The organism is Kitasatospora sp. NPDC001175, assembly GCF_053598215.1.
Genome location: NZ_JBSFJU010000059.1, coordinates 1 through 48,060 on the forward strand (window position 1 = coordinate 1; position 48,060 = coordinate 48,060).

A 48,060-nucleotide genomic window follows, 5' to 3' on the forward strand; every position below is an offset into this window, starting at 1 on the left:
CCTCAAGGCGCTGGTGGAGACCTTCAAGGCGATCGTGCTCCGTGAGACCGACCGGGACCGACACGTCGGGTACAGCCGGCCGCCGATACGCGCGTAGCTGGGGCCTGGCTAGTGGACGAGGGCTTCGGGCACGGCCCACAGTCGGGTGGCGTTCTCCCGGTCCACGGCGTAGGGCGCCACGCCCGCGATGGCACCGGCTCGCTCGGGACCGTCTGTGCCTGTGCGCAGTCCTCGAAGTAGCGGCCGGTGATGCCCACGCCGGTGTCGTACCGAGTCGGTGGTTCAGCCAACCCCTCTGGAGGTCCATCGTGGCGAAGTGGAACGAACGCAGTGCGGACGAGCAGCAGGAAGCGCGGGCGCTTCGAGCGTCGCTGGCCAGGGCCGGAATCGGTGCGTCGCTCTCCCAGATCGCCAAGGAGTGGGACGTGGCCGGCGCCTGGGCAGCCGGGAGCATTCCGCTGGAGCAACTGCTGCGGCAGACCGGGTGGACCGAGACCACCAGCAAGCCCGATCAATCACGCGACGCGCCGGACGACCCGGCTGCGGCGAGTGAGTGCTGGATGGAACGGCGCCGCAAGTCGCGGACGTGGACGGCGTGCTGGTCGTCCGGTGCACTTGGGTCCTGCTTAATCGGGCTCATCACGCGTGCCGCGCCGACGACAAGGAACGCTTGAGCCACCTCACCGTGTCCGGCCCGAACGGCAAGGAGACGGTCAGGCTGACCCTCTCCTACTACACCCTGGACGGTGCTGGTCCCTACCACCTGATGACATGCGCAGCCTCGACATGCGCGACAACGACCTCATGTACGCGGTAGTTGCCGCCGAGACGCAGGAGTAGGGCTTGGCAGCGCCACGTCGGCAACCGCCTCCTGAGCGGTTGGCTGTCGCTCTGATTGCTTTGCGTAGCCGGCATCGGAGGCAGCAGGAGCAGCCGGCAGTCCTCTCCGTGCCACGCTTCGGATCCCTGAGTCCTGGAGTCCCTCAACTGGCCGAAGGCCAGCGAGGCCAGGGCGCGCACCGCTTCGGTTGCGTAGCCCTGGTCGGCGTACTGCGGGTTGAAGACCCAGCCGATGTCGGCCTGCCGGGCGCGCGCACTCGCGAGGGTGCGGACCACCTCGCCAACGACTGCTGACTCGTCCGCCCGGCACACGGCCAGCAGGAGCACATCGCCATCGGTCTTCCAGACGGTCCCGCAGGCTCGCGCGGCGATGGACTCGGCACAGCCCTCACGGGTGAGCGACGGGCGATAGAGGTAGCGAGCGACCTCCGGTAGGGACTGGTACGCGTACCGGTCATCAACGTCACCCGATGTGAATAGTCGCAGGATCAGCCGTTCGGTGGCGATGGTTGTACGAGTGCGGCGACTACACCGCCGCGTCGGCGACAACGTGATCGTGATCGAGTACACCGACTCCGGCATGAAGACCGCGTGCCGAGGCTGGGGAGACAGGATCAGCATCGTGCGGCGGGACGAGAAGCTCGTGCCCGCAGACAGCGCGGGACACCTCCGCCAGACATGCGGCACGTCGTGATCCCCGAGAGCGAGGCCGTGAGGGGCGTGTGGCGCGGGACACGGGCCGCGGCCGGGGTGGGACTCGCCTTGAAGCCCGGTCCCGGCGCTCGCGAGGTGCACCACGCTGAGGCCCGAGCATCTGCCGCCGGCCGACGTGGACTCGGTCGTCGGGTGACGCCGGTCGCCATGGCGATGTCCGCTGGCTGCGCGCCGGAGCGGGCTCAGGAGTGGGTGACGTTCGCCGTGATCAGGCGGAGCAACTGCTTGGCGGTGGCGTCCTGTTCCGGGGTGAGGCCCATGGCGTCGCCGATGGCGAGCGGGACGGTGCTGGCCTTCGCGCGGAGGTCCGCACCCGCCTGCGTGAGGCGGACGGCGACGGAGCGCTCGTCGTCCGTGCGGCGCTCGCGGATGACCAGGCCGCCGGCCTCGAGGCGCTTGAGGAGGGGGGAGAGCGTGCTGGACTCCAGTTGGAGTGCGGCACCCAGCTCGCGTACGGAGACGGAGTCCCGCTCCCAGAGGGTGAGCATCACCAGGTACTGGGGGTAGGTCAGGCCGAGGCTGTCCAGCAGGAGCCGGTAGCGGGCCGTGACCGCGCGCGAGGCCGCGTACAGGGCGAAGCAGAGCTGGTCATCCAGCAGGAGCGAACCCTGTGCGCTCCCGGTCGCCGCTGTCTCCATCGGTCGTGCCCTCTCAGCCTGTCGCTTGGCCCATTCCTCCCATCCTATCGTTCGAAGTACGCGCGACCATAGTGTGCACAATTGAGTAGCGCACAACTTAATCGCGCGCTACCTTATGAGTGTGCCCGCCGGACGGCGGGCGCGACGACCGTCAGGGCCGGCCCGGCCCTGACGCTGCATGCCCTGATGAGGAGCCTGGCATGACCGAGAAGATCACTGGTCCCGTCCTGGAGCCCGCCGCAGCCGCGTTCGCGCAGGCCACCGCCGAGCCGCCGTTCCTGTTCCAGCTGCCCCCGGCCGAGGGCCGCAAGGCCGTCGACGATGTCCAGTCCGGCGAAATCGCCAAGCCCGAAGTGGACGAGGAGTGGGTCACCGTCCCCGGCGGCCCCACCGGCCAGGTCCGGGCTCGGATCGTCCGGCCCGCGGGCGCCACCGGCGAGCTGCCGGTCATCGTCTACATCCACGGCGCGGGCTGGGTGTTCGGTAGCGCACACACCCACGACCGGCTGGTCCGCGAGCTCGCCGTCGGCACCGGCGCCGCCGTGGTCTTCCCCGAGTACGACCTCTCACCCGAGCACCGCTACCCGGTGGCCATCGAGCAGAACTGGACGGTCGCCCGATGGATCGTCACCGACGGCGCCGCTCACCACCTGGACTCGACCCGGATTGCCGTGGCCGGTGACTCGGTCGGCGGCAACATGAGCGCCGCCCTGACCCTGATGGCCAAGGAACGCGGCGGACTGCCGCTGCTCCAGCAGGTCCTCTTCTACCCGGTGACCGACGCCGCCTTCGACACAGGCTCCTACCGCCAGTTCGCCGAGGGCTACTTCCTGCGCCGCGACGGCATGCAGTGGTTCTGGGACCAGTACACCACCGACGAGAGCCAGCGCACCGAGATCACCGCCTCCCCGCTGCGCGCCACCACCGACCAGCTCACCGGCCTGCCCCCGGCGCTGGTCATCACGGCCGAGGCCGACGTGCTCCGGGACGAGGGCGAGGCGTACGCCGACAAGCTCCGCCAGGCCGGAGTGCCCGTCACCGCCGTCCGCTACCAGGGCATCATCCACGACTTCGTGATGCTCGACGCGCTGCGCGGGACCCAGGCCGCCGAGGCCGCCATCAACCAGGCCGTCGCCACCCTGCGCACCGCGCTCGGCACCGTCTGAGCGGCCCGGACTCCGCTACCGGCCCGATCGCCGGGCGGCGGGCGGGCCCCGGCGCGGCCCGGGCATCTCCCTCGGGAGTGACGCCGCCGGGGTGATTCCCGCCCCGGCCCGCGCGCGGCGGGATGGCTCCGCCGCGTCCGGCGAACGGTCCGGCCGGTCGGGCGCTCCGAATGGGGTGAACCATGTCGAGCGGCGTGTGGGCTGCGCTGTCCGGAGGCGTTGTGATGCTGCTCTCCGGTGCGGCCGTGCGGGGTTGAGCGGGCGCCCGGCTGGAGAGTCGGGGCGTGTCGAGCGGACGGACCTGGCTGCTCCCGGGCGGGATTCGCGCTCGTGCGGGAGGGCTGCGGCAAGGCCGCGCCGGGTCGGTGATTCAGCGGTCGGCTGCCGGTTTGCTTCCGGCAGGGCTGCCGAGTACGGAGGCCGTGTAGTCGGCCAGCCGGTGTCGCAGTTCCTCGCGGGGGACGCGCTTCTCGCCGGCCAGATGCTCGACGAGATCGGCCCGGGTGGCGGCGAGCAGCGCGTGGGCGGCGAAGTCGCTGTCGCCCGGGCCCGCGATCCGTTCCAGCAGGTCCCGGAGCAGGGCGTGCCACCGCTCGTACTGGTCGGTGCGGTAGGGGCTGTCGGCTGCGGTTCCCTCCAGGGCCAGTGCGAGGTGGCGGTTGTCGAGTTTGAAGCACAGGAGGGCGTCGAGCAGGGCCGGGACGCGTTGAAGGGGTGGGGTGGCGGGCCCGAGCGGGGGAGGGCCGTCCTCGACGGCTGCCCTGACCGGTTCGAGCCGGGCCTCGTACAGTGCGCGGATCAGGCCGGAGCGGTCGCCGAAGGCGCGGAAGAGCGTGCCCTTGCCGACGCCGGCCGCGGCCGCGATGTCGGCCATGGTGATGTCCTCGGGGCTCCGTTGGGCGAGGAGTGTGTCGGCGGCGGCGAGGGCGGCCGTGCGGTTGCGGACCGCGTCCTTGCGTGGCGCTCGCTCGGGCATGGGTCTCCTCCAGTTGCGATCCGGACCGGCGGTCCGTATCTTTCTCGGAAGAAGCGGACCGCTGGTCCGTATCGTACGGGACGGAGAACCCCATGCCCGCAACCACCTCGGCGGCGGATCTTTACCGCCACAGCCTGCGCCTGCTCCTGGAGAAGGACATTCCGGCCTGGGTCGGCCTCTGGGCCGAGCACGGCGTCATGGAGTTCCCCTTCGCCCCGCCGGGCTGGCCGCAGCGCCTGGAGGGCAGGGCGGCCATCGCCGCCTACATGCGCGACTATCCCGACCACATCGACCTGCACGACTTCCCCGACCTGCGGATCCACCAGACCACGGACCCCGGGACCATCGTGGTCGAGATGCGGGGTGTGGGCCGCCTGGTCGAGACGGGCGGGCCCTTCGAGATGACCTACATCGCCGTCGTGACCGTGCAGGACGGACGGTTCACGTCCTACCGCGACTACTGGAACCCGCTCGCCGTCAACGATCCCGGCCTGGACTTCACGAGGAGCAACGCCCGATGAACGCCGCCGCCACCCTCGTCATCGGCGCCACCGGCACCACCGGCAGCCGCACCGCCGCGCAGTTGGTCGCCGCCGGCCACCGCGTCAAGGCCGCCAGCCGTCGCGCCACTCCGCTCCCGGGCGCGCAACCGGTCCGCTTCGACTGGTACGACCCCGCCACCTTCGCCGACGCCGTCTCCGGTGCCGACCGTGTCTATCTCGTGCCGCCCGTGGGCGACCCGGACCCGGCCGTGGTCATGGTGCCGTTCCTCCGGCAGGCCCGGGAAGCCGGCGTGCGGCGCGCCGTACTGCTCAGCTCCTCCGCCGTCCCCGAAGGGGGCCCGGCGGTGGGAGTGGTGCACCGGGCCCTGCCCGGTCTGTTCGACCAGTGGGCGGTGCTGCGGCCCTCCTGGTTCATGCAGAACTTCACTGGAGCGCACCTGCATGCCGACAGCATCCGGGGGGATGGCGTCATCCTGACCGCGGCCGGGTCGGGCCGGGTCGGATTCGTCGACGCCGACGACATCGCCGCCGTCGCCGTCCACGCACTGACCGGGGACCGCGCGCCCGACACCGACCTCGTCCTGACCGGACCGGAGACGCTCAGCCACGACGATGTCGCCGTGATCCTCACCGAGGTCACCGGCCGCCCCGTGCTCCACCGCCACCTCTCGCACGAGGACATGCGCGAGCGCCTGGCGGCGATGATGTCGCCGAAGTTCGTGGCGCTGCTGGCCGGCATGGACCGCGCCATCGCCGAGGGGGCCGAGGACCGGATCACCGACACGGTCGAGCGCCTCACCGGCCGCCCACCGCACAGCTTCCGGGAGGTCGCCCGGAGGGAGCTCACCGACGCCCGGTGACGTGGTCCCCGGACTGGACGCCTCGGTCCTGAAGCCGGACCGGCACGGGGTGCCGACGGAGCGTCGTGCCCCGGAGAGGCTCAATTCACTGCGCAGATAGGCGGCTGGGCGGCGTCGGGGGCGGGTGTCCCAGCGGTGGGTGGTCCAGGTCGGCGGATCAGACTCCGGACGGTGATGACGGTGTCGGCGAGGTCGAAGAAGGCCTCGATGACGCTGGTTCGGCGCTCGTAGCAGCGGGCGAGGCGGTGGAAGGCGTTCTGCCAGGCGTGGGTGCGCTCGACATGCCATCGCCGGGTGGCCTGGACCGGCGCCTTGGTCCCCTTGCGCGCGATCTGACCGCACAGCTTCCGCTCGTCGAGCACGGCACGGGACTTGTCCGAGTCGTAGCCGGCGTCGAGGTGGACGGTGATCTCGTCGGGCAGCGGCCCAAGTCCCTCCAGGAGATCGAGAGTTGGCGCCAGGAGCGGCGAGTCGTGGCGGTTGGCGCCGGCCAGGACGCGGCCGAGCGGGATGCCGTAGCCATCGGTCATCCCGGACCGTTTCATGCCCTGCTTGCCCCGGTCGACGGGTGAGCGTGCGGCCGCTTCGCCGCCGCCGGGGGCCTTGGTGACGGCGCCGTCCACGGTGATCTGGTCGAGGACGAGGCCGACGACGCGGTCATAGGCCTGGAGGGCGATCTGCTTCAGGCGGGCGAACAGGCCCAGGCCGATCCACTCGTCGCGGCGGCCTCGGATCGTGGCGGCCGAGCAGGTCGAGTCCGCTATCGCCTCGTAGGAGCAGCCGAACCGCAGGACTTGGAGCAGCTTGTCGAAGACGATCCGCTCGCTGATCCGGCGTCGGTGGCAGCCCAGCGGGTGGGCTGGATCGAACTGTGGCCGCTGCGGCAGCAGGGCGGCGAATTGGTCCCAGAGCGGTTCGGTCAGCCAGAACGGCAGCACAGGCACGGCAGCAAAGGCACAGGTCTCCCCAATGATCACAGAGCGTCGCAACTCCATGATCAAGGAACCTGTGCCTGTCTCGTCCGCCGACTGGTCCCACCAACCGCCTATCTGCGCAGCCTCTTAATGCTGCGCAGAGTGTCGTGAGCATGCCGAATCACGAGAGGGTTTTCTGCTGCTTGTCCTACTATTGGCGCTAATGTCCAGTTTGGTTCGGCCGGTGCGAGCGTCTTGCACTGTCATGAATGGATCCAAAACCCGTCAACTAGTCAGATTTTGGTAAAAGTACGGTAGTTCTGAGCCGTTGACGCGCGTAGACTCCCACCGTACCTGTCCGGCGTTGTGGCCGGACCCGATTACACCTACGGAGCCCCCCTCATATGGACACCCTGTCCACCGCCGACTCCGACGGCGCCATCGAGACCCGAGGTATCGAGCCTGTACCGGACGGTGAGCGGCACGGCCGCGTCCGCGAGCTCTTCCCGACCTGGGTCGCGGCCAACATCAGTGTGCTGCTGCTCACCATGGGCGCCGCCCTGGTGGTCTTCAACCAGCTGAACTTCTGGCAGGTCCTGATCGTCGCCGCCTGCGCCGCGGTCGCATCGTTCGGCATGGTCGGATTGCTGTCGGTCTCCGGTAAGTGGGGTGGCGCGCCCGGCGCGATGCTCTCCCGTGCGACCTTCGGTGCGCGCGGCAACCTCTTCCCGGGCTCGATCCTGTGGGTGGCCCGTTTCGGCTGGGAGACGATCAATGCGGTCACCGGTGCCTACGCCGTGCTGACCGTCCTCGACCTGCTCTTCGGCATCAAGAGCAACACCGTGCTCATCGTGGTGACGCTGTTCCTCTTCGTCGCCAGCACCTTCCTGGTGAGCGGCATGGGCCGCAAGGCGCTGAACGTGTGCAACAAGTGGTCGACGTACCTGTTCGGCGTCTTCAGCATCATGGTGCTCGGCTACCTGGTCGCCAACGTGCACTGGAACGAGGTCTTCGCCAAGCCGGCCGGCACCACCGCGATGATGATCGCCGGTATCGGCACCATCGCGGCCGGCGGCATCAGCTGGGTGCCCACCGGCCCCGACTTCGCGCGCTACCTGCCGCACAAGGCCTCCGGTAAGAAGATCGTCGGTGTGACGGTCTCCGGCGCAGGCATCGTGGTGGTCCCGATGGTGCTGATGGGCGGCGTCATGGCGGTCTCCACCCCGGACCTGGCCAAGGCGCAGGACCCGGTCTCCTTCCTCGGCGACATCCTGCCGACCTGGCTCGCCGTGCCGTACCTGATCACCGCGATCGTGGGCATGCTGCTGATCAACAGCCTGTCGATGTACTCGGCCGGCTTCACCGCGCAGACCATGGGCGTGAAGCTGCCGCGTGCCATGGCGGTGAGCATCAACGCGGTGATCTCCCTGGTCGGCGGTCTGATGCTGATGCTGGTGGCGAGCAGCTTCCTCGGCTCCTTCATCACCTTCCTGGTCCTGCTCGCGGTCTCCTTCTCCGCCTGGATCGGCGTCTACTCGGTCGACATGCTGCGCCGCCGCTCGCGCAAGGTGCGCTACGACGCCGAGGGCCTGATGGACACCACTCCCAGCAGCCGCTACTGGTACTCGGGTGGCTTCTGCTGGCAGGCGATGGTCGCCTGGGCCGTCGCGCTGATCGCGGGGCTGTGCTTCACCAAGTGCGACTGGTTCACCGGCCCGCTGGCCTCCACTCCGGTCGGTGAGTACGGCCTCAGCTGGGCCGCCACCATCGCCATCTCGGCGCTGCTCATGGCCGTCCTCCCGACTCCGCGGGAGAACACCCCGGCCCCGGTCGAGCCGGCCGCCGCCGAGGCCGCAGTCGAGGAGCGCGAGACCGCGACCGTCTGACGGATCACGGCTCCCGCAAGAACGCGGAGGTCCCCCACACCGTGCACACGGCGTGGGGGACCTCCGCGTTCCTGCGGGTGGCCCCTACGTGTCGGCCCTGTTCTCGTATAGCTACGGCCAACGGACAAGTAGCTCTCTGTAGCTGACCCAGAGGACGTGTGTCCCGGGTTCGGCTGTTTCCGCCTCTTTGGTGATGTGCCTGCGTCACCTTGGTCGCGTTCGTGCGATGGAGGAGGAGCTGAGCGTGCGGCAGGACTGGGAGCCGGAGGACCTGATCGAGGTCTGGACGCTGCTCGAAGACGACATGAAGCGGCTGCGGAACAAGTCCGGGGCGAACCGGCTGGGCTTCGCGATGCTGCTGAAGTTCTTCGAGGTGGAGGCGAGGTTCCCGGAGGTCGCCGCGGAGGTCCCGACCGTCGCGGTGGCGTACGTTGCCCAGCAGGTGAAGGTGCCGGTAGAGGAGTGGGTGTCCTACGACTGGCAGCGCAAGGCGATCCAGCGTCACCGGGGTGAGATCCGCGACGCCTTCGGGTTCCGGGCGGGCACCGAGGAGGACCAGGAGCGGCTGGCCGAGTGGCTGACCGCCGAGCTGTGTCCGGTGGAACTGTCCCGGGATCGCCTGGCCGAGGCGGTGGTGGCCCGGTGCCGCAACGACCTCATCGAGCCTCCGGCCCCGGGGCAGATCCGGCGCCTGAAGGGGTGGCCGGGGGCGGCCGGTCGTTCTTCACCGAGCTGAAGACGGACCCCGGGGCGCCGGGCCTGGAGAGCCTGCTGGCGGAGGTCAACAAGCTCCAGCGGGTGCGGAGGCTGGAGTTGCCGGAGGACCTGTTCGCGGACGTGTCGGAGAAGCTGGTGGACGCCTGGCGGGCCCGGGCGTCCAAGGAGTACCCGGCGAACGTGCAGCGGATGAAGCCGCCGACGCGCCTGACGCTGCTGGCGACGCTGTGCCACGTGCGGCAGAGCGAGATCACCGACTCGCTGGTGGACCTGTTCATCCAGCTGGTGCTGCGGATCAACACCCGGGCGGAGAAGCGGGTCGACAAGGAGTTCACCAACGACCTGAAGAAGGTCCGGGGCAAGGACGCGATGCTGCTGCGGGTCGCGGAGGCCGCGCTGGCGGAGCCAGCCGGGACGGTGCGCCGGGTGATCTACCCGGCGGTCGGCGGGGAGAGGACGTTGAAGGCGCTGGCGGCGGAGGCCGCGGCGAACGAGGCCCGGTACAAGGCGCGTATCCGCACGGTGCTGCGGTCCTCGTACTCGGCGCACTGGCGCAGGATGCTGTCGCCGCTGCTGCGGGCGCTGACGTTGAAGTGCAACAACACCGCGTACCGGCCGGTGATGGACGCGATCGGCCTGCTGGAGCGGTACCTCGAACAGCCGCTGAAGGAGGGCGCGTTCTTCGACCCGGCCGAGACGGTGCCGCTGGAGGGGGTGGTACCCGAGCAATGGCGGGCCGCGGTGGTGGACGACAAGGACCGGGTGGAGCGCATCCCGTACGAGCTGTGCGTGCTGGTGGCTCTGCGCGACGCGCTGCGGCGCCGGGAAATCTGGGTAGTGGGGGCGAACCGGTGGCGCAACCCGGAGGACGACCTGCCGCAGGACTTCGAGGACAACCGCGACGTCCACTACGACGCGATCCGCCAGCCGCAGGACCCGGCGAAGTTCATCGACACCCTGCAGAAGAAGCTCCGCGGCTCCCTGGACCGGTTCGAGGCCGCCTTGGTGGAGGACACCACCGGCGGGGTGGCGATCACCAAGAAGCGCGGCGAGCCGTGGATCAGGGTCTCGCCCCGCCCCAAGCAGGAGGAGCCGGAGAACCTCGTCGCCGTCAAGGCCGAGATCGAACGCCGGTGGGGAACGATCGACCTCCTGGACATCCTCAAGTACGCCGAGTTCGACACGGACTTCATCGCCGAGTTCACCTCGGTGGCCACCCGCGAGAACCTGTCCAAGGACACCCTGCGGCGCCGGCTGCTGCTGGTGCTGTTCGGGCTGGGCACCAACATGGGCATCAAGCGGGTCGCGGTGACCGGCAAGCACGGCGAGAGCGAAGCGACGCTGCGGCGGGTGCGGCACCTGTTCGTGAACCGAGCCAACCTGCGCGCCGCGCTGGTGAAGCTGGTGAACGCCACCTTCGCCGCCCGCGACGAGATGTGGTGGGGCACGGGTACGGCGTGCGCCTCCGACAGCCGCAAGTTCGGCTCCTGGCCCAGCAACCTGATGACCGAGTGGCACCAGCGCTACCGGGGCCCCGGGGTGATGATCTACTGGCACGTCGAGCGGAAGTCGGTGTGCATCTACTCCCAGCTGAAGTCCTGCTCCGCGTCCGAGGTCGCTGCCATGATCGAGGGCGTGCTGCGGCACTGCACCGACATGGAGGTCGACCGGCAGTACACCGACACCCACGGCGCCTCGATCGTCGGCTTCGCGTTCGCGCACATGCTCGACTTCAAGCTGATGCCCCGTCTGAAGAACATCGGCTCCGCGAAGCTCTACCGGCCGGCGGCCGGTGAGGACGCCAACTGGCCCACCCTGGCCCCGGTGCTGTCTACCAGGACGATCGACTGGGAGCTGATCGCCCAGCAGTACGACCAGATCGTGAAGTACACCACCGCGCTCCGCCTCGGTACGGCGGAGGCCGAGCAGGTACTGCGCCGGTTCACCAAGGGCGGGCCCAAGCACCCGACCTACCGGGCGATCGAGGAGCTCGGGCGGGCGGTGCGGACGGCGTTCGTCTGCGACTACCTGGCTGACGTGGAGCTGCGGCAGGAGATCGGCGAGGGCCTGCAGGTGGTGGAGAACTGGAACTCCGCCAACAAGGACCTGTTCTACGGCAAGGACGGCGACCTGACCGGCGCGGACAAGGAGAGCCAGGAGGTCAGCATGCTCGCGCTGCACCTGCTGCAGTCCGCCCTGGTGCACGTCAACACCCTGCTGGTGCAGCAGGTGCTGGCCGAACCGAAGTGGGCCGAGCGCCTCACCGAGGCGGACCGGCGGGCCCTGTCGCCGCTGTTCTGGACACACGTGAACCCGTACGGCAGGTTCGAGCTGGACATGAACAGCCGTCTCGATCTCGGTCCCGTCGCGTCTATCCCGGGTCAGCGGACGGGTGAACCGCAGCCGGCAGCCGCCGGGTGAGGTCGGCTACCGGCTCGACGCACGAACCACGGGTACGTCAGTCGGTGTCAGTCGCGGCCAACACGGCCAGGCGCCGCCGGTCCGGTGCAAGGGCGGCCAGACCGATGTCCCAGGCCACTTGCTCGAACCACTTCGTGTCGGCACCGAAGCCGTGCCAGATGCAGTCCCGCACACGTGCTTCGACCTCGTCGGCGGTGGCGCCTTCCGGGCTTCCGGCGAGCGCGGCCAGGGACTGCCAGGCCGCCAGACGGCCGTAGGCACCGTAGGAGCCGGAGTTGTATGCCCCTCCCGTGGACGCCGCCGCGAAGAGCACTCGCCATACCTGGGCCGGCGGACGGACAGCGACCGACAGAGTGGCCTTCTTCCCCACTCCATTCAGACACTCCAGCCCCACCGTCAGGAGCGAGTTCGGGACCGATGCGACGTCCAGGGGTTCTGCGAGTTCGAAAACCCGCGCCTCGATGCGCCCGTTGGACTCTTCGGCCCAGTTCGCCACGGCCTTGGCCATGGCCGCGGCCGCGGCTTCTGTTGTCGCTTCCTCTACCGACGGCACATTCGCGCTGGCGATCACCGCCAGTTCGCGGCTCTCCCCAGGCCCGTACGGCATCGAGTGACTGCCGCCACGAAGGCTGTAGCTCGGAAGATCCGCACATCCTTCCACGTCGGACAGCGCCAGCGGCAGCCAGCCCAGAGGGTGATGACTCCAATGCGACGACGATGCCCAACCCGCGATCCCGGGAGTCTCCTCGACAGCGACGCCCCTGAGAACCAGTTCGTGGACCAGACAGGCCCGAAGCTCCTCCGAAGCGCTTCCGGTGAACGCCGCAGCCAGGTCCGTCGGCTCCTGACTGGAGGCAAGCAATGAGGCCGTGTAACGGTCCAGCTTCCTGCTGGTGACCTCCGCCGAGGAGACCAGCCGCAGCGCCTGGGCGACATTCTCGGGACCGGCGGTGGTGGACAGCAGCCGAAGCAGATGGTCGAAGACACTTCTGTACTGCCACATCTGCCCGGAGCCGTACGCCCTGGCGAGAGCGATGCCAAGGTCTGCGGGGAAGGCAGCGTCCCCCTGAGCGACACGGCCGTCGGCCACCGCCCACACGCCGGTGACGTCCTTCAGGTCCGGCAGCTCTGTCACGATCTTCTGTATCTGATCAGCCACGGCCCTGAGACTACGCGTTCTGATGCCCTGCCTCATCTCATAAACGACCCTTTCCGGGAGCAAGATCGGAAACGGCCGTCGGGGGCGGCCCGGACGCTCAATCGGTTCTCAGAACTCGTTCTCACTCAAGTGGTGATGGGGCCCTGTTCTGGGAATGGTTTGTGAGAGGATTTCGGCCGTGACGGACCCTCAGGACACCACCGCGAGCGACGCCGACGACGTCGAGCGCCACCCCTGCCCCCGCTGCCAGGTCCAACCCGGCTCGCCCTGCCGCTCGCGCTCCGGCGCGGTCGCCGGGATCTACCACACCGGCCGCTTCAAGAAGGTCGCCCGGCTCGCCAAGCTGCTGCGGGTGCCGACCCCGGCCGACCGCGGCCCCGGCCAGCCCTGGCGGCCCGGCACCCCGCCGCCGGCCGCCCCCGAGACCGGCACCCCGGGCGCGGACATCCGCATCGGGTACGCCCGCTGCAGCCACCTCACCCAGGAGCTCCAGTCGCAGCTGGACGCGCTCAGCACGCACGGCATCCCCCGGGACAAGGTCTTCTCCGAGAAGATCAGCAGCCGCGTCCGGGTCCGCCCCCAGTTCGAGGCCGCCCTCGCCCTCGCCCGCGAGATCAAATCCCACGCGCCGCACTGCCGGGTGTTGTTCACCGTGTACGAGATGAAGCGGCTCGGTCGCGACGCCGCCGAACTCACCGCACTGGCCGACCACCTCACCGCCCACGGCCTGGTCCTGGAGATGCTCGCCGGCCCGCTGCCCGGCATCTACGACCCCAGCGGCCCCGGGCGGACGCTGTTCGGGTTCTTCGCCGCCATGGCCGAGACGGAGCGCGAGAGCATCCGCGAAGCCACCCTCGAAGGACTCGACGCCGCCGCCCGCAAGGGCAAGCACGGCGGCCGGCCACCCGTCATCACCGACGACATGCTGCACACCGTGCTGCGGCGCCGGGCAGCGGGCGAGTCCGTCGAGCAGATCCGCCCCGACCTGATCATCCCCACCGGCAAGCGCAAGGGCCAGAACCCAGGCCTGGCCAGCATCTACCGGGCGCTGGCCGAGCACGAGAAGCGCCAGGCCTACCCCGAAGCCGTCGCCCAGGCCCACGCCGACTTCGCCGCTCTCCAAGCGGAAGAGATCCCCCACCCCCGGTCACTCTGAGCTACTTGTCCGTTGGCCGTAGCTATACGAGAGCAGGGCCGTGTCCTCCGACAGGCGATCTTGTGCCAAGTGATCTTGACCGGCGCTAGGTTTCTGCCACTTGATCTTGAACGGCGGCGGGGAGTCGGTGGCGGTTGCCGCGTTGGCGTACGGCGGTGCCGACCTGTCGGCCGGGGTACGCGCCGACGTGATGAGCACCTTCGGCACCCACTTCGGCACGGGTGACCCCGAACGATCCCCGGACATCCTGATCACCGGCACATCCGACGCCGCGCCCGAGGTCCGAAAAGCAGCTGTGAGCGCACTCTGGAGGTCACACGAAGGACGGGTCACCGATGTCCTGGTCGCCCGCACCAGCGACTCTCGAAGTCGACGCCCGCCATGCGGGCTGAGTCGCTCGCTGCCAGCGCCTCGGCATGCATCGCGAGCGCGAACCTGCCCACCAACCCCAGTGCGCGGTCGGGATCGGCGAGCACCGACTTCCGGAACTCCGCCCGGAGCAGCCCTTCAGCCAAGTTCAGGGAGGGCGCCTGCGCGGTGTCGGCGTTACGCCTTGCCAACGAACTGTCCGCCCATCAGGCACGGCGGGTCGTCCCGGTCCTCTGATCGGTCAGGATCACTTGTCAATCGGTCAAGATCGCCTGTCAGGGGACACGCTACGGACGGTCTCGCCCCTCGGGCGGGTGGTGCCGGTCGAACGCGCGGGGCACCGGCTGCTCGTGTGATGGTTCTGCGATCATCTCGATGTCCCGGGTGTGCCCGGCAACGCGGAGGGGGCGGCAGGGTGTGCACCCCTGCCGCCCCCGGGGGCGCTCCGGCCGGTGGGCCTACGAGGACGTGGCCTCGCGGGCCCGGCGGCCGGCCAGCCAGACGTAGACCAGGATGCCGGCGAAGAGGAACAGCACGCCCTGGTAGACGGCCGCGTAGCCGGCGCCGGCGAGCAGCCACAGGGAGAAGGCGAAGGCGCCGAGGCCGAGGACGGCGTCCCTGGTGAGGCGGCCGGGGGTCACCTTGCCGCTCTCGCCGCGGACCAGCCAGTAGAGCTGGGCGGCGGTGGAGAGGAGGTAGGGGACGGTGGCGGTGAAGGTGGTGACCAGTACCAGGATGTTGAACGCGCCCTGGGAGCCGGTGGTGAAGTTGAGGATGGTCAGCAGTGAGGCCAGTGAGACGCTGACCAGGACGCCGAAGACCGGTACCCCGCGCCGCTTGGCGGCGAAGACCGCCGGGAACAGTCCGTCCTGCGCGGCGGCGTACGGCGCCTGCGCGGCCAGTAGGGTCCAGCCGTTGAGCGCGCCGGTCATCGACACCAGCGCTGCGACCGCGATCACCGTGCCGCCCCAGGAACCGCCGAACATGTTGTCCACGGCGTCGGAGAACGGCGCGGTGGAGTGGACCAGCTTGTCGTGGGCGACCGTCCCGAACACGGCGAGGGTGCCGAGCAGGTAGACCAGCGCCGCGCCCGAGGTGCCGAGCACGCTGGCCTGGCCGACGTTGCGCTCCGGGTCGCGGACCTCGCCGGCGCTCATCGCGGCGGACTCCACGCCCAGGTAGCTGAAGAGCAGGATCGCGGCGGCGGCGGTCATGCCGCCGGCCCAGCTTTGCCCGGAGGCGTTGAAGGGGCCGAGCTTGGACGGGTCGAAGAAGCCCAGGCCGCCGATCGCGACCAGCGCGAGCGGGATGAACTTCAGCACGGTGGAGACCAACTGCACCGCGCCGACGTACCGGGTGCCGGCCAGGTTGGCCAGCGCGGGCAGCCACTGGACGGTCAGTGCGGCGCCGATGGTGAGCCACTTGGAGTGCTGGATCGGCACCAACACGTCGAGGTAGCCGACCGCGGCCACCGCGAGCGCGGCGTTGCTGACCCAGGTGGTGATCCAGTACGACCAGGCCGACAGGAAGCCGGCGAAGTCGCCGAATGCCTCGCGGGCGTAGACGTACGGCCCGCCGGTGCGCGGGTTCCGTCGGGCCAGCTGTCCGAAGACCAGGGCGAGCGCGATGGCCCCCACCGTCAGCACGACGAACGACACCAGGCTGACCGTGCCGTAGGGCGCGACGGCCGCGGGGATCATGAAGATCCCGCCGCCGATGATGTTGCCCATGACCAGGGCGGTGGCGGTCGGCAGACCGAAGCGTCCGGTTCTTCCGGTGGCCGGGGCGGGCTCCTGTGCGGGATCGGGCGTGCTCGGTGGGGCTGCCTGCCGTGGTACGGCCGGACTGGTCTGCATGAGGGTGGTGTGCCTTTCCTGGTCCTGCTCGCGCTCGGTGGAGCGGACATCAATGCTGGCGTAGCGGACACTCTTGACCAAATCGCCAGGAATTGTGTCGCAAGCCCGATATCCCGCCGAAAAACTTGCGGCCACGGACCCCCTCGGCCGGTACTCGTCCTGCGTCGCCCGGCGCCGCGCGATGCCGTGCACCGCAGGCGATCCCCAACTGGAGCTTTCGAACATCCCAGCACCACTTATGGCCCAATTCACGCTTTCGAGTGAGTTTCCGTGAGGCGAGGCCTGATGCTGCGCACCGGAATAAAACCGGCGCAATCGAACAATCTCACGCCGGGGCAATCACTATGGCGACAATCTCTGATGGCCGGAAGAAGAGCTGATCTTCCTTCTGTCATAGGCATTCTGACGCTCAGTCAGTTCTTCGGACCAAGGGACAAGGACCAGGACCTGCCATGACCACCGAGACCGTCCAGCAGAACCAGCAGAGCCTCAGTACCTCCGCCGCCAGGAACCTGGCCACCACCACCAAGACCGTGCCGCAGATGCTCGGGATCACCCCCCGCTACCTGCTGCGCGCGCTGCCCTGGGTGGACCTGGAGGCCGGCGTCTACCGGGTCAACCGCCGTCGGGGCTTCATCCTCGGCGACGGGCTGATCAGCACCTACGTGGACGGCGGCGGTGCCTCCCGGGTGATCGCCGAGGACCTGCGCGAACTGTCCTTCCTGCGTGACCAGGAGAGCCCGCTGCTGACCGCGCTGGCCGGCGGCTTCGTCCAGCGCGAGGTCGCGCCCGGCGAGCTCATCGCCGCCGTTGGCGCCCCCGTCGAGGCGCTGCACATCATCGCGTTCGGCCGCGCCGAGAAGCGCGCCACCGGCCAGTACGGCGAGGACGCCCTGCTCGCCGTGCTCGGCGACGGTGACTTCTTCGACGCCGGCGCCTGGGTGCGCGGCGAGGCCGTGCCGTACCAGGTCAAGGCGGTCACGCCGTGTACCGTGCTCTCGCTCGACCGCCGGGTGCTCACCGAACTCGCCGACCGCGAGCCCGCGTTGCGCGCCGGACTGGACGCCTTCGCCGCCGACGGCCAGGGGCCAGCCGACCGCGAGCACCCGATCAGCCTGACCTCCGGCCACAACGGCGAGCCGCAGCTGCCCGAGACCTTCGTGGACTACGAGGAGAACCCCCGCGAGTACGAGCTGAGCATCGCGCAGACGGTGCTCAAGGTGCACACCCGGGTCTCCGACATCTACAACTCCTCGATCGACCAGGTCCAGGCCCAACTGCGGCTGACCACCGAGGCGTTGCGCGAGCGCCAGGAGTGGGAGATGCTCAACAACCCCGGGTACGGGCTGCTCCACAACATCGTGCCCGGCCAGCGGGTGCACACCCGCACCGGTGCGCCCACCCCGGACGACATGGACGAACTGCTCACCCGGGTCTGGAAGCAGCCCGCGTTCTTCCTGGCCCACCCGAGGGCGATCGCCGCCTTCGGGCGGGAGTGCACCCGGCGCGGAGTACCGCCGCAGATCGTCGAGCTGTTCGGCAGCCCGTTCATGACCTGGCGCGGCGTGCCGCTGCTGCCCTCCGACAAGCTCGACCTCAAGGGCTCGGACTCGGCGCCCGGAACCACCAACATCCTGCTGATGCGGGTCGGCGAGGCCCAGCAGGGCGTGGTCGGACTGCGCCCGGCGAAGGTGCCGGACGAGGTGGAGCCGGGCCTGTCGGTACGTGCGATGGGCGTCGATCGCCAGGCCATCACCTCCTACCTGGCGACCTGCTACTTCTCCACCGCCGCGCTGGTGGACGACGCCATCGCGGTGCTCCAGAACGTCGAGGTGTCGAACTACCATGACTACTCCTGACGGATTTCGGCCCGCTACCGGTCCTGCCGCACTCGCCGCCGCCCCGGCCGGCGGGCCGGCCCCGGTCGCCGCACCGGCGACCGGGGTGTTCGGGAGGTTCCCGGCACCGGGGATGCCGGCGGTGCCGGACCCGCTGCCCGGGGCGCTCGCCCACGCCGCCGGCGGCACCCGCTACTGGCTGCCGCAACAGCCGCTCCAGGCACCGGCGGTGACACCGCCCGTCGCCCCGCCCACCGCGCCGCCGAGCGGATTCGACGTCGAGGCCGTCCGGCGGGACTTCCCGCAGCTGCACCGCGAGGTGAACGGCCGGCCCCTGGTCTGGCTGGACAACGGCGCCACCACGCTCAAGCCCCGCCAGGTCGCCGAGGCCGTCGCCGAGCACTACTCGACGGGCACCTCCAACGTCCACCGCGGTGCGCACAGCCTGGCGAGGCAGGCCACCCAGGTGTACGAGGAGGGCCGCGAGGAGGCGGCCAAGCTGCTCGGCACCCAGGACACCGACGAGATCGTCTTCGTCCGGGGCACCACCGAGGCGGTCAACCTGGTGGCGCAGACCTGGGGCCGGGCCAACCTCGGGGTGGGTGACGAGATCCTGGTCTCGGCGGCCGAGCACCACTCCAACCTGGTGCCCTGGCAGCAGATCGCGGCCGAACGCCGGGCCCGGGTCCGGCCGATCCCGCTGCTGCCCGACGGGCAGTTGGACCAGGACGCGTACCAGGACCTGCTCGGCTCGCGGACCAGGCTGGTCGCGCTGACCCATGCCTCCAACGTGCTGGGGACCGTTCCGCCGGTGGCCGAAATGACCGCGCTGGCCCACCGGTACGGCGCCAGGGTGCTGGTGGACGGCGCGCAGGCGGTGAGCCACTTCCCGGTGGACGTCACCGCGCTGGACGCCGACTTCTACGCCTTCTCCGGACACAAGGTCTTCGGCCCGACCGGGATCGGCGTGCTCTACGGCAAGCGTGAGCTGCTGGAGGCCATGCCCCCGTGGCAGGGCGGCGGCAACATGATCGACTCGGTGAGCTTCGAGGAGACCACGTACGCGCCGATCCCGCACCGGCTGGAGGCCGGCACCGGCCACATCGCCGGGGTCGCCGGACTGCGGGCGGCCCTCAGGTACCTCGCCGGGCTCGACCGGCAGGCCGCCACCGCGTACGAGGAGCAGCTCACCGCATACGCGATGGGCGCGCTGGCCACCGTCCCCGGGCTGTACCTGATCGGCAGCGCACCGGGCAGGATCGGGGCGCTGACCTTCGTGCTCGCCGGGACGGACCCGATCGCGCTGGCCGGGGCGCTCGACCGGCAGGGCATCGCGGTGCGCGCCGGGCACCACTGCGCACAGCCGGCGCTGGCCTCCTTCGGCCTGCAGAGCGCGGCCCGGGCCTCGCTCGCCCTGTACAACACTGCGCAGGAGGTGGACACCCTGGTCGCCGCGCTCCAGGACATCCAGGAGCAGGCGCAGTAGCGGCACGACGGGCGGGCGCCGGCAACGGCGCCCGCCCGGCTGCTACTGCGCAGGCGGCGACTGGAGCCGGTTCGCCAGGGCCGAGGAGAACGAGGAGACACACGCGGCGAGTTGGGAGGTGCTCAGCTTCGCCGGGTCCCCGCCGCAGTCGGTGGCCGACGGCGGCGCCGAGGGGGCGGTGGTGGCCGAGGGCTGGGGCGAAGGGGGCGGAGCGCCACCGGGGGAGGGCTGGGAGCCCGGCGGACTCTGCTTGAGGTAGACCAGGTTGGGCGTGGTCCGGCCGTCACCCGAGACGTCGATGTAGTCCTGGGTCTGCCCGTTGATGTCGACGAACCCGCGCCACATGCCCTTCCCGAACGGGATGATCTCCTGAAGGTTCCCGCCCGCTCCGGTGGTCACCGTGACACCGGTCTGCTGGGTGATCCAGGCGACCATCCGGCTGGAGAGCTCGGTCAGGTTGACGGGCCTGCTGGTGTCGCCCTGCACGTACACCTGGAGCTCGTTGAGATCGGCGTCCACCTCGTCGGCGCGCACCACCGCGAAGGCGATGATCGCCTCCGAGGAACTGTTCCTCGGCACCAGCGGAGTCACGTAGTAGTAGTGCCCGTCGGTGGCCGAACGCAGCAGGTACTCGCCGGGGTTGGTGGCGTTGGTGTCGGTGGAGGTGTGGGCGAAACCGAAGCCGTCGCGGTTCTTCGCGCCCCGGCCGGCCAGCCACTGGACCGCGCTGATCTGCTCCTTGACGACCGATCCCGGGTAGACCGTGCCCGGCAGCTCACCGGGGTGCACCGTGCTCCGGTGCTCGATCACCGGCTTGCCGCTCGGCGAGCCGGTCAGCACCAGCACACCGTCCGGACGCTGCACCGTCCGCTTGTGCCAGGCGATCTGCCGGGTCACCGCGATGACGATGACCGGCTTGGCCGTGGCGAGGTCGGTCCCGTCGCAGTAGCCCCAGACGTCCTGGTCCTGGTAGAGGAGTCCGGGGAACCGCTCGGCCAGCAGGTTGCGCAGGCTGTTCGCCCGGTTGCCGCCGAAGGCCCGGTCGAAGGAGTGGTCGCCCTTGAACTCGCAGGCGCTGTTGCTGTTGGAGGTGCCGTCCCAGACGGCCACGCCCTCGGTGGGCTGGGAGCCCGAGCCGTCCAGCACGCCCGTCCAGACGCCGTGGCCCTGGCCCTTGCCCGGCAGGTAGTGGATGCTGTGGCCCAGCAGGCTGACACCCGAGGCGAGGGCGGAGCCGGTCTTCAGCGCGGTCGCGGCCGCGGCGTAGGAGGCGGTGCGCGGCTCGAAGTCGAAGTTCGGCATGGGCCGCACCTTGATGCAGGCCGGGACGTCGGCGGCGCCGAGGTGGTCGCAGCGGTCGCCGTCGCCCTTGCGCGCGTCCCTGGTGAGCGGACGGGCGGAGGCCGGGGCGTCGGACGCCGAGGCCGGGATGTCCAGCACCGTGGCCCGTGCGTAGTAGCGGCCCAGGTCCTTGTCGTTGTCCCAGAACGCCATCACCGTGCACCCGGTCGACGCCAGCAGGGCCAGCGACGTGGCGCCGACCAGCAGGTAGTCGACCCACCGCGGCAGCACGACCGTCACCGCCACGTTGACCGCCGTGACCAGGTTGCCGATCAGGCCGATCGTCGCCCAGATCCAGAACAGCGCCGTCGTGTGCACCGGAGTGCCGTGCGGCAGGAACTGCGCCTGGAGGAACAGCCGGTAGCTCTGGTCCTGCTGTCCGAAGCCACCGAAGACGAAGTGCTTGACCACCCATATCAGCAGTGCGAGGGCCGGCATCCACAGCCACCACAGGGCGAGAAGGCCCAGTCTCCCCAAGAGCAACCTGCGTCGAGTCGTACCGGCCATGGACCCCCCCTGTCGGTGCTGTCGTATGTCCGCCCCGAGTCTGCCGCCAATCAGTAGGCTTTGTCCGCGATTTGTTGAACCGTCAGCGAGTGCCGGCCCGGCACCGGCTCAGCGGCCGCGCAGCGCCCGCCCGCCGAACCCGTTGCCACCGCCGGCGGCCTGCCACCACCGCTCGACCGCCTGCTGGTCCATCGCCGCCCAGTCGGGCGTCTCCTGGACCTGGGCGCGCCCCAGGCTCCGGCCGAGTTCGACCGTGGACCGCCCGACGGGCGCCCGCTCGGCGTCGTAGGAGTGCAGCGCCTCGGCCCAGCTGCCGGCCGTATCCAGGGCGCGCTCCAGCGCGGCGGCGTCCTGCAGTGCCTTGATCGCGCCGCTGCCGGTGGGCGGACGGGCGATCGAGGCGGCGTCACCCACCACGGCAAGCCGGCCGCGTGCGTAGTGCGGCGTGGCCATGTCGTACATCGGCTGCACGAAGCGCGTACCGGCGGGGGTGAGATGGATGACCTCCTGCCAGTAGGGCGGGAAGTGCTCATTCACCAGGCCGAGCTGGTGCTCGGACAGCTCGCTGGTCATGGCCCTGGGGTGCACGTTCGTCGGGTCGCCGAACCGCAGGCCGTCGGCGGCCGGCGGACTGGTGTAGAAGACCCAGTTGACGTCGGTGCCGTGGCCGCCCGGGCCGGGGATGCGATAGACGATCATGTGTCCGCCGGGGAAGACCACCGTCGAGGCGTCCTGCTCCGGGAACGCCTCGGGCGGGGAGGGCAGCCGGCCCGCGGGCAGCGTGCCGCGCCAGGCCACGAAACCGCCGTACCGCGCCTGGGCGTCCGGGAACATCGCTGCCCGCACCACGGACCGGTACCCGTCCGCCCCGACGACCAGCTCGAAGTGCTGCTCGCCGCCGTCCGCCAGGTGCACCACCGCGCCGTCGGTGCCGGAGACGACCCTGGTCACCGTGGCGCCGGTGCGGTAGTCGACGCTGTCGGGGATCCGGTTGCGCAACTCCTGCCAGAGCGAACCCCAGTTGTACGAGCGGAACGGGAACGGCAGCACGCCGATCTGCCGCCCGGCCCGCACCGTGCCCTCGCGCACCACCCAGGGCCGCCGGGCCAGTTGGACCCAGGGCATCCCGGCGTCCAGATAACCGGCCGCCTCCAGCTCGGCGTACCGGTCGTTGTGCAGTGCCAGGCCGACGCCCCGGTCCTGCAGTCGGCCGACGGCCCGCTCGAACACCACCACCTCGTCCGCACCCGTGCGTGCCGCGGCCAGCGCGGCGGCGCAGCCCGCGATGCTTCCGCCCACTACGGCTACCCGTCCTCCGCGCACAGCCGCCTCCTTCCCTCGCCGAACGAGTATGACGGTGCGTCGGACGTTCAGCCGTCGATTCGGTGCAGTTTCCAGAACTCGGTCAGGTCGGTGCCGGTGGCGGCCTGCGCGGCGGCCTTGAACTCGGCCGTGGTCGAGACGCCGTACCAGTGGGTCCGCGCGTAGGTGCGCAGGAGTTCGGCCATCGTGGTGCCGCCGATCAGCCGGCGCAGGTCGTGCAGCGCGCACTTGCCGAAGTCGTAGACGACCGTCCCGTACCGGGTGGGGTGGGCGTCCCAGTAGCGCATCGAGTTGGTCAGCCGCTCGGCCGCGGACTCCCAGGAGACGTCGCGCCAGCAGCCCTCGCCCAGCTTGCCGAGGGCCAGGTCGGTGGCGTAGTCGCTGAACGACTCGTCCAGCCAGGGGGCGTGGTACTGGTCGTCGCCGACGATGCCGTACCACCACTGGTGCGCGAGCTCGTGGACCAGCGCCGTGGTGCTGACCCGGTCGAGCACGAACCCCGGGTACTCCATCCCGCTGAACCAGAAGCCGTCGTCCAGCACGGCGGCCAGCCGGCCGTACGGGTAGGTGCCGAACCGCCGGGCGTGGGCGTCGACCGCCGAGGTCGCCAGGGCCAGCATCGACCGGGCGTCCGCGGAGCCGACGCTCGCCGTCGAGTAGACGTCGATCCGCACCCCGGCCGGGGAGGTGGCGGAGACCCTGGTGAACGGGCCCGCCGCCCAGGCGAAGTCGCGGACCCGCTTCGCCACCGCCCTGGTGACGGTCCGTCCGGCGGACCCGGGAATGTCGACCGAGCGGCCGGTGGCGGGCACCAGCAGCCGAGAGGGGTGGTCGAGGGTGACGGTGAAGTCCGCGGCCTGCGTGTAGAAGGACTCGCCGTTGTCGGTGTACGGATCGAGGTGCACTCCGGCGGCGTCCCGGATCGCCAGCACCGGCAGTGCGTTGCCGAGGAAGCTGTACGGTCCGTCGTGACCGAACCGATCGGTGCCGTCCGGGACTTCGACGCCCAGACCGAAGGCGATCACCCCGCTCGCACCCCGGCCGAGCGGTGCGGGCAGTGCGACCCTCAGCGCGGTGCAGCCCACCGACAGCGCGTCCGGGGTGCCGCCGGTGAGGCCGGTCACCGTGACGGGCTGTGCCGCGCAGCCGCCGTGCGCGTTGTCCCACAGCCGGAGGTAGACCTCACGCAGCGGCTCGGCGGAGGCGTTGGTGAAGCGCACGGACTCATGGCCGTGCCAGCGGGTCCCGGTGCCGTCACTGCTCAGCTCGACCGTGTAGGCGGGGGCCGCGGGCGTGCGGGTCGGGTCGGAGTGCGGATCGGGCGTCCGGGCGGGTGTCGCGGCTGCCGTGAGGAGCACGGCGAGGGCGGCCAGCAGGGCCAGGGTGCTCCGCATGTGATCCTCTCGGTTCGGGCTCGCGATCGAACGGCCGGGCCGGGCCGCCCGACGGACGGCCCGGCCCCGGGGCGACGCGAAGTCACTCCCTGCGGCCGGCCTCCCGGTGGCGGGCCACCGCCCGGCGTACCGCCCCGTCCACGGCGGGCAACGCCGCGGCGATGTCGGTGTACAGCACGTACTCCACGGTCGCCACCGTGTGCAGGCCCTGGACCAGGAAGGTGTACTCCCGGCCCCGCTCCAGCAGCAGCACGATCGGCTTGTCGAAGGCGCTCGCCCAGCCCACCTCGACATGGGTGCCGGGTGAGGGCGGAGAGCCCGGCAGCGCGACGAAGACCTCCGCCTTGCGGATCTCCTCCTGGTCCAGCCCGGTGCACTGCTCCGGACTCATCAACTCGGCACCCCACGCCTCCCGGCGATGGGCGTTGTGGACGGAGATCCCCTGCGCCTCGAAGTGCTTGATCAGCAGGTCGAACGGGGCCCGGGCCTCGTCCGGCATCTCCCCGGTGGCCGGGTCGAGCAACTGGATGAAGGGACCGGCCAGGAACAGCGAACGGACGGCCGGTGCGTCCGGGTCGGCCGGCAGACCGGCGGTCGGTGCGGTGGTCTCGGTGGTCATACGGGTACCTCCGGAACGAGGCCGGCCTGCGGCGTCGGGTGGGGGCCGACCGGCGGGGCGGTCGAGGACTGGCGGAGCGGGGCCGCGGTCAGCACTTGCGGAAACACTGGATGTACGCGTCGCCGCTGGTGCCGTACGTGTACTCGGTGGTGTCGTACGCCGTGTACGGGTGGCGCTCGACCCGGATGGACGTGAAGTGCGGCAGGTACTGCCAGCGCAGTTCGGGCTTGGTGCTGAAGAACGGGATGAACACCCCGCCGGGACGCAGCACCCGGACCACCTCCGGCATGGTCCTGGCCCACAGGTCGGCGTTGGTCCAGACCTCCATGTCCAGCGCCGGGTCGAAGAACATCCCGTCGATGCTCTCCGAGGGCAGGGCGAAGACGTGCTGGAAGAAGTCGCCGCGTTCGATGGTGAGATTGCCGGGCAGCTTCGGGTGCCGGGCCCGGAACAGGTCCTCGACCTCTCCGAACAGCTCCAGGACCGTGTGGCTGCGGGTGGCGGGGTTGTTCGCGATGCGCAGTGCGGAGAGCCCGAGGCCGAGGCCGACCTCGTAGAAGTCGTGGCCGTACTCGCACAGCATGTCGGCGCTGGCCCACATCAGGTCCCGCTCCCAGGCCTGCATGGCCTGTTCACCGCCGATGCTCAGTGTCACCTCGCCATCGCGCTCGATCAGTTCGATCTCGGGCTTGGGCTGCGTTTCCATGGCAGACGTCCTTCGTTCCGTCAGTTGGGGGATCGGCGGGGGCTGCCGACCGGTCAGGTGCGGCGAGGCAGTACTCCGAAGTGGCGCCGGGCCGTGGAGACGGCGAGGTCCTGCACCGCGAAGACCGTGAAGTAGTAGGCCTGCGGGGCCGTGGTGGGGGCGAACCGCACGCGGAAGACGACGTCCTCCGGCTGCCCGGCGGCCCGCACCCTGACGGTGGCCGGTTCCACCGTGGCGTCCTCGCGCAGATAGGTCGGGACGAACAGGCCGAGCCGGACCGGCCCCGGGCGCGCGGCGGTGAGCGCGGCGCGCACCTCCAGCACCCCGCCCTGCTCCACCTCGTCCGCGGCGTAGGCCAGCAGAGCGGGCGCCTCGGGGAGCCGGAAGGTGACGTCGCCGCAGCGCATGCAGACCGCGCAGGTGGTGTCCAGGATGTGCGGGAGCAGCCCGCGCCGGGTGAACTCCTGGGCCGGGCGGCCGCAGTGGCAGGTCACCTCGCACACCTGTCGGTCGAGCGAGCTGCGGTCCCCGAAGTGCGCCGGGTAGTTCATGATCTCGTTCTCGGGGTTCGCCGCCACCTGCTCGGCGATCACATGGTCGAGCGACTGCAGGTCGGCGGTGAGCGAGGAGCGGATCTCATCCGGCGACTGGTCGGCGAGGTGGGTGGGCCGGGCCACCCACAGGTCCACCTTGCGGGCCAGCTTGGTCAGGCGGGGGCGGAGTGGATGGTTGTGCGGCAGCAGCTCGGAGGTGAGCAGGGCGGTCAAGCGGCGTCCCACCGTGATGACCAGGGGGTCGGGGCGATGGTCGGAGGGGTGGGGGATCTGCCGTGCGGAGATGTGCTGTTCGGAGGTGTGCTGTTCGAGGGGGTGATTCTCCGGGGCGTCTCCTTCCGAGGCGCGCTCTTCCGGGGAGTGCTGCTCCAGGGTTTGCGAAGGGGCGTCGGGCAGACCGAAGCGCATGAACGCCGGGTAGGGGTGCGAGCCCGCCAGGCTGGCGTTGAGGACGTCCACCGAGTCCGCGCCGGTGAGCGCGGCACGCATCCAGGCGACGTTCTCCGGACGGTCGGAGTCATGCACCGAGACGGCGGAGACGACGGTACGGGCCGGGCCGTCAAGGGCGTTGAGCAGCAACTGGTACTTGGGGTCGTACAGCGCCAGGTCGGCGAGCGGACCGCTGTTGCACGCGCTGAGCACCAGCTCCACCGCCTCCACCCGATTGAGCGGCACCAGCTTGTCCTCGGGCTTATAGCAGGGCAGCCCGTACGCGCACCGGGGGCCGAGCAGCCCCGGCCCGGCGGGGACGGCCGGGTTCAGACCGCAGATGGTGAACTCGCCCAGATTGACGCTGTCGTCCTTCCCGTGACCCTGGAAGGCCACCCGGCGCCACCGGGTGCCCAGGATCTCGGCCTGGATGTCCGCGCGCTCGAAGTCGCGGTCGTCGAAGACCCGCACACCGGGCAGGTGCGGCGGCCGGTCGGTGTCGGTGAACAGGCCCACTGCGTCGATGCCGGTCGCGGGCCGCGCGTACTGCTTGGCGATGTTCCAGGCGAGCGAGGCGGCGTCGCGGCCGCTCAGCAAGGTCAGCCGGTGCCGTCGGCTGCGGTAGGTCGCCAGCAGCAGGGCGCGCACCGGGTCGAGGTTGAGACGGTCGTAGCAGCCGAGCAGCAGGAGTTCTCCGGGATGCCGGCGGTGGAAGGCGGCGAGGTCGGCCAGCTGCTCCTCGTCCACCCACTCGCGGGCCAGTGGGCGGGCCAACTCGGTCACACCTTCGGGGAGTTGCTCCGTACCGAGGACGATGCCGAGGTCGACCGGCCGCGGTGGCCGCACGGCGGTGTACATGCGCGACGCCAGCTCCACGCTCCGTACCAGGTCGGCTCGGCCCTCGACCGGTACCGGCACCGACACCGCCGCCGGGTCGCCGGCGTCCAGGAACTCCTTGACCGCGGAGGGCAGTTGGCGGAAGAGGACCGGGTGGAAGAGCGGGGCGGCTGCGTTCATCAAGGATTACCTCGCGGGCGGGAAGGGCGGAGAGGGGACGGGGCCGGGCAGGGCATCAATGGGGTGCGCGGGCGGCGCGGGCCAGTGGGCGCCGTCGGGGCACGGGGTGCTCGGGCCACCCGGGACACCCGGGACACCCGGGACACCCGATCGGGCACGTGGCGTCGGGGCCCGGGCCCGCTGAGCGGGTGCCCGAGGGAAGGCCCTGACTTCTGCGGATGGTTGGCGGGGCATCCCCGGGGGCTGTCGGGAGCGTTGACCGGTAATCCTCTGAGGTGCTCGGGAGCGTTCATGCCGGGCACTCCGCGGGGGCGGTGGCGCCGCGGGACAGCAGCCCTCGGCAGGCGAAGGCCAGGCCGGCTCCGGCCAGGGCGAGGACGAAGGCGGTCGCGAAGACCCCGCGCGGGCCGATCCGGTCCATCAGCAGTCCGCCGGCCTGCTGGCCCATCGCGTCGCCCAGGACGGTGGCGAGGGAGGCCCAGGTGAACGCCTCCGCCAGCGAGCGGCTGTCCGCGACCGTGCTGACCAGCGTCAGCTCGCTCGCGGACACCAGCGCGATCGGTGCGCCGCCGACGGCGAGGGCGAGGGCGAGCACTGGTTCGGAGGTGGCCGCCGGCGCCAGCCCCGTCCCGAGGGCGTAGGCGAGCACCAGGCGCGGGAAGCGGACGTGCGGTGCGACCTGGGACTGCGAACGCCCCAGCCACAGCGCGCCCAGCGCGCTGCCGACGCCCCAGCACGCGTACACCGCACCGGTGGACCCCGGTGACCCGTGAGCGGCGACGAAGGCCGGGACGGCGAGTGTCATCAGGCCGATGGGGACGGCACAGGTGGCCATGATTCCGGTGAGTGCCAGCATCGCCGAGTCCCGCAGCGGGCCGAGAAGTCGGCGCGGCCCGTCTGCCCCGGCGTCGGCGTGCTCCGGCTCCGTGCCCGCCGGAAGGTGGACGAAGGCGAGCCCCAGGGCTCCCGCGCCGCCGACCACAGCGACGGTGGTCAGGGCCAGCCCGGCGGAGCCGGAGAGCATCAGGCCGGCGAGTGCCAGCGGAGCGCCGATCACCAGGACCTCGGTGAGCAGCGCCTCCCAGAGGTAGGCGGTGTCCCGGTCCTGCTCCTTCAGCGGAAGCCGGGCCCACAGCGACCGCATGCAGGCGTTGGCGGGTGGGAGCGCCACTCCGGCGAGTGCCGCCGCCACGGGCTGCGCCCAACCGCCCGGCCGGGTGGCCCACACCAGCACGGCGAGCATCGACGGGTAGAGGACACCGGTGGTGGCCAGCACCGTCCGGCGTCCGCTGCGGTCCAGCCGCCGGGCGATCAGCGGGCCGCCGACCGCCATGCCGGCGGTGTAGAGCGCGGCGACCAGGCCCGCTTGAGCGTAGCTGCCGCCCTGCTCGCGGACCACCAGCACCATGGCCAGCGACATCAGGTAAACCGGCAGCCTGGAGACGATGCTCCACCAGGCGACGGCGCCGACACGGCGCTGAGTCAGCAGGGTGCGGAAGCGGTGGGGCAGGCCGTTCGTCACCGGTCCGGACCCCGTCCCGTGGCCTGGCCCGGTCCGGTGGCCGGGCTCACGGAGGTGACGGGTGCCAACTCGATGGTGAAGGTGTCGAGAACCTCGCGCATACGTGTCTCCACCTCGCCGATCGACGCTCCCACGACATGGACGTACCCCGACGCGTTGTGCGAGGCCCGCCGGGCCGACACCGAATCGCCGACACCGACCTTGAGAACGGCGTCGACGACCCCGGGGACACGCAGCAGTTCCTCCTCAGGGGTGATGCGATGAACCGTCCCCGAGCCGGGAAGCGGCAGCAACAGGTCGCCCGCGCACCGGCGTTCACGATAGTGGAGATCGGGGCGCAGGCCGCGGTACACGTCCAGGGTGGCACCGAAGACGTCGAAGCCGTACGCGTGGCCGTGGTTGGCAGGGATCTCGCAGCCCGCCAGCCGGACGCCGATCTCGCCCGCGTACACCTCGCCGTCGACCAGGAAGAACTCCATGTGTGCGTAGCCGTGGTCGATATCCATGCCGGTGACGATGCGCTGGAGCATGGCGCGCAGGTCGACCGGCGGGGCTTCGTCGGTGCCGACGCTGATGTTGGCGTTCATCGCGCCGTCGACGATGTCCAGCGGCCGGCAGGGCATCGCGCTCGGCCAGGCGTCCAGCACCTCGCCCCGGTGGATGACCGTGCACACCTCCCACTCGGTGCCGCCGAGGAACTGCTCCACCATCCAGTCCCGCGCGCCGAGGTCGATCCCCGCCAGGTCCGCCGGCCCGGTGAGCCGGTAGGTGTCCACGCAGGCGAAGGAGTCCACCGGCTTGAGCACCAGGGGCCAGCCGTGCTCCTCGGCGAACCACTCGACCTCCTGGGCACCGCGTACCCGCGTGAACTCGGCGGTTTTCAGGCCGAGTTCACGGAACCGGTACTTCATCTCGGTCTTGTCGCGCACCCAGGCGACCTGGCGTTCGGTCAGGTGCGGCAGGCCGACCAGTGCGGCGAACCGCTGGGCGACGGCCTGGCGCGGCTCGGACGGGTTGCAGAACCGGGTCGGCCGGACCGGAAGCCCGGCGGCCCAGGCCTGGTACCGCGCGGCCTCCTCGGCCAGCGGCACCCCTTCGCGCACCCAGAAGGCCGGGAGGTGTGCCGTCCGGTGCAGGTGGTCCTCCGACAAGTCCTGGCGGAACTCGGCGAACCGCAGCAGTACCAGGTCGTCCGGGAGGGTGTGGGCCGCATACCTGGTGAACGACGAGGGGCGGTCGTCCACCATCAGCAGCGCGGGACCGTCGGAGCTCATACCGCCTCCAGGACCCGCCGGACGGCCTTGGCCGCCAGGACCTGCTCCGGCTCGGAGAGTTCGGGCGAGAGCGGCACGCACAGGGTGCGCTCCAGCTGGTCGCGGGTGCGGGCGAAACCGTCGCGGCTGAGCGCCAGCGGCCCCTCGGGGGCGTGGTTCCACGGGAAGCCGTCGGCGTAGAGCGAGCTCCGGCCGGTGAGCACCGGGTGCTCGGGAAGCAGGTACTTGCCGAGCGTCCAGTTGGCGATCCCCTCGGCGGTGAGCGCGGTGACGGCGGCGTCCCGCAACTCGCGGCTCTCGCAGCGGAACCGCAGGCTGAGCTTCACGTCGCCCTCGGCTCTCGGCCGTACCTCCAGGTCAAGGCGGCCGGGTGTCTGCGCCATGGCGATGGCGTACATCCGCTCCAGCCCGGCGAGCAACTCGTCGAGATGGCGGAACTGCTGGCACTGGACGGCCGCCACCTGCTCGCTGGTGACGAAGTTCTCGCCGTAGTGGGCGTCCGGGTTCCAGGTCGGGTAGCGGCCGGGTACGCGGGCCGAGCCGTGGTCGTGGTAGCACCGCATGGTCGCCCAGGCGTCATCGTCGCCCGTGACGAGTAGCCCGCCCTCGCCCGAGGTGAGCACCTTGTTGTGGTGGAAGCTGAACGTCCCGGCGTAGCCCTTCGTCCCGACGTGCCGGCCGTCCGGGAACCGCGCGCCGAGCGATTGGGCGCAGTCCTCGATGAGATACGGCACACCCATGGGTAGCGGGGCGACCGTGCCCTCCATGTGGGCCGTGATGACCCGCTGGGCGCCGGACGGCAGCAGGCTGGCGTCCAGCGACAGCGAGTCGTCCGCGTCCACCAGGACCGGGATCAGGCCGCAGGAGAGCACCGCGCCGGCCACCGCGACGAAGGTGACCGCCGGGATGTAGACCAGGTCGCCGATGGACGGCCGGGTGGAGATCAGCGCCAGACGCAGCGCCTCGGTGCAGTTGTGGACTGCCAGGGTGTGCACGGCGCCCAGCCGCTCGCACACCTGGCGCTCCAACCGGGAGGCCATGCTCTCGGTCTCCGTCTGGTAGCGGAACAGAACCTGATGGTCGATCACCTCTTTCAGTTCCGTCATGTCGGACCACGCGAGGTAGTTGGCGCCGTAGGGGAGGAAGCGCTGGCCGAGTCGGTTGTCAAGGGTCATCTGGCGTCGGACTCCGTGATCGGGTGCACCGCGCCGTCGACGGCCATCTGCTGGCCCCGGTAGTTGCGGAGCAGCAGGCCGTCGGGGGTGGGGGTGAAGTACGGCTGGGCGATGGGGATTTTGCCGATCTTCGTGGTGAGTACGTACTGCGGCACCCCGAACCCGGTGATGTGGCCCTGCAGGCCCTCCATGATCTCCCAGCCCTTCTCCACGGAGGTCATGAAGTGCGAGACACCGGTGACGTTGTCGCAGTGGTAGAGGTAGTAGGGCCGCACCCGGATCCGCAGCAGCTCGGTCATCAGGGTGCGCATGGTGGCGACGTCGTCGTTGATGCCGCGCAGCAGCACGGTCTGGTTGCCGACCGGGATCCCGTGCCGCAGTAGGCGGTCCACCGCGGCGGTGGCCTCCTCGGTGATCTCCTTGGGGTGGTTGAAGTGGGTGTTCAGCCAGACCGGGTGGTACCGGGAGAGCATCGCGCACAGCTCGTCGGTGATCCGCTGCGGCAGCAGCACGGGGAACCGGGTGCCGATCCGGACGATCTCCACACTGGGGATCGCCCGCAGACCGCTGATGATCTCCTCCAGCTTGCCGTCCTGGTAGGAGAGCGGGTCCCCGCCGGTGAGCAGTACGTCGCGGATCTCGGGGTGCTCGGCGATGTAGCGCAGGTCCTCGTCGAACGAACCGCCCTCGTCGTCACGGAAGTAGGTGCCGTTGACATCGGTGGTGTGGAACTTCCTGGTGCAGTGCCGGCAGTAGACCGGGCACGCCTCGGTGACCAGCATGATCACCCGGTCCGGGTACTTGTGCACCACGCGGTTGGTCTTGCGGTAGAAGGTGTCGCCGACCGGATCGACCTCGGCACCGGAGAACTCGACCAGCTCGCCGGTTGCCGGGACGGCCTGTTGGCGGACCGGGCAGAGCGGATCGTCCGGATCCATCAGTGACGCGTAGTACGGGGTGATGCTCCAGCGGTACCTGCCCGCCACCCCGGCGATCGCCTTCTCCTCGTCCGGGCTGACGTTGATCCACTGTCGGGCCTTCTCGATGTTGGTGATCCGTCGGCGCATGTGCCAGCGCCAGTCGTTCCACTGCGCTTCCGGGACACGGGGTCGGATGAACGTGGGGCCTGCGGTAGTCCCGGTTTCGCGGGGTGTGCCGGACATGGCGGCTCCAGGGTCGACAGGTCTTCGATGGCTCGGGGCGGGTCACCAGGGCTCGCACGGCCAGGCCATGGTGTGGATGGCTCCCGACGGGTTCACGGTGGGGACGAGGTCGGGGCGAGGGCGGACAACGGGAGGAGGGGCGGGCTTCACCGGGCGGGTTCACGGGGCGGGCTCGACAGGGCGCGCCGGTCGGCGGGTGGGTGGAGCACCGGACGGGTGGGGCCACCGGGCGAGCCGGCTCACAGCGGGGCGAGGGAGAGCTGACGGAGGGTGCGGGCGACCCGCTGCGCACCGCGCAGGTCGTCCAGGGATGGGTCGAGGGCGCTCCACTGGGCCACCGCGCCGTCTTCGGGCGGCACCCAAAGGGACGGGTCACCGGGGTCGGTGGCCAGCGGCACAGGGACCAGCTCGGTGACCCGCGCGGCCAAGTCCCGCTGGGCGGCTCCGAGCGGTGGTACGAACCCCAGCGGCGCACGACGGGCCTGGGCCAGTACGAGTGCGCCCAACGTCGGCGCGGCCAGGAAGACTTCGGCGGCGGCGTGCAGCGCGTCCACGTCCACCTCGGCGGCGCGATGCACCCGCACGGCGGCGAGTCCGGGCTCGCGGGCGTACCTGGGGGCGGCGCCGGGACCGTGGTCGGGGCTGGGGCTGGGGCTGGGGCTGGGAGTGGAGTAGGAGCAGGAGCCAGGATCGGGGTCGGGGCACCGGAGGGTTTCGGTGAGGCCGTCCAGGGCGGCGTGAACCGGTGCGAGCCGGGTGTCGCAGACCACTTCGCAGTGTCCGGTGCGGCGCACCGCCTCGTGGACCAGGGCCCGCAGCGGCCCGGCGGCGAAGGCCTCGAGCTCCTCGTTCGGTACGTCCCACGCGGAGAGCAGCAGCAGGGCTCCTGCGCGGTGCCGGTTCCTGGTCAGCCGGGTGGGCGCGAGTGCTCCCGTGGGCCGCGCCCCGCCTGTGGGGCCGAGCAGCCAGCCGGGCCGGTGCTGCCGGTGGAGTGCCCGCTCGGCCGGCCGGGCCGGCGCCGGGCCGGCATGGCCGGAACTCAGGTGCACGACCGGGATGCCCAGCTCCAGCAGTCGGCCGGTGGCCGCCTCGTCGTCGCAGACCAGTGCCACCTCGGGTAGCGGCGGATCGGGCAGCGCGGGATCGGTTGGCGGATGCTCGGGCACTGCCGGTGCGAGCGGTGCGTCCCCGGGAGGCAGGTGGACCGGACGGAGCCCGCCGAGGTGAGCGGCGACGTGGCGCAGGGCGAGCAGTGAGTCCAGCTGTTCCTCACGGGCGGCCAGCAGGACCCGGCGGCCCGGTGTGACCGGCTCGCCGCGGCCGGCGGTCAGTACTGCCACGGTGTCACCGCCCCGAGGCGGGCGACATCGTCGCTGTACCCGGCGGCCGTGGTTGAACAGCCGCTGCACACCTCAGGCCCCCGCCGGCGGTAGAAGTCGGCGTGCGCTCGGAAGGCCGGTGTGTCCAGCAGGATCACGCCGCCCTCGCGGATGGGGGCGCCACCCGGGCCGTCGTCGTTCTCCCGGTGCGGGATGCAGCTGCACGCGTACATCCGGCCGTGCTTGCCGTCGATGTAGATGACGTCGTCCGCGACGTGGCACAGCGGGAGCGAGGCGCGTGGGGTGATGGACGCGGTGAAGTAGCGCTCCTGCTCCTCGGCGGTGTCCCCGTAGAACCGCTTGCCCATCGGGACCAGCAGGGCGCTCGGGTCGGCGTCGTAGATCGGGTCGCACACCGCGCGGACCTGGTCGTGGTCGGGGTAGTGGATGGGGCGGTCCAGCTTGAGCGCGGACAACTCCCACTGACGCACCCCGGCCGTGGTCAACACCCGCTGCAGCAGCGGCATTTCGGCGAAGTTGTGCGGGCCGACCACCGTGTTGACCCGGGGCAGGATCCCGAGCGCGGCGGCGGCGCGCAGCCCGCGCAGCCCGGCGTCGAACATGCCGGGGGAGCGTCGGTAGGTGTCGTGGGTCGCGGCCGAGGCGCCGTCCAGGCTGACGATCACCTGAGCGAGCCCGGCCTCGGCGAGACGCTCCACCATCTTCGGCAGCATCGAGCCATTGGTGATCAGGGACATCTTCATCCCCGCCGCCGTGCCCGCGCGGACGAGCTCCACCACATCCGGGTGCATCAGCGGTTCCCCGCCGGTGAACCGGACATAGGCCACCCCGGCCTCCCTGGCCTTCGGCAGCAATTCGGCGAAATCCTCGCGGGAGAAGCGGAATGTGTCGCGGGAGAGCGCGAAATCACACATGAAGCAGTCGGCGTTGCAGGCTTCCAGAATTCTGATGAACAGATAGCGGTGACGCTCACGCACGGTGGAGGACATATCCGGGCCGTTCATGGGAAGGGGCGGGACGAGCCGGGCGTCAGGAAGGTGGGGAGGTGCCTCGCAGGGTGGCGAGCAGGGCGTCGGCGACCTGGGCCGCGCCGCCCGTACCGACCGTGGTGGTGAGCGCGCCCCAGTCGACGCCCTCGGCGGTGGAGTGGCGCAGCGCGCCGAGCACGGCGTCCCTCAGCGCCCTGGTGGTGCCCCGGCCGTCGGCCGCCTGCGCAGCCGCGCCGATTCCGCCGTAGATCAGCTCCAGGGCGCGGTCCTCGCCGTGCGACCGCAGCGACAGCGCCTCCTCCTCGACGAGGACGTCCTTGGGCCAGACCACCCGGACCTCGGCGCCGACCGCCTGGCTGTGGAAGCGGCCGTTGAAGATCTGGCTGAGGTTCTGCGGCGGCAGGCAGACGGTGGGTACGCCCAGGCTGCCCGCCTCCAGCAGTGTGGTCAGGCCCGGGGAAGTGAGCAGGACGTCACAGTGGGCGAGCCGGTCGAGGAAATCGCCGTGGGTGAGGCTACCCGTGGTCGTCCGCGGCGGTGCGACCGCGGCGTCGACCAGGCGCCCGGCGAACTCGGCCGGGAGGTTGCCCGCCACGTGGACCTCATGGACCCCGTGGGCGGCGAGTGCCTCGAGCACGGCGGGGACGACCAGGCGGGGGTAGTTGGTCCAGTCGGCGAGCCGCGGCGCCCGCAGGCCGCCCAGGCTGACCAGGGCGCTGCGGTACTGCCGGGGAGCGCTCGGCGGACGGTCGAGCACGGCCGCCGGCGGCGTGCCGATGACCGCGTCGACCCAGTGCAGCGCGCGGACGGAGGCCAGCACGTCCAAGCACTCGGGTGGCAGCTCGGCGCACTTCTGGGCGCAGTAGACGGTGGCGTCCAGTGGCAGCGCGGAGCGGTCGCCGGCCGACCACATGAAGGGCAGGCTGTCCACGAACACGGTGGGCACACCGGCGGCCTGCAGCGCCTTCGCAGCGGAGCCGTCCAGCACCACCAGTGCGGCCCGCACCCCCTCCGAGCGCACGATCTCCGCGAGGGTGTCGGGAGTGCCGTCCGCCGACAGGTCGTACCAGCGGTCGACAGGGTACTCGGAGAGCAGCGGGCGGCCGAGGGCCGAGCCCAGGCCGATGAATCTCAACGGCGGTGCAGGGTGATCCGGCGGCCCCGGACGACCCGGTGGTGCGGGGCGGCCGTGCAGCGCGGAGAGGATCGCGCTGAGTTTTCCCGAGCTTCCCCAGCCGAATTCCGCCCCGGCGACGGCGACGGTTTGCGAAGCTGAATCAGTGTGCATCGGATCTACCTCGGCTTCCTGGACGGGCCGCCTTCGATCGGACACAACCTTTGCGCATTAAGCCGACCGGCGCAAGGGTTTCATCCGGATTTCCGATCCGGGAGTGAATATTCGGAACTGACATATCCACATTCGATCTGATCGATGGTTTGTGTGAAAAGTTTGGACGTGGTCAAAATGGGTCGAGCGCGGGCGGCCCGGCCGCTAGGCTTCCGGGCCATGGGCTACCTCGAAGCCAGCGGCCTCGGCCACACCCTCGCCGACGGGCGTGAGTTGTTCAGCGACGTGTCGTTCCGCGTCCCGGCCGGGGAGATCGTCGCCCTGATCGGCGACAACGGCGCGGGCAAGACCACGCTGCTGCGGATGCTCTCCGGTGAACTCCCCGTCCAGCTGGGCGCGGTGCGCAGACAGGGGGCCGTCGCGGTGATGCCCCAGTTCATCGGCAGTCTCCGCGACGACCGCACGGTACGGGACCTGCTGCTCACCGTCGCACCCCAGGCGCAGCAGGCGGCCGCGGCCGCCGTGGACGCGCTGGAGCTGGAACTCATGGAGACCGACGACGAGGCCGTCCAACTCCGTTACGCACAGGCCCTGTCCGACTGGGCCGAGGCCGGCGGCTACGCGGCGGAGGTGCTCTGGGACACCGTCACGGTCGCGGCGCTCGGCCTGCCCTTCCGGCTCGCGCAGTACCGCGAGGTCGGCACGCTCTCCGGGGGCGAGCAGAAGCGCCTGGTCCTGGAGGCCCTGCTGCGCGGCCCGGCCGGGCTGCTGCTGCTGGACGAGCCGGACAACTACCTCGACGTCCCCGGGAAGCGCTGGCTGGAGGAGCGGCTGGCCCGCACCAGGCAGGGGGTGCTGCTGATCACCCACGACCGCGAGGTGCTGAGCCGGACGGCGACCCAGGTGATCACCCTGGAGGGCCGCACGACCTGGACGCACGGCGGTGGGTTCGGCACCTGGCACGAGGCGCGCGAGGCCCGGTGGAAGCGGGCGGCGGAGCTGCGGCAGCGCTGGACGGAGAAGCACGAGCAGCTGAAGGAACTCGTGCGCACGCTGCGCCAGCAGTCCGCGATCAGCGACGAGATGGCTTCCCGCTACCACGCCGCGCAGACCCGGCTGGCGAAGTTCGAGGAGGCCGGCCCGCCGGCCGCGCCCCCGCGGGTGCAGCGAGTCGCACCCGCCCTGCGCGGCGGCCGTACCGGTGTGCGGGCGATCACCTGCCGGAGCCTCGAACTCACCGGTCTGATGCGCCCGTTCGATCTCGAGGTCTTCTTCGGCGACCGGGTGTGCGTGCTGGGTTCCAACGGCTCGGGCAAGAGCCACTTCCTGCGCCTGCTGGACGAGTCCGGCGGTGAGGCCGCGCCGACCGTGGAGCACTCCGGTGAGTGCCGCCTCGGCGCGCGGGTGCGGCCGGGCCTGTTCGCCCAGACCCATCGGCACCCGGAGTGGCACAGCCGTACCCCGGTCGACATCCTCGGCCGTGGCGAGGGCGACCGGGAGGGGCTCGGCCTGGAGAACGCGATGGCCGCCCTGAGCCGATACGGACTCGCCGGGGCCGGCCGGCAGAACTTCGAGACGCTCTCCGGCGGTCAGCAGGCCCGCTTCCAGATCCTGCTGCTGGAGCTCGCCGGATCGACCCTGCTGCTGCTGGACGAGCCGACCGACAACCTCGACCTCATCTCGGCCGAGGCCCTGGAGCAGGCGCTGGGCACCTTCACCGGGACAGTGGTGGCCGTCACCCATGACCGGTGGTTCTCCAGGGTGTTCAGTCGCTACCTGGTGTTCCGGGCGGACGGCCGGGTGGTGGAGGCCGACGAACCGGTCTGGGACGAGGGCCGGGTCAGCTACGCCCGGTGACCGCTACGCGGGTGGCCGCAGTGAAGATCCGAGTGGCCGGGGGGTGGCGGGTGGCGGGTGCGTCGACCGCCCGGAAAACCCCGAAGGGCCCGGCGCGGGTGCGCCGGGCCCTTTCGGGTGAAGCTGCTGGGAGCCTGTGGGTCGGCTTAGTACCAGTGGTGGGCGGCCCACCAGGACCAGGCGGCGTTCGGGCTGCCGTAGCGCTCGCACATGTACTTGTAGGCCCACTTGATCTGGGTGGTCGGGTTGGTCTTCCAGTCCGCGCCCTCGGAGGCCATCTTGGAGGCCGGCAGGGCCTGGCCCAGACCGTACGAGCCGCTGCTGGGGTTGGTCGCGGTGACGCTCCAGCCGCTCTCGTGCGAAATGATGTTGTTGAAGGAGGCCAGCTGGTTGGCCGGGACGATGCTGGCGGCGATCTGCTGCGGGGTCGCGGCGGAGGCGGCTGTGGGGGCGACCACGGCGCCGACGGTGGCGACACAGGCCGCACCGGCGAACAGAGCAGCGGACTTGCGCAGACGAGTGGTGAAAGTAGACAAGAAAGGCTCCTGAGGTAGGGGGCAGGGCTTCACGCCGAGGCAGGATGCGCGACCGGATGAATGGCTCGTGCGTCAGGCGTGATGTCGGTGCGCGCCCTATTCGGGAGAAGCGCCGACTTGTCTGACACGGGTGGAGGGGACCACCGGTGTGTCGTTGCGACTGAGGCCATTGTTAGCGGGCCCCGAGGCGGGCTCCAAGGGGTCAAAATCGCTAAACCTACGAGGCTCGATCGTAGTTACGGGGCGCGAGGGTGCCCTCGGCCCGCCCTCGCGTTCCCCCTTGCTCCGGGCCGAAACCTCGCGCACGAACCTTTTCTCGAATGCCTTAAACATGCTTCTGACCTGCACGGATGCCAGCCGCAGGGGAGGGGGCTCCATGGGGGTGGTCGGGGGTGGTCGGGGGAGGTGGGCATGCCGTTCGGGTGGCTGGCGGCCCCCCGGGCGCGAACCACTATCGGAGGTAGTGGACCCTTTCGGCGATGTGCGCACCATCACAGGGTCATCTGAACTATTTGCCCGATTTGGGAGGTTTAGCGGCGTTGCGAAGGGCTGATGACTTCAGATAAAGGGTCTGTGGCCCGCGGCATTGGAGTGGCCGGGGTCACGGCAGTGAAGTGACTCAAGCCACAGGAACTCGGGTGACCCAGGTCGCATTCCGAGTCGAAATGTGGCCTGGGTCACTCAAATGGGGTGGGATGGTCAGCGCAGCGGCAGCGCCAGCTCCGTGGGATCGGTGGCGCTGGAGTCGAAGGAGACGCTGCTCCCCAGCGGGGTGTGACCGCCGTACAGCGGGTCCTTGGTGTCAAGAACCAGCGCCAGCCGGTGTCCGGCGGGCAGGTCGTAGGCGGTGGCGAAGAGCTGTACGTCGAGGGCGAAGGCCCGGCCGGGTTGCTGGCCGGACCAGCTCTGCGGGGCGTGCGAGATCAGCTTCCCGATCCCGAGCGCGTCCACGTCGTAGAGGTAGGCGAACGCCGTGCCCTCCGGTGCGGACGCGGTGACCGTGGTGTGCAGCCGGGCGGCGCCCCGGATGCGCTGGACCTCCGAGTAGGGCTCGGACTGCCAGACGGCGCCGGCCGAGCGGGGCAGCAGGGGGAGGGCGACGGTCGGCGGCAGGCCGATGGCCTGGTCGAGGCCGCCGGACAGCCCGGGGACGCCGCCGTCGGCACCCGAGTCGGTGCCGCCGACGACGGACGTGTGCCAGTCGCTGCCGACCGGTCCGTCGAGTTCTCCGGTGCCGAGCCGGTTCGGGGCGCCGAGCCGCAGTCGGTCGGTCCGGGTGCTGGTCGCCTCCCAGTTCTCGTAGCTCTCGTGGGTGCCGGTCGGCCGGACCTCCAGTTCCACCGACTGTCCCTGGCCGCCGCCGCCCTTGAGGTGCTGGTCGAGCCAGCCGCGCGCGCTCGCCCAGGTGGGGTTGGACAGCCCCAGCAGGCCGCTCAGTTCCTGGGTGGCGTGGTCGCCGGGGCGCAGTTCGAGCCGCTTGGGCACGGTCAGCCGCTGGTAGAAGGAGGTGATCTGGCTGGGGTTGAAGAAGCTGTCGCTCCAGGCGTTGGCCAGGAAGACCGCCGTGCCGTTGGCGTTGATCCGGTCCAGGTAGGTGGCGGGGGACCTGGTCTTCGCCCACTGCACGACCTCGGGTATGTCGCGGTCGGCGAACAGGTCGTCCATGGCCCGGGCGAACTCCGGGCTCTTGCGGCCGGTCAGTGCCTGGAGCGCGGCGAGCTTGTGGGCGGCGCCGAGGTGCCGGGTCTGTCCGCTGTAGAGCGAGTCGGCCAGGTCACCCCAGCCGCTCAGTGAGGCCACGGCCTTGATCCTGGGATCGAAGGCGGCGCCCATCAGAGTCAGGCCGCCGCCCAGTGAGAGCCCCACCATGCCGATGCGCTGCGGGTCGGCCGGGGTGTGGGCGAGGGCCCAGTCGATCACCGAGGAGATGTCGGCCACGTCGGTCGGGCCCGCGACGTCGATCTTGCCGCCGGAGAGCCAGAAGCCGCGGACGGTGTAGGTGACGGCGACGTACCCCGCGGCGGCGAGCTGCTTGCCCTGGGCGACGTACTCCAGGTCGTTCTGTCCCCAGCTGGCCGGCTGTACGACCACCGGATAGCGGCCCTGCGGGTCGGCGCCGGGCGTGCCGGGGGCGGGAGTGAAGACGTCGGCCTTGAGGACCACACCGTCCTTCATCGGGATGTCCACCAGCCGGAACGGCTTGGCGCCGTCGGCGGCGGCCACCGGTTCGGCGAGCGGGGCCGCCGATGCGGGAGCGGCGCTGAGCGCGCCGCCGAGGGCAAGTGCCGTGACCAGCACGGCACTTGCCGCTCGGTGTCCGCCGGAGTGGTGGGATCGCGTCATGGGTGCTCCATCAGGATCTGACGGTGCCTCGGCGGCATCCGTCGGTCAGCTGATCCGGAGCGTATGGGCTGATCACCGGCCCTGACGAGATGATGATCAGCCAAACTTACTGGCGAGTAATCTTCGGTCGCGACGGCCTTCCCGTCACACCAGTCCGACCCAGGAGTGGGTGCCGAGCAGGGTCTTGATGTCCGAGGCGAGGCCGTTGTCCGGGTTCACCTGGAAGCCGAGCTCGTACAGGGTGTTCTTGTCCCAGTTCGTGGTCAGCAGGCGGACCGGGGTGTCGCCCGGGTGGGCCTGCAGCGAGCGCTTGAGTTCGGCCACCAGTTCCGGGTTGATCTTCCCCGCCGGCAGGGTGATCTGCACCGGTGGCTTGCGGCCGAGTTCGGCGGAGGAGACGTCCACGGTGGTCATCTCCGCGCCGAAGATGCTGAGCGCGCCGTCGCGCTCGTTGAGCCGGCCCTTGACCGAGACCACGTTGTCCTCGACCATCTGGTCGGCCATCAGGTTGTAGGTGGCCGGGAAGAACAGCACCTCGACCGAGCCGTCGCGGTCGGCCAGCGTGATGATGGCCCAGGCGTTGCCCGCCTTGTTGATCCGGCGGTCCACGGCGGTGATCAGGCCGGAGAGTTTGACCTCACCCTCGGTTCGGCCCGAGCCGAGCAGTTCGACGATCGAGACGTCGCGGTTGCGGGAGAGCAGGTGCTCGGCCCCGTCCAGCGGGTGGCCGGAGACGTAGAGGCCGAGCATCTCCCGTTCCAGGCTGAGCAGTTGCTTTCGCGGCCACTCCCGGTCGGTGAGTTCGAAGTCCAGTCCGATGGTCGGGGTGTCGTCGCCGCCGAGCGCGCCGAACAGGTCGTCCTGGCCGATCGCCTGCTGCTTCTTCACTCCGGTGACGGCGTCGATCGCGCTCTCGTGCACGGTGCTCAGCGACAGCCGGGTGTGGCTGAGCGAGTCGAACGCTCCGGCCTTGATCAGCGAGTCCACGGTGCGCTTGTTGCAGGCGACCAGCTCGACCTTGTCCAGGAAGTCGGGGAAGGAGGTGTACTTGCCCTTCTCCTTGCGGGTCTTGATCATCGACTCGATCACCGGCACACCGACGTTCCGGACGGCCTTCAGGCCGAAGCGGACGTCGCTGCCGACTGCGGTGAAGTCGACCACGGACTCGTTCACGTCCGGGGAGAGGATCTTGATGCCCATCGACCGGCACTCGGCCAGGTAGACGGCCATCTTGTCCTTGTCGTCGGCGACCGAGGTGAGCAGTGCGGCCATGTACTCGGCCGGGTAGTTGGCCTTGAGATAGGCGGTCTGGTAGGAGACCAGGCCGTACGCGGCGGAGTGCGATTTGTTGAACGCGTAGCCGGCGAACGGGACCAGCACGTCCCAGACCGCCTGGATCGCCTCGTCCGAGTAGCCGCGCTCCTTGCAGCCCGCGTGGAACGGTACGAACTCCTTCTCCAGGACCTCCTTCTTCTTCTTGCCCATCGCGCGGCGGAGCAGGTCTGCCTGGCCGAGGCTGTAGCCGGCCAGTACCTGGGCGGCTCGCTGCACCTGCTCCTGATAGACGATCAGGCCGTAGGTGGGGCCGAGGACTTCCTTGAGCGGCTCCTCCAGCTCCGGGTGGATGGGCAGGATCTCCTGCTGGCCGTTCTTGCGCAGCGCGTAGTTGGTGTGCGAGTTCATGCCCATCGGGCCGGGCCGGTACAGCGCCGAGACGGCGGAGATGTCGGCGAACTCGGTGGGCTTCATCAGCCGCAGCAGGGCGCGCATCGGACCGCCGTCGAGCTGGAAGACGCCGAGGGTGTCGCCGCGGGCCAGCATCTGGTAGGTGGTCGGGTCGTCGATCGGGATCTTCTCGATGTCGACCTCGACGCCGCGGTTGGCCTTGATGATCTGCAGGCAGTGATCGATGATGCCCAGGTTCCGCAGACCCAGGAAGTCCATCTTGATCAGGCCCATGGCTTCGCACGACGGGTAGTCGAAGCCGGTGATGATCACGCCGTCCTTGTCCCGCATGTGCAGCGGGATCAGGTCGAGCAGCGGGGTCGAGGAGAGGATGACCGCGGCCGCGTGCACACCCGTGCCGCGGATCAGGCCCTCGATGCCCATGCCGGTGTCGATGATCTTCTTGACGTCCGGCTCGTTCTGGTACATGGCCCGGATCTCGGTGCCCTCGTTGTACCGCGGGTGCGACTCGTTGAAGAGGTCGGCGAGCGGGACGCCCTTGCCCATCACGTCCGGCGGCATCGCCTTGGTGATCCGGTCGCCCATCGAGAAGGGGTAGCCGAGGATGCGGTTGGCGTCCTTCACGGCGGCCTTGGCCTTGATGGTGCCGAAGGTGTTCACCTGGGCGGTGTAGGCGGCGCCGTACTTCTCGGTGACGTAGCGCACCATCTGGTCGCGCTGGCGGTCGTCGAAGTCGATGTCGACGTCCGGGGGGTTGATGCGCTCGGGGTTGAGGAAGCGCTCGAAGAGGAGGTCGTGCTCCAGCGGGTCCAGCTGGGTGATGCCGGTCAGGTAGGCGACCATCGAGCCGGCCGCCGAACCACGGCCGGGGCCGACCGGGATGCCGTTCTTCCGGCCGTACTCGCAGATGTCGGCGACCACGAGGAAGTAGGCGTCGAACCCCATCGGGGTGATGACGCCCATCTCCAGCTCGACCCGGTCCAGCACCTCCTGGCTCGGGCTGTCGCCGTAGCGGTGCTCGAGGCCGGCCTCGATCTTCTTGCGCAGGTACGAGGCCTGGGTCTCGCCCTCGGGGACGTCGAACTGCGGCATCCGGTCGACGTAGTCGAAGACCTCCTTGTACGACTGGACCCGCTCGGCGATCACCAGGGTGTTGTCGCACGCCTCGGGCAGGTCACGGAACAGCTCGCGCATCTCCGCGGCGGTCTTGACGTAGTAGCCGGTGCCCTGGAACTTGAACCGGTTCGGGTCGTCCTTGTTCTTGCCCACACCGACGCAGAGCAGGCTGTCGTGCGCGTCCGCCTGGTCGGCGGTCACGTAGTGGGAGTCGTTGGTGGCCAGCAGCGGGATGTTCAGGTGCTTGGCCAGCCGCAGCAGATCCTCGCGGACATCGCGCTCGATGGACAGGTCGTGGTCCATCAGCTCCAGGAAGTAGTTCTCCTTGCCGAAGATGTCCTGGTAGGCGGCGGCGGCCTTGACCGCCTCGTCGTACTGGCCGAGCCGCAGCCGGGTCTGCACCTCGCCCGAGGGGCAGCCGGTGGTGGCGATGATCCCGGTTGAGTTCGCGGCGATCAGCTCGCGGTCCATCCGGGGCTTCATGTAGTAGCCCTCCATCGACGCGAGCGAGGAGAGCTTGAACAGGTTCTGCAGGCCGGTCGAGTTCTCGGCCCACATGGTCATGTGGGTGTACCGGCCACCGCCGGAGACGTCCTTGCCACCCTCGCCGTCCGAGCTGGCCGGGCGTTGGCCGCCCGGGGACCAGAAGGTCTGCTTCTTCTCGAAGCGCGATCCCGGCGCGACGTACGCCTCGATCCCGATGATCGGCTTCACGCCGGTCTTGGCGGCGGCGTTGAAGAACTCGTAGGCGCCGAACATGTTGCCGTGGTCGCTCATCGCGATGGCCGGCATGCCCTGCCGCTCCGCCTCCGCGAAGAGCTTGCCGTTCTTCGCCGCCCCGTCCAGCATCGAGTACTCGGTGTGGACGTGCAGGTGGGCGAACGTGTCAGACACTGCGGTTGGGCTCCTCGCGGATCGGGCCGGACAAGAACTGCTCAACCCTAGCGGGCTTCGCGAGCCGGTCCGGCCCGATCACGTGCCCAGGGGCTTCCTTGACGAGGTTTCCACGCGCGGACGCGCTCGCTATGCCAGAGTGATGCGGATGCCGACGGTGCCGTCGTTGCCGCGGCGCAGCCGGCTCCCCAACAGGGTCAGTACGCCGAGCAGGCCGTACTTCTGGCGGAGCAGCGTGCGGTAGGCCGCGGTGCGCTCGGGGGTGCAGATCTCGGCCGTGGCCGGGACCTGCTCGCCGGTCGGATTGCCGCGGACGTCGCACGGGCCGACCAGGACGGCGGCGCGGTTGCGGATGCGGCGCACCTTCCAGGAGTCGGCCACCGTCCAGATGCCGAGCGCGTCGCCGTCCCGGAGCACCCAGACCGGGGTGGGCACGCCCGTGCCGTCCTTCCGGAAGGTGGTGACCAGCAGATAGCTTCCGGCGGCGAGGCGGACCAGTCGTTCGAGCCGCTCCTGGGGCGTGTCGTTCATGCGCGGAGTTTAGACCGACCGGCCGTGTCGCCGCAGTGGCGGGGAAACCGCGCGAGGGCAGGCTGCGCGGTCGCGGGTTCATCCGAGAAGCTCCCGGGAAACCCTCGCCGGAACCAGTAAGGAATACCCTGATGGAATTCCGGTACGGTGGAATCCGCGTCGTTCGCCGGCTGATTTCCGAGCCGAAATCAAAGGGGCCGGACGGCAGGGCCCTAGGGGGCGAATAGGGGTTGTGGGGCTGTTGGAGCCGCTCTTAGCGTGACGCGGGGAGAGCAGCGTCTGCCGGCGTTTTTACGGCTGTCATAACGGCGGTCACCGGTGGGACGTCGCCCATGGCATACCGCCGCCCGGTCGGAAAACCTTCTGCGCGGGCGATACTCCGCTCGCAGCTGCAAAGCCGTAAAGAGGGCACATCAAATGGCGAATGAAGAGACACTCCGCGGCTACCTCAAGCGGGTGACGGCCGATCTGCACCAGACCCGGCTGAGGCTGCGCGAGGTGGAGGCCAAGGACCAGGAACCGATCGCCATTGTCGGAATGAGCTGCCGCCTCCCGGGAGGCGTCGGCTCGCCCGAGGAACTGTGGCAGCTGGTCGTCTCCGGCGGGGATGCGATGTCCGAGTTCCCGGCCGACCGCGGCTGGGACGTCGAGGCGCTGTACCACCCGGACCCGGACCACCCGGGCACCTCGTACACCCGAGAGGGCGGCTTCGTCCACGACCTCGCGCACTTCGACCCGGCCGTGTTCGGCATCAGCCCGCGCGAGGCCCTGGCGATGGACCCGCAGCAGCGCCTGCTGCTGGAGGCCTCCTGGGAGGCGTTCGAGCGGGCGGGCATCGATCCGCTCTCGCTGCACGGCAGCCGTACCGGCGTCTTCGCCGGCACCAGCAACCAGGACTACCTGCCCGTCCTGCTGAGCTCCACGGACGACGTCGAGGGCTACCTGGGCACCGGCAACGCGGCCAGTGTCGCCTCCGGCCGAGTGGCCTACAGCCTGGGCCTGGAAGGCCCGGCGGTCACGGTGGACACCGCCTGCTCCTCGTCGCTGGTCGCGCTGCACCTGGCGGTGCAGGCGCTGCGGAACGGCGACTGCACGCTGGCCCTGGCCGGCGGTGTGACCGTCATGAACACTCCCGGCACCTTCGTCGACTTCAGCCGGCAGCGCGGACTCGCGGCGAACGGCCGCTGCAAGTCCTTCGCCGACGCCGCCGACGGCACCGGCTGGAGCGAGGGCGTCGGCATGCTGCTGGTCGAGCGGCTGTCGGACGCCCGGCGCAACGGGCACCCGGTGTTGGCGATCGTGCGTGGAAGTGCCGTCAACCAGGACGGTGCCTCGAACGGTCTGACCGCGCCCAACGGGCCCTCGCAGCAGCGGGTCATCCTCCAGGCGCTGGCCAGTGCCCGGCTCACCCCCGACCAGGTCGACGCGGTCGAGGCGCACGGTACGGGCACCCGGCTGGGCGACCCGATCGAGGCGCAGGCGCTGCTGGCCACCTACGGCCAGGACCGGCCCGAGGGCCGGCCGCTCTGGCTGGGCTCGCTGAAGTCCAACCTCGGCCACGCCCAGGCCGCCGCCGGTGTCGCCGGCGTCATCAAGACGGTCATGGCGATCCGGCACGGCGTACTGCCGAAGACCCTGCACGTGGACCGTCCGACGCGGAACGTGGAATGGTCGGCGGGCGCGGTCGAGCTGCTGACCGAGTCCCGGCCGTGGCCGGAGACCGGCCGTCCGCGCCGGGTCGGCATCTCGTCGTTCGGTATGAGCGGCACCAATGCGCACACCATCATCGAGCAGGCGCCGGAGGAGGCCGACGCCGCAGCGGAGGGCGAGCAGGGCCCCGCCGATGCCGTGCTGCCGTGGGCGCTGTCCGGAAAGGGCGAGGCGGCCCTGCGCGGGCAGGCGGCGCGGCTGCTGTCCTGGCTGGAGACCGCACCCGAGCTCGCGACGGGCGATGTCGGCTACTCGCTGGCGGTGGGCCGTGCGGCGCTGGAGCGCCGTGCCGTCGTGGTCGCCGAGGACCGTGCCGAGTTCCTGCGCGCGCTGGGCGCGCTGGCTGCCGGTGAGGCCGCGGCGAACATGGTGCAGGGCTCGGTGGTCGAGGGACGGCTGGCGTTCCTGTTCACGGGGCAGGGGAGTCAGCGGGCCGGGATGGGCCGCGAGTTGTACGAGGCGTTCCCGGCGTTCGCCTCCGTCCTGGACACCGTCTGCGCGGAGCTGGACGGGTACCTGGAGCGTCCGCTGCGTGAGGTGGTCTTCGGCGGCGAGGGGCTGGATGAGACCGGTTACACGCAGCCGGCGCTGTTCGCGGTCGAGGTGGCGCTGTTCCGGTTGGTGGAGTCGTGGGGTGTTCGGCCGGATGTGCTGGCTGGTCATTCGATCGGTGAGCTGGCCGCGGCGCATGTGGCGGGTGTGCTGTCGTTGGCGGACGCCGCCAAGCTGGTGGCCGCCCGTGGGCGGTTGATGCAGGCGCTGCCCTCTGGCGGTGCGATGGTGGCGGTGCAGGCCTCGGAGGCCGAGGTGCTGCCGCTGCTGGCCGGCGAGGTGGGTATCGCGGCGGTCAACGGGCCTTCCTCGGTGGTGATTTCGGGCGTCGAGGCGGCTGTGCTGGCGGTGGCGGAGCAGTTGGCGGCGCAGGGTCGGAAGACCAAGCGGCTGACGGTGAGTCACGCGTTCCACTCGCCGTTGATGGAGCCGATGCTGGCGGAGTTCCGCAAGGTCGCCGAGGGCTTGAGCTTCGCCGAGCCGCGGATTCCGATCGTGTCGACGCTGACGGGTGGGGTGGCTTCGGCGGAGGAGCTGTGCTCGCCCGAGTACTGGGTGCGCCACGTCCGTGAGGCGGTGCGGTTCTGTGACGCGGTGCGGACGCTGGAGGGCGAAGGCGTCCGTACGTATCTGGAGTTGGGCCCGGACGGGGTGCTGTCCGCGATGGGGCAGGAGTGCGTGAGCGAGGACGCGGC

33 protein-coding genes and 2 pseudogenes are annotated in these 48,060 nt (G+C 70.4%); 12 read left to right on the forward strand and 23 right to left on the reverse strand.

Going from position 1 to position 48,060, the window contains the following annotated elements; all coding sequences use genetic code 11:
- The first annotated feature begins 308 nt into the window (after positions 1 to 308).
- A complete protein-coding gene (locus tag ACWDAK_RS31075) occupies positions 309 to 674 on the forward strand; it encodes a hypothetical protein (protein ID WP_427394894.1) in 366 nt (121 codons plus the stop codon).
- Between the two features lie 82 nt (positions 675 to 756).
- On the opposite strand, the gene ACWDAK_RS31080 is transcribed toward ACWDAK_RS31075, so the two are convergent.
- Together ACWDAK_RS31080 and ACWDAK_RS31085 are read right to left on the reverse strand one after the other, a co-directional pair.
- Positions 757 to 1,527 carry a GNAT family N-acetyltransferase gene (locus ACWDAK_RS31080; protein WP_449806514.1) on the reverse strand — a complete coding sequence of 257 codons (771 nt, stop codon included), beginning with the start codon at positions 1,525 to 1,527 and terminating at the stop codon, positions 757 to 759.
- Between the two features lie 209 nt (positions 1,528 to 1,736).
- Positions 1,737 to 2,192 carry a MarR family winged helix-turn-helix transcriptional regulator gene (locus tag ACWDAK_RS31085; protein WP_344640297.1) on the reverse strand — a complete coding sequence of 152 codons (456 nt, stop codon included), beginning with the start codon at positions 2,190 to 2,192 and terminating at the stop codon, positions 1,737 to 1,739.
- Between the two features lie 200 nt (positions 2,193 to 2,392).
- Here ACWDAK_RS31085 and ACWDAK_RS31090 point away from each other — a divergent pair, with 200 nt between their 5' ends.
- Positions 2,393 to 3,358 (forward strand): alpha/beta hydrolase, encoded by a 966-nt coding sequence (locus ACWDAK_RS31090; RefSeq protein ID WP_427394896.1) that lies wholly within the window; start codon positions 2,393 to 2,395, stop codon positions 3,356 to 3,358.
- Between the two features lie 370 nt (positions 3,359 to 3,728).
- Here ACWDAK_RS31090 and ACWDAK_RS31095 read toward each other — a convergent pair whose 3' ends face one another.
- Positions 3,729 to 4,334: a TetR/AcrR family transcriptional regulator gene (locus ACWDAK_RS31095; RefSeq protein ID WP_427394897.1), complete on the reverse strand. Its 606-nt coding sequence runs from the start codon at positions 4,332 to 4,334 to the stop codon at positions 3,729 to 3,731.
- Between the two features lie 92 nt (positions 4,335 to 4,426).
- On the opposite strand from ACWDAK_RS31095, the gene ACWDAK_RS31100 reads away from it, so the two are divergent.
- Complete coding sequence (locus ACWDAK_RS31100) at positions 4,427 to 4,855, forward strand: nuclear transport factor 2 family protein (RefSeq protein WP_344640300.1); 429 nt, start codon at positions 4,427 to 4,429, stop codon at positions 4,853 to 4,855.
- Entirely contained in the window at positions 4,852 to 5,697 is an 846-nt protein-coding gene (locus ACWDAK_RS31105) for an NAD(P)H-binding protein (RefSeq protein ID WP_427394898.1), read from the forward strand. Before ACWDAK_RS31100 ends, ACWDAK_RS31105 begins: the two co-directional genes overlap by 4 nt.
- Positions 5,698 to 5,802: 105 nt before the next feature.
- Here the strand turns inward: ACWDAK_RS31105 and ACWDAK_RS31110 are convergent.
- Positions 5,803 to 6,641, reverse strand: a pseudogene (locus ACWDAK_RS31110) (IS5 family transposase); the annotation flags it as partial.
- A 374-nt stretch (positions 6,642 to 7,015) separates the two neighbouring features.
- On the opposite strand from ACWDAK_RS31110, the gene ACWDAK_RS31115 reads away from it, so the two are divergent.
- The 3 genes from ACWDAK_RS31115 (at position 7,016) to ACWDAK_RS31125 (ending at position 11,635) form a co-directional block, all read left to right on the forward strand.
- Positions 7,016 to 8,497: a purine-cytosine permease family protein gene (locus ACWDAK_RS31115; protein ID WP_344640302.1), complete on the forward strand. Its 1,482-nt coding sequence runs from the start codon at positions 7,016 to 7,018 to the stop codon at positions 8,495 to 8,497.
- A gap of 226 nt (positions 8,498 to 8,723) precedes the next feature.
- Positions 8,724 to 9,233, forward strand: coding sequence for a DUF4158 domain-containing protein (locus tag ACWDAK_RS31120; RefSeq protein WP_427394899.1), 510 nt, complete (start codon positions 8,724 to 8,726; stop codon positions 9,231 to 9,233).
- Positions 9,197 to 11,635 (forward strand): Tn3 family transposase, encoded by a 2,439-nt coding sequence (locus tag ACWDAK_RS31125; RefSeq protein ID WP_427394900.1) that lies wholly within the window; start codon positions 9,197 to 9,199, stop codon positions 11,633 to 11,635. The genes ACWDAK_RS31120 and ACWDAK_RS31125 overlap by 37 nt, the downstream gene beginning before the upstream one ends.
- A gap of 37 nt (positions 11,636 to 11,672) precedes the next feature.
- On the opposite strand, the gene ACWDAK_RS31130 is transcribed toward ACWDAK_RS31125, so the two are convergent.
- Entirely contained in the window at positions 11,673 to 12,794 is a 1,122-nt protein-coding gene (locus tag ACWDAK_RS31130; protein WP_344640303.1) for a DUF6183 family protein, read from the reverse strand.
- A gap of 178 nt (positions 12,795 to 12,972) precedes the next feature.
- Here ACWDAK_RS31130 and ACWDAK_RS31135 point away from each other — a divergent pair, with 178 nt between their 5' ends.
- Positions 12,973 to 13,950 carry a recombinase family protein gene (locus tag ACWDAK_RS31135; RefSeq protein ID WP_344640304.1) on the forward strand — a complete coding sequence of 326 codons (978 nt, stop codon included), beginning with the start codon at positions 12,973 to 12,975 and terminating at the stop codon, positions 13,948 to 13,950.
- Between the two features lie 827 nt (positions 13,951 to 14,777).
- Here the strand turns inward: ACWDAK_RS31135 and ACWDAK_RS31140 are convergent.
- Positions 14,778 to 16,175 (reverse strand): amino acid permease, encoded by a 1,398-nt coding sequence (locus tag ACWDAK_RS31140; RefSeq protein WP_427394916.1) that lies wholly within the window; start codon positions 16,173 to 16,175, stop codon positions 14,778 to 14,780.
- A 452-nt stretch (positions 16,176 to 16,627) separates the two neighbouring features.
- Here ACWDAK_RS31140 and ACWDAK_RS31145 point away from each other — a divergent pair, with 452 nt between their 5' ends.
- Complete coding sequence (locus ACWDAK_RS31145) at positions 16,628 to 18,034, forward strand: family 2B encapsulin nanocompartment shell protein (protein ID WP_427394901.1); 1,407 nt, start codon at positions 16,628 to 16,630, stop codon at positions 18,032 to 18,034.
- Positions 18,021 to 19,499, forward strand: coding sequence for a SufS family cysteine desulfurase (locus ACWDAK_RS31150; protein WP_427394902.1), 1,479 nt, complete (start codon positions 18,021 to 18,023; stop codon positions 19,497 to 19,499). Before ACWDAK_RS31145 ends, ACWDAK_RS31150 begins: the two co-directional genes overlap by 14 nt.
- Positions 19,500 to 19,541: 42 nt before the next feature.
- Here the strand turns inward: ACWDAK_RS31150 and ACWDAK_RS31155 are convergent, their stop codons facing one another.
- The 13 genes from ACWDAK_RS31155 to ACWDAK_RS31215 form a co-directional block, all read right to left on the reverse strand.
- Complete coding sequence (locus tag ACWDAK_RS31155) at positions 19,542 to 21,278, reverse strand: hypothetical protein (protein ID WP_427394903.1); 1,737 nt, start codon at positions 21,276 to 21,278, stop codon at positions 19,542 to 19,544.
- Between the two features lie 177 nt (positions 21,279 to 21,455).
- Positions 21,456 to 22,670 (reverse strand): FAD-dependent monooxygenase, encoded by a 1,215-nt coding sequence (locus ACWDAK_RS31160; RefSeq protein WP_427394904.1) that lies wholly within the window; start codon positions 22,668 to 22,670, stop codon positions 21,456 to 21,458.
- 47 nt (positions 22,671 to 22,717) lie between these two features.
- Positions 22,718 to 24,064 carry a M1 family metallopeptidase gene (locus tag ACWDAK_RS31165; protein ID WP_427394905.1) on the reverse strand — a complete coding sequence of 449 codons (1,347 nt, stop codon included), beginning with the start codon at positions 24,062 to 24,064 and terminating at the stop codon, positions 22,718 to 22,720.
- 82 nt (positions 24,065 to 24,146) lie between these two features.
- Positions 24,147 to 24,683 carry a hypothetical protein gene (locus ACWDAK_RS31170; protein WP_344640310.1) on the reverse strand — a complete coding sequence of 179 codons (537 nt, stop codon included), beginning with the start codon at positions 24,681 to 24,683 and terminating at the stop codon, positions 24,147 to 24,149.
- 88 nt (positions 24,684 to 24,771) lie between these two features.
- Positions 24,772 to 25,389 (reverse strand): class I SAM-dependent methyltransferase, encoded by a 618-nt coding sequence (locus ACWDAK_RS31175; protein ID WP_344640311.1) that lies wholly within the window; start codon positions 25,387 to 25,389, stop codon positions 24,772 to 24,774.
- Positions 25,390 to 25,442: 53 nt separating this feature from the next.
- The gene (locus tag ACWDAK_RS31180; protein ID WP_427394906.1) at positions 25,443 to 27,389 is read right to left on the reverse strand and encodes a hypothetical protein; all 1,947 of its coding nucleotides are present in this window, start codon (positions 27,387 to 27,389) and stop codon (positions 25,443 to 25,445) included.
- Between the two features lie 289 nt (positions 27,390 to 27,678).
- On the reverse strand, positions 27,679 to 28,911 hold the full coding sequence (locus tag ACWDAK_RS31185; protein ID WP_427394907.1) for an MFS transporter: 1,233 nt from the start codon (positions 28,909 to 28,911) through the stop codon (positions 27,679 to 27,681).
- Positions 28,908 to 30,185: an ATP-grasp domain-containing protein gene (locus ACWDAK_RS31190; protein ID WP_427394908.1), complete on the reverse strand. Its 1,278-nt coding sequence runs from the start codon at positions 30,183 to 30,185 to the stop codon at positions 28,908 to 28,910. Before ACWDAK_RS31190 ends, ACWDAK_RS31185 begins: the two co-directional genes overlap by 4 nt.
- Positions 30,182 to 31,360 (reverse strand): DegT/DnrJ/EryC1/StrS family aminotransferase, encoded by a 1,179-nt coding sequence (locus ACWDAK_RS31195; RefSeq protein ID WP_344640315.1) that lies wholly within the window; start codon positions 31,358 to 31,360, stop codon positions 30,182 to 30,184. The genes ACWDAK_RS31190 and ACWDAK_RS31195 overlap by 4 nt, the downstream gene beginning before the upstream one ends.
- A complete protein-coding gene (gene blsG, locus ACWDAK_RS31200) occupies positions 31,357 to 32,523 on the reverse strand; it encodes an arginine 2,3-aminomutase (protein WP_344640316.1) in 1,167 nt (388 codons plus the stop codon). Before blsG ends, ACWDAK_RS31195 begins: the two co-directional genes overlap by 4 nt.
- A gap of 239 nt (positions 32,524 to 32,762) precedes the next feature.
- Positions 32,763 to 33,863 (reverse strand): CGA synthase-related protein, encoded by a 1,101-nt coding sequence (blsF, locus tag ACWDAK_RS31205; RefSeq protein WP_344640317.1) that lies wholly within the window; start codon positions 33,861 to 33,863, stop codon positions 32,763 to 32,765.
- Complete coding sequence (blsE, locus tag ACWDAK_RS31210) at positions 33,851 to 34,840, reverse strand: cytosylglucuronate decarboxylase (RefSeq protein WP_344640318.1); 990 nt, start codon at positions 34,838 to 34,840, stop codon at positions 33,851 to 33,853. The genes blsF and blsE overlap by 13 nt, the downstream gene beginning before the upstream one ends.
- A 52-nt stretch (positions 34,841 to 34,892) precedes the next feature.
- The gene (locus ACWDAK_RS31215) at positions 34,893 to 36,140 is read right to left on the reverse strand and encodes a hydroxymethylcytosylglucuronate/cytosylglucuronate synthase (protein ID WP_427394909.1); all 1,248 of its coding nucleotides are present in this window, start codon (positions 36,138 to 36,140) and stop codon (positions 34,893 to 34,895) included.
- A 219-nt stretch (positions 36,141 to 36,359) separates the two neighbouring features.
- Here ACWDAK_RS31215 and ACWDAK_RS31220 point away from each other — a divergent pair, with 219 nt between their 5' ends.
- Positions 36,360 to 37,997, forward strand: coding sequence for an ABC-F family ATP-binding cassette domain-containing protein (locus ACWDAK_RS31220; RefSeq protein ID WP_427394910.1), 1,638 nt, complete (start codon positions 36,360 to 36,362; stop codon positions 37,995 to 37,997).
- Positions 37,998 to 38,143: 146 nt separating this feature from the next.
- Here the strand turns inward: ACWDAK_RS31220 and ACWDAK_RS31225 are convergent, their stop codons facing one another.
- The 4 genes from ACWDAK_RS31225 to ACWDAK_RS31240 form a co-directional block, all read right to left on the reverse strand.
- Positions 38,144 to 38,533: an aggregation-promoting factor C-terminal-like domain-containing protein gene (locus ACWDAK_RS31225; RefSeq protein WP_344640321.1), complete on the reverse strand. Its 390-nt coding sequence runs from the start codon at positions 38,531 to 38,533 to the stop codon at positions 38,144 to 38,146.
- Between the two features lie 699 nt (positions 38,534 to 39,232).
- The gene (locus ACWDAK_RS31230; RefSeq protein WP_427394911.1) at positions 39,233 to 40,876 is read right to left on the reverse strand and encodes a CocE/NonD family hydrolase; all 1,644 of its coding nucleotides are present in this window, start codon (positions 40,874 to 40,876) and stop codon (positions 39,233 to 39,235) included.
- Positions 40,877 to 41,020: 144 nt separating this feature from the next.
- The gene (dnaE, locus tag ACWDAK_RS31235) at positions 41,021 to 44,572 is read right to left on the reverse strand and encodes a DNA polymerase III subunit alpha (protein WP_427394912.1); all 3,552 of its coding nucleotides are present in this window, start codon (positions 44,570 to 44,572) and stop codon (positions 41,021 to 41,023) included.
- Between the two features lie 129 nt (positions 44,573 to 44,701).
- Positions 44,702 to 45,103, reverse strand: coding sequence for a PPOX class F420-dependent oxidoreductase (locus ACWDAK_RS31240; RefSeq protein WP_427394913.1), 402 nt, complete (start codon positions 45,101 to 45,103; stop codon positions 44,702 to 44,704).
- Positions 45,104 to 45,523: 420 nt separating this feature from the next.
- On the opposite strand from ACWDAK_RS31240, the pseudogene ACWDAK_RS31245 reads away from it, so the two are divergent.
- Positions 45,524 to 48,060 (forward strand): annotated as a pseudogene (locus ACWDAK_RS31245) (type I polyketide synthase); the annotation flags it as partial.

Excerpts from the sequence above, each read along its gene's own strand:
- ACWDAK_RS31085 (WP_344640297.1), bottom strand. The coding sequence starts at position 2,192 with ATGGAGACAGCGGCGACCGGGAGCGCACAGGGTTCGCTCCTGCTGGAT.
- ACWDAK_RS31090 (WP_427394896.1), top strand. The coding sequence starts at position 2,393 with ATGACCGAGAAGATCACTGGTCCCGTCCTGGAGCCCGCCGCAGCCGCG.
- ACWDAK_RS31095 (WP_427394897.1), bottom strand. The coding sequence starts at position 4,334 with ATGCCCGAGCGAGCGCCACGCAAGGACGCGGTCCGCAACCGCACGGCC.
- ACWDAK_RS31100 (WP_344640300.1), top strand. The coding sequence starts at position 4,427 with ATGCCCGCAACCACCTCGGCGGCGGATCTTTACCGCCACAGCCTGCGC.
- ACWDAK_RS31105 (WP_427394898.1), top strand. The coding sequence starts at position 4,852 with ATGAACGCCGCCGCCACCCTCGTCATCGGCGCCACCGGCACCACCGGC.
- ACWDAK_RS31115 (WP_344640302.1), top strand. The coding sequence starts at position 7,016 with ATGGACACCCTGTCCACCGCCGACTCCGACGGCGCCATCGAGACCCGA.
- ACWDAK_RS31120 (WP_427394899.1), top strand. The coding sequence starts at position 8,724 with ATGGAGGAGGAGCTGAGCGTGCGGCAGGACTGGGAGCCGGAGGACCTG.
- ACWDAK_RS31140 (WP_427394916.1), bottom strand. The coding sequence starts at position 16,175 with ATGCAGACCAGTCCGGCCGTACCACGGCAGGCAGCCCCACCGAGCACG.
- ACWDAK_RS31145 (WP_427394901.1), top strand. The coding sequence starts at position 16,628 with ATGACCACCGAGACCGTCCAGCAGAACCAGCAGAGCCTCAGTACCTCC.
- ACWDAK_RS31150 (WP_427394902.1), top strand. The coding sequence starts at position 18,021 with ATGACTACTCCTGACGGATTTCGGCCCGCTACCGGTCCTGCCGCACTC.
- ACWDAK_RS31155 (WP_427394903.1), bottom strand. The coding sequence starts at position 21,278 with ATGCCGGCCCTCGCACTGCTGATATGGGTGGTCAAGCACTTCGTCTTC.
- ACWDAK_RS31165 (WP_427394905.1), bottom strand. The coding sequence starts at position 24,064 with ATGCGGAGCACCCTGGCCCTGCTGGCCGCCCTCGCCGTGCTCCTCACG.
- ACWDAK_RS31170 (WP_344640310.1), bottom strand. The coding sequence starts at position 24,683 with ATGACCACCGAGACCACCGCACCGACCGCCGGTCTGCCGGCCGACCCG.
- ACWDAK_RS31175 (WP_344640311.1), bottom strand. The coding sequence starts at position 25,389 with ATGGAAACGCAGCCCAAGCCCGAGATCGAACTGATCGAGCGCGATGGC.
- ACWDAK_RS31180 (WP_427394906.1), bottom strand. The coding sequence starts at position 27,389 with ATGAACGCAGCCGCCCCGCTCTTCCACCCGGTCCTCTTCCGCCAACTG.
- ACWDAK_RS31190 (WP_427394908.1), bottom strand. The coding sequence starts at position 30,185 with ATGAGCTCCGACGGTCCCGCGCTGCTGATGGTGGACGACCGCCCCTCG.
- ACWDAK_RS31195 (WP_344640315.1), bottom strand. The coding sequence starts at position 31,360 with ATGACCCTTGACAACCGACTCGGCCAGCGCTTCCTCCCCTACGGCGCC.
- blsG (WP_344640316.1), bottom strand. The coding sequence starts at position 32,523 with ATGTCCGGCACACCCCGCGAAACCGGGACTACCGCAGGCCCCACGTTC.
- ACWDAK_RS31215 (WP_427394909.1), bottom strand. The coding sequence starts at position 36,140 with ATGCACACTGATTCAGCTTCGCAAACCGTCGCCGTCGCCGGGGCGGAA.
- ACWDAK_RS31220 (WP_427394910.1), top strand. The coding sequence starts at position 36,360 with ATGGGCTACCTCGAAGCCAGCGGCCTCGGCCACACCCTCGCCGACGGG.
- ACWDAK_RS31230 (WP_427394911.1), bottom strand. The coding sequence starts at position 40,876 with ATGACGCGATCCCACCACTCCGGCGGACACCGAGCGGCAAGTGCCGTG.
- ACWDAK_RS31240 (WP_427394913.1), bottom strand. The coding sequence starts at position 45,103 with ATGAACGACACGCCCCAGGAGCGGCTCGAACGACTGGTCCGCCTCGCC.